This is a genomic window from Pseudomonas laurylsulfativorans (assembly GCF_002906155.1).
Taxonomy (GTDB): domain Bacteria; phylum Pseudomonadota; class Gammaproteobacteria; order Pseudomonadales; family Pseudomonadaceae; genus Aquipseudomonas; species Aquipseudomonas laurylsulfativorans.
Genome location: NZ_MUJK01000002.1, coordinates 574,513 through 629,913 on the forward strand (window position 1 = coordinate 574,513; position 55,401 = coordinate 629,913).

Below are 55,401 nucleotides of genomic sequence, written 5' to 3' on the forward strand. Positions count from 1 at the left end.
GCCGTCGAGGAAATGCGCCATGACTTCGTCCGGGCAACGTACGAAGCCTTCCTCGTCTTCCTCTTTTTTGTCGAGGTACGTCAGCAGGTCTGCCAGGGTCACGTCCATGCCGCCGAGCTTGATGATCTCGATGACTTTCTTGTCGCTGATGTCGAGCATGTAGCGCACGCTGCGCAGTACGTCGTTATGAATCATGTGTGCAGTCCTGATAATCAGCTGTGGGCGTCGCGGCCAAGCGCGGCGCCGAAATGTGTGGCGGCGAGAAAAGCCTTAGAACTTCTCTTTGCCGGACAGGTAGCGCCATTGCCCCACCGGCACTTTGCCGATGGACACGCCGCCGATGCGGATGCGACGGATAGCGACGACCTTCAGGCCGACCGCCTGGCAAAGCAGGGCGATGATGCCCGGCTGCGGGTTCTTCATTGCAAAGCGCAGACGGTTTTCGTTCTGCCAGCTGGCCTTGACCGCCGGCAATTCCTTGCCCTTGTAGGTCAGGCCGTGGTTCAGGCGGTTCAAGCCGTGAGCCAGCATCTCGCCCTCAACCTCGACTACGTACTCTTGCTCTATCTTGCTGGAGTCGGCAGTGAGTTTGCGCAGGATTTTCCAGTCCTGGGTGAACACCAGCAGGCCGCTGGCATTGGCCTGCAGGTCGGTGCTGGCGGTCAGGCGCAGGAAGTGCCCGCGCAACGGGCGCTTGCCGTAGCGGTGTTCTTCGCTCAGGGTCTCGGCGCCGAGAGTGGCCATGGCGGTGTCTGCGTCCATGCCGGCGGGCACATTGAGCAGGAGGGTCACCGGTTCCGGCGCGGTGGCCTTGGCTTCTGGATCAAGCTCGACTTTCTGGGTGTCGACCTTGAATTGCGGCTCGTCGATGACTTCGCCGTCGACGGTGACCCAGCCGCCCTCGATGAACAGCTCAGCCTCCCGACGGGAACAGCCGACGAGTTCGATGAGGCGTTTGGAGAGACGAATCGGGTCAGTCATGTCAGGGCCGTAACAAAAAGGGGGTGGGCATTGTACCTGCCTGGCGCCGGTTAATCGCGGTTCCATTTACACCGCAGCGCTTTTTGTAGGCGCTGGCTTGCCAGCGATGCAGGCAACACTGTCTGTCAGTTGCACCGAGGTGATGCTATCGCCGGCAAGCCAGCTCCTACAGGTTTTGCATGTATCAGCCGTTGCGCGTCAGCTTTTGGGGCTGGCGCAAACGCATGTGCAGCAGCGGATACGGCTGGCCCATGCCATCGACTTCCGAGCGACCGATGACCTCGAAACCCTGCTTGAAGTAAAAGCCGAGGGCTTGCGGGTTCTGTTCGTTGACGTCCAGTTCATCGGCGTTCAGGTGTTCCAGGGCATAGTGCAGCAGTTTCTTGCCCAAGCCCTGACCGCGATGGTCGGGGTCGATGAACAGCATTTCGATCTTGCCGGCCGCCACGCCGGCGAACCCGGTGATGCGTTGGCTGGAATCCTTGGTACAGACCAGCATCACCGAGTCGAGGTAGCGGGTCAGCACCAGGTTTTTCAGCAGTTCGATGTAGCTGTCCGGCAAAAAATCGTGGGTCGCGCGTACCGAGGCCTCCCAGACCTGGGTCAATTCTTCGTAGTCGCCGAGTTTCGGCGTATGGATGACCGAATGCTGACGCATGCCCGTCTGCCTCTTTATGCAGTGGTTGATAGGAATCCTTTCAACCTCAAACGATAGCCGTAAAAAAGCCCCGCATCTCGTCAAGAGAGCGGGGCTTTGCGTATTTTTTGCGTTTAGATCTGTTCAGCCCACAGGTCGTATTCGTCGGCGTCGGTCACTTTGCACCAGACCTTGTCGCCCGGCTTGAGGTTGCTGCCGTTGTCGATGAATACGTTACCGTCGATTTCCGGGGCATCGAAGAAGCAGCGGCCTACCGCGCCTTGCTCGTCGACTTCATCGACCAGCACTTCGATCTCACGGCCGATGCGCATTTGCAAGCGCGCCGAGCTGATGGCCTGCTGGTGCGCCATGAAGCGCTCCCAACGGTCCTGCTTGACGTCGTCCGGGACGACTTCCAGGTCCAGGTCATTGGCCGGTGCGCCTTCTACCGGCGAGTACTGGAAGCAGCCGACGCGGTCGAGCTGGGCTTCGGTCAGCCAGTTCAGCAGGTACTGGAAGTCTTCTTCGGTTTCACCCGGGAAACCAACGATGAAGGTCGAACGGATGATCAGGTCCGGGCAGATTTCGCGCCAGTTCTTGATGCGCGCCAGGGTCTTGTCTTCGAAGGCCGGGCGTTTCATTGACTTCAGTACTTTCGGGCTGGCGTGCTGGAACGGGATGTCCAGGTACGGCAGGATCTTGCCGGCGGCCATCAGCGGGATCAGCTCGTCAACGTGCGGATACGGGTAAACGTAGTGCAGGCGAACCCAGACGCCGAGGGTGCTCAGGGCTTCGCAGAGTTCGGTCATGCGGGTTTTCACCGGCGCGCCGTTCCAGAATCCGGTGCGGTATTTCACGTCGACGCCATAGGCGCTGGTGTCCTGAGAGATCACCAGCAGTTCCTTGACGCCGGACTTGACCAGGCGCTGGGCCTCGTCGAGCACATCACCCACCGGACGGCTGACCAGTTTGCCGCGCATCGACGGGATGATGCAGAAGCTGCAGCTGTGGTTGCAGCCTTCGGAAATCTTCAGGTAGGCGTAGTGGCGCGGGGTCAGCTTGATGCCTTGAGGTGGCACCAGGTCGATCAGCGGGTTGTGGTCCTGGCGTGGCGGCACGACTTCGTGCACGGCGTTGACCACTTGCTCGTACTGCTGCGGACCGGTCACGGCCAGCACGCTCGGGTGTACGTTGCGAATGTTGCCTTCTTCGACGCCCATGCAGCCGGTCACGATGACCTTGCCGTTTTCCTTGATGGCTTCGCCGATTACTTCCAGGGACTCGGCCTTGGCCGAATCGATGAAGCCGCAAGTGTTGACTACCACGACGTCGGCGTCCTGGTAGGTGGACACCACGTCATAGCCTTCCATGCGCAACTGGGTAAGGATGCGCTCGGAGTCGACCAGTGCTTTGGGGCAACCCAGGGATACGAAGCCAACCTTTGGATTGGCCGGCGCAGGAGTGGTGGACATGTCTAACCTCGGTATTTTGTGACGCCGCTTGCCGGGCAGGGCAAAACCGACGGACGGGCGCTTGAACTGCGCCTCTGATCAAAAAGTGCGCAATTCTAGCGATGAGTCGCTCACTTGACCAGCTTTATGCAGGGAAATACGACGAGTGCTGCGCTATGCTTCGCGCCGTTACGCTTTACTGATTTTTTACTGTCAACAAAACGTCTGTAACGTGAAGTAAAACGGCGCATGCTGCACGATAAAGCATAGTGCTTCTTCCAAAGAATTCCGGGTCTGGGTAGTAGGAGTGGTGGATGGGTCAGGCAAGTAGTCAGGCTGCGGGCGCCGAGCATTCGGCGGTGAAGCCGATCGGCATGCTGGTCGCGGCAGTCGGGGTGGTTTATGGCGATATCGGTACCAGTCCGTTGTACACCCTCAAGGAAGTGTTTTCCGGCGGCTACGGCGTGCCGGTCAACCATGACGGGGTGCTGGGGATTCTGGCACTCATTTTCTGGTCGCTGATCTGGGTCGTGTCGATCAAGTACATGATGTTCGTCCTGCGCGCCGACAACCAGGGCGAAGGCGGGATCATGGCCTTGACCGCACTGGCCCGGCGGGCGGCGGCGGGGCATGCAAAGCTACGCGGTTTTCTGGTGGTCTGCGGGCTGATCGGTGCGGCGTTGTTCTATGGCGACAGCATGATCACCCCGGCGATCTCCGTACTGTCGGCGATTGAAGGCCTGGGGCTGGCGTTCGACGGGATCGACCACTGGGTGGTGCCTATCTCTCTGGTGGTGCTGGTGGCGCTGTTCCTGATCCAGAGCCATGGTACGGCGCGGATCGGCATTCTGTTCGGGCCGATCATGGTGACCTGGTTTCTCGTACTGGGTGCACTGGGCGTCTACGGCATCAGCCAGCATCCGGAGGTCTTGCAAGCGATGAACCCGGTGTGGGGCGTACGCTTCTTCATCGTGCACCCGGGCATGGGTGTGGCAATTCTCGGCGCTGTGGTGCTCGCGCTGACCGGTGCCGAGGCGTTGTACGCGGACATGGGCCACTTCGGTCGCAAGCCGATCGCTCGTGCCTGGTTCATCCTCGTACTGCCGGCGCTGGTGCTGAACTATTTTGGTCAAGGGGCCTTGCTGCTGGGCGATCCGGAAGCTGCCCGTAACCCCTTCTACCTGCTGGCGCCAAGCTGGGCGCTGATTCCGCTGGTCGGCCTGTCGACGATGGCCACGGTGATTGCTTCGCAAGCCGTTATTTCCGGTGCGTTCTCCCTGACCCGTCAGGCGATCCAGCTCGGTTACATCCCGCGCATGCATATCCGGCACACCTCCAGTGCCGAACAGGGCCAGATCTACATTGGCGCGGTCAACTGGGCGCTGATGGTCGGCGTGATCCTGTTGGTGATTGGTTTCGAGTCCTCTGGTGCCCTGGCCTCGGCTTATGGGGTGGCGGTGACCGGGACCATGTTGATGACCACCATCCTGGTGACGGCAGTGATTCTGCTGCTGTGGAAGTGGCCGCCGGTTCTTGTTGTGCCGGTCTTGCTGGGCTTCCTGTTGGTGGACGGTTTGTACTTCGCCGCCAACGTGCCGAAAATCGTCCAGGGCGGGGCATTCCCGGTGATCGCCGGTTTCGCCCTGTTTGTGCTGATGACCACCTGGAAGCGTGGCAAGCAGTTGCTGGTCGAGCGTATTGATGAGGGTGGACTGCCGCTGCCGATCTTCATCAGCAGCATCGCGGTACAACCGCCGCATCGCGTTCAGGGCACCGCCGTGTTCCTGACGGCGCGGCCAGATGCCGTGCCCCACGCGCTGTTGCACAACCTGCTGCATAACCAGGTACTGCACGAGCAAGTGGTGCTGCTGACGGTGGTGTACGAAGACATTCCGCGGGTGCCGCCAACACGGCGTTTCGAGGTCGATGCCTACGGCGAAGGTTTCTTCCGGGTGATCCTGCACTTCGGCTTTACCGACGAACCGGATGTACCGAAAGCATTGAAGCTGTGTCACCTCGATGAGCTGGACTTCAGCCCGATGCGCACTACGTACTTCCTCAGCCGCGAAACGGTCATCGCTTCCAAGCTCGAAGGCATGTCGCGCTGGCGTGAGGCTCTGTTTGCCTTCATGTTGCAGAATGCCAACGGCAACCTGCGGTTCTTCAATCTGCCGCTGAACCGGGTGATTGAGTTAGGGACGCAGGTCGAAATGTAGACCTGATCCTGTAGGAGCGAGCCTGCTCGCGAAAAACCTGAGTTCACCGCGGTCATTCAGGCAGCCAGCGTTATCGTTGACGACTATCGCGAGCAGGCTCGCTCCTACAGGGATTTGTGGCGTTGAATGAAAAAGCCCCCGCTATCGTGAGATGGCGGGGGCTTTTCTTCAGTGAGGCTCAGATCACTCTTGAGCTTCTGCTTCTTTGGCTTGGCGCTTCTCGATCACATCGACCAAGCGCTTGGCCAGCGCCGGGTAATTCTCGTCGAAGTGGTGGCCGCCAGGCAGCTTGATGGCTTCGCCTACTGCTGTCTTGTCGGTGCAGCCGCTTTCGTCGGTTTCTTCTTCGCCGTAGATGCACACCACTTTGGCGGCTGGCAGCTTGGCCATTTCCGGGCCGGTGGCGGCTTCCTTGCCGGCGTTACCGAGCCAGCCTTCGACTTCGATCTCGAAGCTGCCGGTACGGGCGAAAGCCAGCAGGATGATCGCGTCTACGCGATTCTGCTCCGACTCGGCCAGGCGGTTGTAGATCGCCGGCAGGACATCGGCGCCGAACGAGTAGCCCGTCAGGATGAAGCGCTTGGTCCCCCATTTCTGCCGGTAGTGCTGCATCAGTTCAGCCAGGTCCAGCGCGCTTTGTTCCGGGCTCTTGTGCTGCCAGTAGTAGCGCAGGGTGTCGATGCCGACCACCGGGTAGCCGATCTTGGCCATCTCGCCCGCCACATCGCGGTCCAGGTCGCGCCAGCCACCGTCACCGGAGAGGAACAGGGTCACGGTGTCCCTGGCCTGGCCGGCTGGTACTTCGACCACTGGAATCTGCAGGCCGCCAGCGGCTTTGTCGCCACCGACGAGGATCTTGCGCAGTTCGTTGTTCAGCACTTGCGGCAGGTTGATGTCGTAGTCGCTGATGCTGGTTTCGGCGTTCGGTTGATCACGCACGAAGCCGGCGCTGGTGTCGTCCGGGTTGTCGTTCCACGCCGCCAGCCAGTGGCCGTGGGCGGCACTTTTCGGTAACAGGTGCGTGCAGCCACCCTTTTCCAGGGCCAGGTCGACCGAGATGGCGTAGGCTTTGTCGTCCTTTTGCTCGGACAACCAGCGCCAGGCCAGCACGGCGCCAGGGCCGATGCCGCTGACCAGGGTCGCCGGGCCTTTGAGTTCTCGCAGGCCTGATTGCAGGGCGCGGCTTTGTAGCAGGCAGTCCTTGGGCAGAATCACCTGGACAATCTGTGCCGAGCCGCTGCGGCTCAGGGTCATCAATTGCTTGTCGCTTAGTTTCTGGTCTTCGTTGACCGCCACCAGCACCTGGGCGCGCGGCGTGGTGCCGGGGATGACACGGGTCATCGGCGCACCGTCGGCCGGGGTCAGCAATTGGAGGGTCGGTTCCGGTGCCGGGCGTTTGAGGTACCAATAACCGCCACCGAGAATCAGGGCCACTATCACCAGTGTGCCCAGTACATACCGCAAGGAGCGTTGAATCATCAGCGTTTCACCAATCCGGTCAAGCCGCCCGCGATCAGGGCAGCAGTGTCGGCCAGCGCAACCAGCGGATCGAGTCCGGCGGGCACGGCCATATAACGGGGTTCCCAATCAGGCTGGAACTTGTCTTTGAAGCGGCGCAAGCCTTGGAAGTTGTACAGCTGCTCACCACGGCGGAATACCATCGAGCCCAGGCGCTGGGTCAATGGTGCGCCGCGACGGGGTTGCAACCCCGACAACGGCACCATGCCCAGGCTGAAACGCGCGTATCCATGGTTTTTATAATGTTGAATCAGGCCGACCATCATGAATTCCATGGTCAGCTTCGGGGCGTCCGGGTGCGCGCGCATCAGGTCGAGACTGGCCAGGTCATGGCTGTAGGTCTCGAGCAGGTTGGCGAACGCCACCGGACGTCCTTCGAAACGAATCACCGCGATGCGGAAATACTTGAGGTAGTCATCGCTGAAGCGGCCCAGCGAAAAACCTTTCTCGCGCACGTTCTTGCCGGTCAACCAGGCATCGGAAATCACCTTGAGCTCATCCATCGGTGCCTGGCCCGGCTCGAAGATTTCCAGTGACAGGCCATCACGGGTGCCACGGTTCCAGGTGTAGCGCAGGTCCTTCATCTCTTTGCCCTTGGCTTCGAGATCAAAACGCTTGAGGTCGACCCGCGCTTCTTCGCCGAGCTTGATCGCGGTCAGGCCAATGTCCATGTAGTACGGCAAGTTCTCTGCGCGCACTTGATAGAACACGGGGCGGGCGTGGTGAATGTCGCACAGGTCGCGGAACTGCCAGATCATTTCCGCCCGTTGCTGGCCCGGACCGATAGGGTCATACAGCGCCACCAGGCTGCGGCCACGACGGGCGTACATCAGGAACGCCTCGTCGTTGGGGTGAAACAGCAATGCCTTGTCACCGGTCAGGGCCAGGCCGCCGTCCGGTTGTGCCGACGCCATGAGGATCTTGCTGGCGCGCTCCAGTTCGTCGGGCGTCGGCAGGTGAATGACCGGACGCGCCGTGCGTAGCAACCAGGTCAGCGACACCACTACCAGCAGCACGGCAGCCCCGAGTAGCGAACGCAGGCCGCGAGGGGCGTCGGCGTCGAGGGTGAACTGCCACCAGAGTTGATGGCTGTACGGAACGTCCTGATAGGCGAACAGCAGCAACCAGATCGACGCACCGAGCACGCACAGGCTCGCCACCAGGTACAGCGGCGAGAACGGTACTTCGGTCAGGCGGCTGGGGCGATAGAACGAGCGGCGGAACACCCCGAGCAGGCTCGCCGTCAGCACCATCAGGCTGGCTTCTTCCCAGTCAAAACCCTTGAGCAGTGAGAGCAGGGCGCCGACCAGCAACAGAATGGTGGTCAGCATCCACGCGGCCGACAGCCGGCGACGCAGCCCTTGGGCCAGCAACAGGCAAAGGACGCCGACCAGGCTGGCGCCGAAGTGCGAGGCATCGACCAGTCGATGGGGGATCAGAAAACCGATGTGTTCCAGGCGGGTATCGATTTCCGGAGTGGCGCCGGAGAACAGCAGGACAACGCCGGACAGAAATACCAGCACCGCCAGTATCGGGGCCGCCAGGCCTGAGGCCGCGCGCAAGGTCTGGCGTGTCTGGAACAGACGCTGACCTTCGTTGATCAGCAACAGCAGGCAGGCCACCAGCAACGGCAGGACCACGTAGATCAAGCGATAGAGCAGCAGGGCGGCCGCCAGTGGCGCAGCACCCAGGGTGTCGGAAAACGCCGCCAGCAAAATCGCCTCGAACACCCCGACACCGCCCGGCACATGGCTGAGCACGCCGGCGGCCAGCGCCAACAGGTAAACCAGAAGGAACGCGCCGAAGGGCGGTGCTTCCGGCAGCAGCAAATAGAGCACGGTCGCGGCGGCCGCTACGTCCAGGGCCGTGATGATCAATTGCAGGAACGTCAGGCGACGCCCGGGCAGGCGCAAGGTACGACGCCCGATCCTGACCAACAGGTTGTCCGGGTAAGGCTGATCCGGCAGCCGACGACGATAGATACCGATCGCCAACACCGAAAACAGTACGAGCACCACGGTTGCCACCACGCCCAGCAATGTCTCGGAGAGCCCCAGGGCGGTGGAGGCGGCAGGCAGGTCGCTGAGTGTCGCCAGGGCGGCCAGCGGCGGCAGGGCGCAACCCAGCGAGAGGCTGGCGAACAGCGTCATGCGCGCGACCTCAGCCGCCCCCAGGCCATGACGGGCGTAGAGGCGATAGCGAACCGAACCGCCTGACAACATTGAAAGGCCGATGGCGTTGCCGATGGCAAAGGCCGTGAAACCGCCCAGTGCCAGTGCGCGCGGTGCAAGGTTCACCCCGGCATAGCGGCTGGCTGACCATTCGTAACCGAGCAGAATGATGAAGCCCACTACGGTTGCGCCCAAGGCGCCCATCAAGGCAGGCTTCGGAACTTCGAGGATCGAGTCGTGCAGCGCGTAAAGGTCAAGTTCGCTCAACAGGTGGCGACAGGCAATCAGCGCGATCGCGAACAGCAGCAGGGTGACCGCCAGGCCAATGGGTTGACGGTACTTGCTCAATCGATCAAGCAGGCGCAGACGCTCAGCGTTGATCGGTTGTGTCGCTGTGACAGTGTCTTGTGGATCAGACGAGTTGGCGCGCATCAATCACCTCTTGGATTGTGCGCGACAGGATGGGGGTATCCAGCCAAGTTACCAATCCCTGTAGAAAAAAATAATCACAAATACTAACGCCTATCTCCCGGCTACAGGGGCGGCGCGTTATCAGTCGTGAAAGCTTCAGCCTGCGATAGAGCATAGTCTGAACCCGGCGCATGGGTGACCCCCAAACGGCTTGCTACACAGTGACAGATCATTGTTGCGAAAGGACTTTTTCAACAGATACAAAAAAGGCCACTCTTTCGAGTAGCCTTTTTTGATGTTTGGTTGCGGGAGCCGGATTTGAACCGACGACCTTCGGGTTATGAGCCCGACGAGCTACCAGACTGCTCCATCCCGCGTCTGTGTGGCGGCATTCTATAGAGTAATGGCGGGGTGTCAACCGTTAATCCTGAAGCAGGTCAAATAAACGTGGAATCGCGGCAAACGGTCGCAGCCATGGCCTAAGTTTCGGAATCAGAACGATTTCCTGTTTCGCTATCGTTGAGAGGCCAGGCGTTGTTTCGGCGCTCGGCGCTGTAAAACGAGCACGCACAAAAAAGGCCACTCTTTCGAGTAGCCTTTTTTGATGTTTGGTTGCGGGAGCCGGATTTGAACCGACGACCTTCGGGTTATGAGCCCGACGAGCTACCAGACTGCTCCATCCCGCGTCTGTGTGTCGGCATTCTATAGAGATACGTCGGGGTGTCAACCTTCAATTCCGATAAAACCTGTTTTGCTTCAATCGGTTAGCTTGTCGAAGGGGAGGGTTGGCAGTCTGTGAGGCAAGCGGGGCAAGGCCTGCGGCTCTATTGAGAGTGTTTCTCCGATTGAAAAAATAAATTCACCAGCGACATTTCCCACGAGTCCAAAAGAACATTCAGACTACTGGTGCTATATACAGGTGTCGGTGAGATACTGCATATCCGTCATACCAAGACGCCATTTCCTTGCCATGAACACTGCTTTGCCATGACTCAGCGAAAGATCATCCACGTCGATTGTGACTGTTTCTACGCCGCCATTGAGATGCGCGACGACCCGCGCCTGGCCGGCAAGCCATTGGCGGTGGGCGGGTCGGCGGATCGGCGTGGGGTGATCGCGACCTGCAATTATGAGGCGCGGGCGTATGGGGTGCGTTCGGCAATGTCCTCCGGGCACGCCTTGAAGCTGTGCCCGGACCTGACCATCGTCAAGCCACGCATGGATGCCTATAGAGAAGCGTCCAGGGAAATTCATACGATCTTTCGCGACTACACCGAGATCATTGAGCCGCTCTCGCTCGATGAGGCGTACCTCGATGTGTCGGACAGCGCGCATTTCGCCGGCAGTGCAACGCGAATTGCCCAGGACATTCGGCGCCGGGTCTCTAACCAGTTGCACATCACCGTGTCGGCGGGCGTGGCGCCGAACAAGTTTCTGGCCAAGATCGCCAGTGACTGGAAAAAGCCCAACGGTCTTTTCGTCATCACTCCGGATCAGGTCGAGGACTTTGTCAGTGGCTTGCCGGTGAGCAAATTGCACGGGGTCGGCAAGGTCACCGCCGACAAGCTCGGCAGACTGGGTATCGCCGATTGCCTGCAATTGCGCGAGTGGGACAAGTTGGCACTGGTGCGTGAGTTCGGCAGCTTTGGCGAGCGACTCTGGAGCCTGGCTCGCGGGATCGATGACCGTGTGGTGCATAACGACAGTCGTCGTCAGTCGATCAGCGTCGAAAACACCTACGACGTCGATCTGCCAGATCTGAAGAGTTGTCTGGATAAATTGCCCGAGTTGCTGGAGACCCTGGCCGGCCGCATGGCGCGAATCGACAGCAGCTATCGTCCGGGCAAGCCCTTCGTCAAAGTGAAGTTTCACGACTTCACCCAGACTACATTGGAGCAGGCCGGGGCAGGGCGGGATCTGGGGAGTTATCAATTGATGCTGACCCAGGCCTTCAATCGCGGCGGTAAACCGGTGCGGTTGTTGGGGGTCGGGGTGCGGCTGGAGGACTTGCGGGGCGGGTTTGAGCAGATGGAGTTGTTTGAGCGGTAGGTTTGTGGTGAATGTGAGGGGCCCCTTGCGAGCAAGTGCGGCGATCCGACTTGCTCGGGAAGCTTTTAGCTTTTGGCTTTTAGTTCAGCCCCGGATTCGCCACCAGTCGCTCGCCATTTTGGGCCAGCGACTTCAGGAATTCGCTCTGCAACTCGGGATCATTGCGCGTCAGTTCGATCAGGCTCTGTTCCAGCTCGCTGGCTTCCTCTTCAAGACCCAGCTCCGACAGGCGTTTGACCCGGTGAACCCACTGATTGACTTCGTCTCCTTCGAGGTCATCATAAATCAGCCCATGGGCCTCGTAGAGCTTGCTGCGCAAGGTGCTGCTGATGGCCAGGGTGGAATCGGTGCGTACGTTGTCCTGACCATCCTCAACACGAATCAGCAATCGGCTCAGATGGTTGATGTCATGTTCGGCGAACGGGTTGTCGAGCAGATTCAGGCGCAATACGCCGTTCTTGTCGGTGGTCAGTTCAAAGGTTTCCTTGCCAGCCTTGACTTCAACCGGACGCTCGCTCCACGGCAGGCTTGAGTATTCCGTGCGTTTGTCGCGCTGGACTTCATCAATGCCCGCCAGGTTCTGCTGTGCGCGACCGTGGGACTGCACGTTCATAAACGGGTTGAGCCCGGCGAAGCCGTAGCTCAACCAGTCCTTGGTCACGCTGTCCGGCAGATTGCCGAGGGCGAACACATTGACCACGTTGGCGCCGACACCCGCCACCACGGCCACCGCGCCCAGCGGGATTTCGTAAATCTCCCGCCAGGGTTGGTACGGCGTATAGCGGTCATAGTGACGCGTGACTTCGTACTCGGTGACTTCGAAAGTCTTCTGCTCGTGGATTTTCACCCGCCGTTGCGGCAGCTCAAGCACCTTGGGCTCACCGACATCGATCTGCAGGCTGTGATCGAGCAATTTGCGCTCGACCCGCTCCTCGTGCTCGCTGCGTTGTGACATGTGGTTGGCACAGCCGCTGACCAGCAGGGTGCCGCACAAGGCAGCAGCACCGAGGCCTAAGGTGTTTCGCTTAAACATGACGTCTCTATCTGGTTTCAGCGGCGGATACGGGCCTGAAGGAAGGACAGCACGTCGGCGACCGGCAGCGCTTGCGGCTCGGCCTCGGTACGGCTCTTGTATTCCAGGTTGCCATCGGCGAGGCCGCGGTCGCTGACCACGATCCGGTGTGGAATGCCGATCAGTTCCATGTCAGCGAACTTGATGCCAGGGCTGGTTTTCTTGTCGCGGTCGTCGAGCAGCACTTCGAAGCCGGCAGCGGTGAGTTCCGCGTACAGCTTGTCGGTGGCTTCACGAACTTGTTCGGTTTCGTAGCGCAGTGGCACCAGGGCAATCTGGAACGGCGCGAGGGTGTCGCTCCAGATGATCCCGTTTTCGTCGTTGTTCTGTTCGATGGCAGCCGCCACCACGCGAGACACGCCGATGCCGTAGCAACCCATTTCCAGGGTGACCGGCTTGCCGTTTTCGCCCAGTACTTCGCACTTCATCGCTTTGCTGTACTTGTTGCCCAGCTGGAAGATGTGCCCGACTTCGATGCCGCGTTTGATTTCCAGGGTGCCTTTGCCGTCCGGGCTCGGGTCGCCGGCCACGACATTGCGCAGGTCGGCAACGGTCGGAATAGGCAGGTCGCGCTCCCAGTTCACGCCGAAGTAGTGCTTGTCGTCGATGTTGGCACCGATACCGAAGTCGCTCATCAGTTCGACGGAGCGGTCGATGATGATCGGCAGCGGCAGGTTCAACGGGCCGAGGGAACCGGCGCCGGCGCCAATGGCGTCGCGCAGTTCGCTTTCCGAGGCCATGACCAGCGGGCTGGCAACGCCAGGCTGGTTCGCGGCCTTGATTTCGTTGAGTTCGTGATCGCCACGGATGATCAGGGCAATCAGCTTGCCTTTCTCTTCAGCGTGAACCACGAGGGTCTTGATGGTTTTCTCGATCGGCAGATTGAAGCCTTCGACCAGTTGCGCAATGGTCTTGGCGTTCGGGGTGTCGACCAGGCGCAGCTCTTCACCCGGTGCGGCACGCGAAGTTTCGCGAGGCACGGCTTCGGCTTTCTCGATGTTCGCGGCGTAGTCGGAGCCGTTGCTGAAGACGATGTCGTCTTCACCGGACTCGGCCAGCACGTGGAACTCGTGGGAACCGGCACCGCCGATGGAGCCGTTGTCGGCTTCAACAGGGCGGAACTTCAGGCCCAGGCGGGTGAATACGTTGCAGTAAGCCTGGTGCATGCGGTCGTAGGTGGCCTGTAGCGAAGGCTGGTCGGCGTGGAACGAGTAGGCGTCCTTCATGATGAATTCGCGGCCGCGCATCAAGCCGAAGCGTGGACGGATTTCGTCACGGAATTTGGTCTGAATCTGGTACAGGTTGATTGGCAGCTGCTTATAGCTGCTCAACTCGTTGCGCATCAGATCGGTGATGACTTCTTCGTGGGTCGGGCCTGCGCAGAAGTCGCGACCATGGCGATCCTTGAAGCGCAGCAATTCAGGGCCGTACTCTTCCCAGCGCCCGGATTCCTGCCATAGCTCAGCCGGTTGCGTGCTCGGCATCAACACTTCGAGAGAGCCGGCGGCGTTCATTTCTTCACGAACGACGGCTTCGACCTTGCGCATTACCCGCAGGCCCATCGGCAGCCAGGTGTACAGGCCCGAGGCGAGTTTGCGGATCATGCCGGCGCGCAGCATCAGCTGGTGGCTGATCACGACCGCGTCGGAAGGCGTTTCTTTTTGTGTGGCGAGCAAAAATTGACTGGTGCGCATGGTTGGCCGTTATCGATTGCTGATGACGAGAAATGACGGAGCATTGTACGGGCGAGATCCGCTGGCGTACAGGCGTGCGGTCGGTGGTGTGGCAGGAGGGCGCGATTCACTCGGCCCTCCGCGATTTTTCCTGCGTAAAGAACCTACGACTCTTCGGCGACCGGGGTCTGCACCGGTTCCGGTGTCGGTGTCGGGCCTGCGCGGCGGTTTTCCTGGAACCAGTGCAGGGCGATCAACAACAGGGTCGGGACACCGAGCAGGGCGGTAATCAGGAAGAAGTTGTGATAACCGAACTTCTCCACCATGACCCCGGAATAACCGCCGATCAGGCGTGGCAGCAACAGCATGATCGAACTGAGCAGGGCGTACTGGGTGGCAGAGAACTTGAGGTTGGTCAGGCTCGACAGGTAGGCGACGAAGGCAGAGGTGGCCAGGCCCGAGCTGAAGTTGTCCAGGGAGATGGTCAGCACCAGCATGTTCAGGTTGGGGCCCATGTCGGCGAGCATCAGGAACAGGATGTTGGTCGCCGCGGATGCGACGCCGCCGATGAACAGGATCGGCAGGATGCCGAAACGCACGATCAACAGGCCGCCCATGCCGGCGCCGACCAGGGTCATGATCAGGCCGAAGATTTTGCTGACGCTGGCGATCTGGTCCTTGGTGAAGCCCTGGTCGATGTAGAACACGTTGGCCATCACGCCCATGACCGTATCGGACATCCGATAGGTGGCGATCAGGCCGAGCAGCAGCAGCGCTTGCCAGCGGTATCGCAGGATGAAGTCGTTGACTGGCGTGAGTACCGGTGCCAGGCCGCGACGGCCCATGGCCGAGAGGCACAGGGCGGTGAGCGTGATATAGAGGATGGCCCGCAGGAGTGCGCGGTCCTCGAGCAGCAGGTCGAGCATGCTCACGCCTTCGAACAGCACGCTGGCGAAGTCGGTGTTGTAGAGCTGGGTGAACATGGCTGGCACGGACACCAGCAATATGATCAGCACGAACACCGAGGCTAGTTGGTGCGCGAAGCTGTAGCGACCGGCCTGCAGTTGCGTGCGCAATGGCACGGGTGGTTCGCGCATGAACAGGGAGGTCAGCAGTGCCGGGAGCATCAGCGCCCCGAACAGGATGTAAGTGCCGGCCCAGGCTGAATGCTTGTAGTTGAAGCCGGTGGAGCCAAAGCCTTCTGCGAAGTACAGCGCGCCTGCGGTAGCCAGCAGCGCAGCGACCCGGTAACCGGACATGTAGCTGGCGGCCAGGGCGGCCTGACGATTGTCTTCGGCGATTTCCAGGCGGTAGGCGTCTACCGCAATATCCTGCGTCGCTGATGCGAAAGCGACGACTACGGCAATGGCGATCAGCCACGACAAATGCTTTTGCGGGTCGCAGAAGCCCATCCCGATCAGGCCAAGGATCACCAGTGCCTGGGACAACACGAGCCAGGAACGTCGTCGACCGAGTTTGCCGAGCAATGGCAGTCGCCATTGGTCGAGCAAGGGCGACCAGACCCATTTGAAGGCGTACGCCAGGCCGATCAGGCTTGCATAACCAATGGTTTCACGAGCCACGCCTGCTTCACGCAGCCAGACTGAAAGCGTAGAAAACACCAGCATGTAGGGTAGGCCGGCGGCGAAGCCGAGCAGCAACAGCACGAGTGTCGAAGGGCTGGCATAAGCGGCGAGCGCGGCGCGCCAGGTTTTACGGGGCATGGGCTGGAGTCTGCCTCAACAAATACGGAAACAAAGCGCGCACTCTAACCGCTGTGCTCTACCGGGCGCCAGCCATGGCGCCGAATATCAACACGATTGTTCAGGACACTGATGCCCTCCATGCGTAAGCGTGCGCGCTGCTCATCGCCCGAAGGGCTGCCGACCGGCAAGCTGATACGCCCGTTTGCGCCCAGAACACGGTGCCAGGGCAACTTGCTGTCGCTCGGCAATTGGCTGAGGGTGCGACCGACCCAGCGGGCGGCGCGACCCAGTCCTGCGAGCTCGGCCAATTGACCGTAGCTGACGACTTTGCCCTCGGGAACTTGCGCCAGTGTCAGATACAGCGCCGTGCGTCGGATTTGCGCCGCGCTCTCGGGTTCATCGGTTGGCTCGGTCACGTCCGTCATTCCTGAAGAAGTCTGATTTACCGTCTGTAGAGTAAATCCTGCACGGGCGGTTGATATATGAACTCAATAGAAATACTCGGGTCAGTCCTTGTCATGGCCTTGTTCCTACGGATAATGCCGACTTTTCTCGCAAGCCCGAGCCCGTATTTTGCTTATGTTGTCCAGATCCCTGCTGTGTCTCGCTGTCCTTGGTGCTTCCACCCCCTTGCTAGCCGATACCGTGTGGTTGAAGAACGGTGACAAGTTGAGTGGCAAGATCACGCTGTTCGATGGCGGCAAACTGCTGATCCAGACCGAGTACGCTGGGGTGGTGGCGATCGACTGGAAACAGGTCAAGACCCTGGACAGTGATCAGGAATTGCTGGTCAAGCAGGATGCCTACACTGGCGAGAAAACCAAGTCGCTGAAAGCGGCGGACGCCGGCAAGGTCACGCTGGCCAACGGTGAAGCACCGAAGACGGTCGAATTGGCGAGCATTCAGCAGATTCTCAAGCCAAAACCGGTGGTCGAGGATCTGGTGTGGAAAGGCAATGTCGATGTCGCGCTGGATTATCAGCGGGCGGAAAACGACACCGATGACTACGACATCGATTTCAAGACCAGTGCGCGTCACGGTCGCTGGCGGCATACCGCCGAAGGCGAATACAACCGCGAGTTCCAGGACGACGTGGTGACCACGGACAACTGGCGGGCCGAGTACTCCATCGACCGATTCCTGACCGAGCAATGGTTCTGGCAGGGGCGCCTGGTGTACAAGCGCGACAAGGTCGAAGACCTTTCCCGTCAACGCACGGTCGGTACCGGTCCCGGCTATCAGTTCTGGGATGACGAACTCGGAGCATTCTCCCTGGGCTCGCTGGTCAACCGCACGGACTATGAGTTCTCCGATGGCAGCAAGGACAATTTCTACGCCCTGGCCATGAAGTGGGACTACAACCGCTACCTGATCGGCAAGCGTGTCGAGTTTTTCACCAATGGTGAAGTCGGCAAGCCGTTGTCGGGTGTGGCTGACTACGCGCTCGATGCCGAGATGGGGTTGCGCTACAAGGTGACCGACTGGGCTTCGCTGAACCTGAAGGCGGAGCGCGACATCATCAGCGGCACCGATGATGCGGACCTGGACAAGACACGCTACACCGCAGGGTTTGGCGTGACCTGGTAAGAAAACCAAAAAGATCGCCGCCTTCGACAGCTCCTGCAAGGTCAACCCGGGAGCTGTCGAAGGCGGCGATCTTTTTTGTGTGGACAAAACACTCGCCCACAAAAAAGCCCCGCTGTTGAGGGCGGGGCTTTTTACTAAAGCAAGTACAAGTTAGATAACTTGAACTTCTTCAGCTTGCATGCCTTTCTGACCGCGGGTAGCGATGAAAGAAACCTGTTGGCCTTCTTTCAGGCTTTTGAAGCCGTCGGACTGGATAGCTTTGAAGTGAACGAACAGGTCGTCACCGGATTGTGGAGTGATGAAGCCGAAGCCTTTTTCATCGTTGAACCACTTAACGGTACCGGTTTGGCGATTAGACATGGTGTAACTCCTTGAACAAAGATAACTGCGACTCAGGAAGAACCCTGGCCGAGACTGAGTGCAAAGAGCAGGAAAAATTCTTGTAGATGGTTGGATCGAAATTCAACATATCGTGTAGAGATTCTCAGTGACACAAGCAGCACAGTGACGCCACCTTAACCCTTTTTCCGGGACGTGCCAATGCTTCTTGTGAAGGTTTCTCTGTTTTAAGGATCGGCGGTGTGACGGTTCGTCGCCAGAGCGTGTAATTCCTGCCTGTTCGGCGAGAATTGCACCCCGGACTTTGAACCCGGCGGCGCGCCCGGTAAGATGCCGGACAGAATTTTTCGACCTCGCTATTCAGGACACCCGCCATGAGCATCAAATCGGACAAGTGGATTCGCCGCATGGCGCAGGAACACGGAATGATCGAGCCGTTCGTCGAGCGTCAGATGCGCGGCAGCGACGATAGCCGTGTGATCTCCTACGGCGTGTCGAGCTACGGCTACGACGTGCGTTGCACTAATCATTTCAAGGTGTTCACCAACATCAATTCGGCCATCGTCGACCCGAAAAACTTCGATGCCGGCAGCTTCGTCGATATCCACAGCGACGTGTGCATCATTCCGCCGAACTCCTTCGCCCTGGCCAGCACCGTCGAATACTTCCGCATTCCGCGCAATGTATTGACCATTTGCCTGGGTAAAAGCACCTATGCGCGTTGCGGCATCATCGTCAACGTCACGCCGCTCGAGCCTGAGTGGGAAGGTCACGTAACCCTGGAGTTCTCCAACACCACCAATCTGCCGGCGAAAATCTACGCCAACGAAGGCGTTGCGCAGATGCTGTTCCTCGAGTCTGACGAAGAATGTGAAGTGTCCTACAAGGATCGTGGCGGCAAGTATCAGGGCCAGCGTGGCGTGACCCTGCCACGTACCTGAGTCAGCCGTCCGACAAATGTCGGGAATTCCTGAGCGGGCGTACACTCTATGGAGTGTACTGTTCCGATCCGCGCAAGGCGGGTCGGGCCATCGCTCAGGAGTGCCGAATGAAGATCGATCCGCGAATCAGTGCCGAGCTGGCAAGGCTTGAACCCAATCAGGTTGGCGTTCTGGCCTGGTCCTTGTTGGCACACCCGCCCGTCAGCATGGCAGGGGGCATTCCCGGCCAGCCTGATCCTGATACCCCGAACGAACAGCCTAATGAACCGGGTGAGCCTACGCTGCCGGATGAACCGCCTCCTGCACCTGTTGCTTGATAGTTCAAACACTACAAATCAAATATGGGAGCGAACTTGCTCGCGATAGCGGTGCTTCAGTCGAGATCATTATTGACTGTTATATCGCTATCGCGAGCAAGCTCGCTCCCACAGGTTTTTTGTCAGGCGTTACTTCAGGTTGCCGCTCAGGAACTGCTTCAACCGCTCGCTTTTCGGATTGCCCAGCACGTCTTCCGGCGCGCCTTCTTCCTCCACCAGTCCCTGGTGCAGAAACAACACCTGGCTCGACACTTTGCGGGCGAAGCTCATTTCGTGGGTCACCATGATCATGGTCCGGCCTTCTTCGGCCAGGCCCTGGATCACCTTGAGCACTTCACCCACCAGCTCCGGGTCCAGTGCCGAGGTCGGCTCGTCGAACAGCATGACTTCCGGCTCCATGGCCAGCGCGCGGGCAATCGCGACCCGTTGTTGCTGACCACCGGACAGGAATGCCGGGTATTGGTCCGCCACGCGGGACGCCAGCCCCACCTTGTCGAGGTAGCGCCGGGCGCGGTCCTCGGCTTCCTTCCTGTCGCACCCCAGCACCCGGCGCGGGGCCATGGTGATGTTTTCCAGCACCGTCATGTGGCTCCACAGGTTGAAGTGCTGGAACACCATGGCCAGGCGGGTGCGAATCCGTTGCAGCTCATCAGCGTCGGCCACGTGCATGCCGTGACGATCCTTGATCATGCGGATGTTCTGCCCGTCGAGGCTCATGGCGCCGTCGTTGGGTTGTTCCAGGAAGTTGATGCAACGCAGAAAGGTACTTTTACCTGAGCCGCTGGCGCCGATCAGGCTGATGACGTCGCCAGTCTTGGCCTTGAGCGAAACACCTTTGAGGACTTCATGGTCGCCATAGCTTTTATGCAGGCCTTCGATGGTCAATTTGTACATGGGGCATGCATCCTCAAGGCGAAAGTAGATAGCCGCTGCGATAGGCTTCGGTGCCCGCGACGTGGGCGATCACCATGCCGGCAGTGGCCATGCGGCGCAGCGAGCGGGCGTACATCAACCCGGCGGCGGAGCAATGAACGGGGGTGACGCGATCGTTGATCGGGTCAATGATCTCGGCGATCAGTTGCCCGGCTTCGAGGTACTGACCCGGCAGCGCGGTGAACACCAGCAGTCCGCCGACGGGCGTGGCCACCGGTTCTACACCGGCCAGCGGTGTCGCCGGATAGGGCAGGTCGGGCAGGGGCGCGGGTTCGCCGGCAATCGCGCCGAAATGGATCAGGTAATCGATCAGCGACTGGCAATCGCGGCTCGCCAGCGGATGATTGACGTCACCCTGACCGCGCAATTCGACGGTCACCGAAAAACTGCCCGGCGCAATGTCGAAGTGTTCGCCGAAGCGCTCCTTCAACTGCCACCAGAGCAGGGTGAAGCATTCATCGAACGACTGACCGCCAGAGTCCGTGGCCAGCAGGCTGGCTTCGGCGCCGATGTAACGGGCCAAAGGTTCGACCTGCGGCCAGGCATCCGGCGTGGTGTACAGATGCGCGACCGCCTCGAAATCGCAATGCAGGTCGAGCACCATGTCGGCGTCACAAGCCAATCGTTGCAGGGTCAGGCGCTGGGATTGCAATTGGGTGTCGCCAGTCTGCCGGGCCAGCGCATCGCGCAGGCTGCTGCGGATCAGTTGCAGGTTGTGCTGCGGATCGTCACCGAGCTTGCCCTCGATCGCATTGCCGACTTCCTCACTGAGGTCGACGAACCAGCGGTTGAAGTTCTGGCCGCTTTCCAGCTCGTAGCGGCCCAGCGGCACATCCATCAGCACCTGTTCCAGGCCCACCGGGTTGGCGATGGGCACCAGCACGATTTCGCTGCGCAGGCGACCGGCGGCTTCCAGCTCCGCCAGGCGTTGCTTGAGGTGCCAGGCTACCAGCATGCCGGGCATTTCGTCGGCGTGCAGGGAGGCCTGGATATAGATCTTGCCGTTGGCCGGTTGTGGGCCGAAGTGAAAACTGTGGATCTGTCGTGCGGTCCCCGGTACCGGGGCCAGCAGGTCATGTTTCTGGTGGCGCATCTGTTGTTTCCTGAAACTGGTTGAGACCTAGTGGGTCGGCCCGAGGAAGGCCAGCCATCGGCGTTCGGCAAGGCGGAACAGGCCGACCAGCGCAAAAGTGACGGTCAGGTAGATCAGCGCGGCAATGCCGAACGACTGGAAGGTCAGGAAGGTCGCCGAGTTGGCATCCCGTGCGACTTTCAGGATGTCCGGGATGGTTGCGGTAAAGGCCACGGTGGTCGAGTGCAGCATCAGAATCACTTCGTTGCTGTAGTAAGGCAACGAACGACGCAAGGCCGACGGCATGATCACATAGGCATACAGCTTCCAGCCGGTCAGCCCGTAAGCCTTGGCCGCTTCCACTTCACCGTGGTTCATGCTGCGAATGGCCCCGGCGAAGATCTCCGTGGTGTAGGCGCAGGTGTTCAGGGCGAAGGCCAGGATGGTGCAGTTCATCGCATCGCGAAAGAATGCGTCCAGTACTGGCTGGGCCCGAATGGCGGCCAGGCTGTAGATCCCGGTGTAACAGATCAATAACTGGATATAGAGCGGCGTGCCACGGAACAGGTAGGTATAGAACTGCACCGGCCAACGGATGTAGAAGTGCGGCGACACACGGGCGATGGACAGCGGGATCGACACAATAAAACCGAAGAAGATCGACGCGCTGAGCAGCCACATGGTCATGGCCAGGCCGGTGATGTTGTTGCCGTCGCTGTAGAGGAAGGGTTTCCAGTATTCCTGCAGTAGTTCGATCATCGTACGGCCTCCCGGGTACCGGCGGAGTAACGACGTTCGAGCCAGCGCAGGATGAAGTTGGATGCGCTGGTGATCACCAGGTAGATCAGCGCGGCAAGTACCAGGAAATAAAACAGCTGATAAGTACTTTTACCGGCGTCCTGGGCCGCTTTGACCAGGTCGGCGAGGCCGATGATCGAAACGAGCGCAGTGGCCTTGAGCATCACCATCCAGTTGTTCCCGATACCCGGCAGGGCGTACCGCATCATCTGCGGGAACACCACGATCCAGAAACGCTGGCCGCGCTTGAGGCCATAGGCGGTGGCCGCTTCGACCTGACCCCGTGGGACGGCGAGAATCGCGCCACGGAAGGTTTCGGTGAAATACGCACCGTAGATGAAGCCAAGGGTGATGACACCGGCGCTGAACGGGTTGATCTCGATGTATTCCCATTCCATGTAATCGGTAAACGACGTCAGCCAGGTTTGCAGGCTGTAGAAGATCAGCAGCATCAGGACCAGGTCCGGAACGCCGCGAATGAGTGTGGTGTAAAGCTGGGCAGGCACGCGCATCAGTTTGACTTTTGACAGCTTGGCACTGGCACCGAGTAGCCCGAGCAACACGGCAACCAACAGCGACAACGCCGACAACTTGATCGTCATCCAGGTGCCTTGCATCAGCAGTGGGCCGAAGCCCTTGAGGCTGAAGGCAGAGAGCCCCAGATTTTCTAGTAGGTTTTCGAACATAAATCAGCAACCTGATCGGATGAAAAAAGCGCCCATCGCGAGATGGGCGCCGGGCATTATTTGCCGCTGTACAGATTCAGATCGCCAAAGTGTTTCTTCTGAATGGTGGCGTAGGTGCCATCATCGTGTAACGCTTTGATACCTTTATCCAAAAGTGCTTTCAGCTCGGTGTTACCTTTCTTAATGCCGATGGCTGTTTTGGCTGGCAGCAAAGCGTTGTCGACCGGCTTGCTAACGTCGTAGTCGGCACCTTGTGGCGACTTCAGGAAGCCCAGTTCGGCTTGCAGCATGTCCTGAATCCCTGCGTCGAGACGACCGGAAGTCAAGTCGGCGTAGACCTGGTCCTGGTTGGCGTAGGCCTGGGTTTTCACGCCGGCCTTGTCCAGAACGGCTTTGGCATAGGCTTCCTGAATGGTGCCTTGTTCGTAGCCGACGGTCTTGCCCTTGAGCGAAGCGACGTCTTCAGTCACGCCAGAACCTTTCTTGGACACGTAGGCGGTTGGGCCGGAGAACAGCTCGCTGGAGAAGTCGATGACTTTTTCACGGGCTTCGGTAACGGTCATCGACGAGATTACACCGTCGAATTTATTGGCTTTGAGGCCAGGGATCATGCCATCGAAGTCACTTTCGACCCATTTGCACTTGACCTTCAGTTCGGCGCAGATCGCGTTCCCCAGATCGATGTCGAAGCCTACCAGGTTGCCATCGGCCGCTTTCGACTCGAACGGTGCGTAGGAAGGGTCAACGCCGAAACGCAGTTCTTTGTATTCTTTCGCCATGGCGGAGCCAGCAGCCATGCACAACGCCAGTGCAGAAAGGGTCAGCAATGCTTTTTTCATTATTCAATCCCTAAAACCAATATGAGCGCTTGTGGCGCAGAATTATTGTTACTGGAAAGCGTAAGACCTGTTGAAAGTAGCAATTTCCGAACCAGAGTGCCGAACAAGCGTTTTAAAAGGTGTCTGGAAATAGCCGGAGACAGATTTATGCACGAAAACGGGCGCAGGGAAATGGCCGCACCCGTTCGGTTCAAAAAGAAAAAATATTGAAGATGAAAAGAGGGCTTAGCTGAGCAGATTCTGTAGGGTCGCCAGACTGTCGGCTTCTTCGACCGACTTGTCCTTGCGCCAGCGCAACATCCGCGGAAAGCGCACGGCAATGCCGCTTTTGTGGCGGCGGGAGAGGGCGATTCCCTCAAAGCCCAATTCAAACACCAGGCTTGGCTGGACAGTGCTCACCGGGCCGAATTTTTCCACCGTGGTCTTGCGCACGATGCTGTCGACCTGGCGGATTTCGTCATCGCTCAACCCTGAATAGGCTTTGGCGAACGGCACCAGAGAACGTTCGCTGGCATCTGGCGGGCCGTCCCAGACGGCGAAGGTGTAATCGCTGTAGAGGCTGGCCCGGCGTCCTTGCCCTCGTTGCGCATAGATCAGCACGGCGTCAACGCTGAATGGGTCGACTTTCCATTTCCACCACACGCCCATGCCCTTGGTGCGGCCAACCCCATACATGGCATCGCGCGCCTTGAGCATCAGGCCTTCGACACCGAGGGCGCGTGATGCCTCGCGCTGATGGGCGAGATCGAGCCAGGTGTCGGCGGTCAACAACGGCGAGAGGTGCAGCCGTGGATTGGCACAGTCGCTGACCACCCATTCCAATTGCGCGCGTCGCTCGGCCTGACTCCGGTTGCGCCAGTCTTCACCCTGCCATTCGAGCAAATCGAAGGCGAGCAGCACCACCGGCACTTCTTCGAGGATTTTCCGGTCCAGGGTCTTGCGACCGATTCGTTGTTGCAGGAGGGCGAAAGGTTGCGCTGCTGGTTCAAAAGCCTTTTCGGTGCCAGTTGACGCAGATTTCCAGGCGACTATCTCGCCATCGATCACCAATCCGTCGGGAAGGCCCAGAATTAAACTGTCCAGTTCGGGGAAGCATTCGGTCATCAGCTCTTCGCCTCGTGACCAGATCCACAGTCGTCCGTCGCGCTTGATCAGCTGGGCGCGGATACCATCCCACTTCCATTCTGCCTGCCAGTGCTGGACGGGGCCGAGCAGTGCCTCGAATTGCTCCACGGACGGCGACAAGGCGTGGGCGAGAAAAAACGGGTAGGGCTGGCCGCCGCGCTGGGCGTGTTCATCAAGGGATTCGGCGGCGATCAGCTTCAGGTAGCTGGCGGCACTGGGGCGGTGGGTCTGATCGGTGTAACCCACCAGCCGCTGCGCCACGCGTTTGCTGTCGAGGTTGGCCACGGCAGCCAGGGCGCGAGTCACGAGCAATTTGGACACGCCGATGCGCAAGCTGCCGGTGATCAGCTTGATGCAGACCATCAGGCTCTGGCTGTCCAGTTGCGCCCACAGCATCGGTAAGCGTTGCGCCAGGGATTGAGGTGTTTCGCCGCGTAGTGGCAGCAGCTTGTCCTCGACCCAAGTGGCCAACCCGTCGGTTGAACGGTGCGACATTTGCGGCAACACCAGCGAAATGGTTTCTGCGAGATCACCAACGGCCTGGTAACTCTCTTCGAACAGCCATTGCGGCAAACCGGAAAATGCCATTGCCACTTCGCGCAGCACCCTTACCGGTACTAGCTGCCGGGGGCGTCCCCCTGACAGAAAGTACACTGCCCATGCGGCATCTTCCGGCGCGGCCTGGGCGAAGTAGTTTTGCATCGCCGCCAGTTTGGCGTTGTTCGAAGTGGACGCGTCCAGTTCGGCATACAACTCGGCGAACGCCTTCACGGCAGCCCCCCGACGAGCTCGGCTTTGGCGATGACCACGTCCTCTTCGTCATTGCCGTATTGGGTATCGAACGCCATGGCATCGAGCCCCTGCTCGCGCAGGTGGCGCACCAGTGCGCCGGCCGATCCATGGGTCACCATGATCCGCTGTGCGCCACTCTGTTTGATGGCCCACAGCAGACCTGTCCAGTCCGCGTGGTCTGACAGCACGAAGCCTCGGTCCACGCCGCGCCGTCGGCGCGTGCCGCGCACACGCATCCAGCCACTGGCGAAGCCATCGCTGTAATCGCCGAAGCGGCGCATCCAACTGCTGTTTGCCGCCGAAGGAGGGGCAAGCACCAGTGCCTTGCGCATCCTCGGATCGCTCTTTTTGATGTCGGCGGCATGAATCGTGGGCGGCAGATAAACCCCCGCTTCGCGGTAGATCCGGTTGATCGGTTCCACGGCGGGATGCACCAGAATGGGGCCGACTCGCGCGTCGATGCCATGGAGAATGCGCTGGGCCTTGCCGAGGGAATAACAGAACAGCACGCTGGTTTTTTCGACAGACGCATTGGCCTGCCACCATTGATTGATCTCGGCAAACACCTGCGCCTGGGGTTGCCAGCGGTAGATCGGCAGGCCAAAGGTCGATTCGGTGATGAAGGTGTCACAGCGTACCGGTTCAAACGGCGCGCAAGTGCCATCGGGTTCGATCTTGTAGTCCCCGGATGCGACCCAGACTTCCCCGCCGTATTCCAGCCGAATCTGCGCCGAGCCGAGCACGTGGCCAGCGGGATGAAAACTGAGGAACACGCCTTGATGCAGCAGCCGTTCGCCATAGCGCAGGGTTTGCAGGTTGATGTCCTGGCCCAGCCGCGCGCGCAGGATGGTCTCGCCGGGCGCTGCCGCCAGGTAATGCTGATTGCCGGCACGGGCATGGTCGCCGTGGGCGTGAGTGATCACGGCGCGTTCGACCGGCCGCCACGGGTCTATGTAGAAGTCGCCAGCGGGGCAGTACAAACCTTCGGGACGCGAGATAACAAGGTCCATGGCGTTGCCAGTGTGGAGAGACTTGTTAGCTTTGAGGTTGGCGCGGGGAGAGAAGTTCTATCTGTTTTTTATAAGCCCGTTACATCCCCTGTGGGAGAGCTTGCTCGCGATAGGGGCGTGTCAGTCACCAACGATGTTGGCTGTTGTTACGCCATCGCGAGCAAGCTCGCTCCCACATTGGGCGGGGTTTGAGCTTACTTGCCGGGTGTCAGCGTCAGTCGATTCTTGCCATAGGCGTTGTCGTAGTTCTGCGGCTGCATCGGCAGGCTCATGTATTGCCCCTTGAGCCACGGTTCGATGCTGTTGAGGTAGTTCGGGCTGGCCGGGTTGCCGGATTGGCCAGTGCCGTTCTGCGCCATCAACGGTTCGGACTGGCCGAAGTCGACGATAAAACGCATGGCCGGCGCCAGTGTGGTGTTGAAGTTCTGGCCCCAGGCGAACGCCGAGGTGTTGAGCGTGGTGTGATCGCCGCCGGCCGGTAATGGCCCGCGTACGGTCTGGCCGTTGCTGTTCTTCCACTCATAGCGGTGCAGTTTGCCCCACTGCCAGCCTTTGTGATCGCTGCCCAGCTGGCTGTCGCCCGCGCTGATCGCTGCCGCGAGGCTGCGGGCGAGGATGGCCGCTTTGTCTTCTTTCTGGGCGGTGCGCACGTCATCCCAGAACGGGCTGTCTTCACGCCCGAGCAAGTGGTCGGCCTGGGCGGCGTAGGATAACTTGCCGTCGGCGACAAAGGCCTTCCACGCCGCGCTGCTTTCAGGCCCCAGCTCATCGAGGAAAATCTGCCGGGTGCTTTCCTGCAGGAACAGTTCGTAGATTGCCGCATCGGTGGAGGTCGGGCTGAGCTTGCCGTCGAACGCCATCAAGCGGCTGTAGGCTTCGTGTGCCTTGGCGCGATCGGCCGCCGGCAAGGCGTCCATGGCTTGTTTGAGCGGCTGGGCCATGCCCGGCGCTTCGAACATTTTCTTTAGCTTGGCAGCGAAGGTAGTGGTCTGGTCATACTGCATGGCGATCAGGCTGCGGCTGTCGTGTTTGCCTGCGCCAGCCAGTTCGGCCAGGCGCTCGCCGCGTTCCGGTGCCGCCCACGAATTGGACAATTGCATGCCGTAGCCATGGGGGATGACCCGCTGGTTGGCGGTACCGAGCCAGCCCTGGGCCGGGTCCTGGTCGTACGGGTGCAGCATTGGGTCGGCGTAACCGTCCCAATCGTAACGACCTTCCCAGCCCGGAGAGGGCAGCAGGCCTTCACCTTCGCGGCGGTTCGGGTAACGACCGGTGACTTGCCAGCCGATGTGGCTGGCATCGGCGAACACCAGGTTCAGCGCGATGGCGCGGATTTCGCGGCTGGCATCCGAGGCTTTCTCGACGCTCTGGGCACGGGACAGGTCGAAGAACGCGTCCAGGGTCTTGTCGTCGGTGAAGCTTGGTGTCTGCAAGGCCAAGCCGAAGCCATTGGCCAGTGTGCTGCCCTGGGCGCTGTTGAGCAGTGGGCCATGGCGGGTTTCGTAGACAGCTTCGCGAATCGGTCGCTGGCCTTTGACGAAATAGGTTTCGTTGCGCACGATCGCCGGCTGCCACTTCCCGGCGTTTTCGTAGGTAAGCCCGTTGCCCTGGCGTTTGATCTTCTCCAGGAACAGGTCCTGGTTGTCGCCCATCACGGACGTCATGCTCCACGCCACTTTGCCGTTGAAACCACCCAGCACCATCGGCAGGCCGGCGATGGTCACGCCGGACGCCTGATACTTCGGCGCGCGAATCTGCACGTAGCTGAATAGTGATGGCACGCCCAGCGGGCCGTGACTGTCACTGGCCAGCAGGCTCTTGCCGCTGCGGCTGCGTTGCGGGGCGATGGCCCAGTTGTTCGATGAGGTGGCACCCAGCAGGTTCAGGTCCGACAGTTGGCCAGTGGCCTTACTGAGTTCGGCCAGCCCCGGTACTTGCCCGTTAAGCTTGAGGCCTTGCAGTTTTTCGCTTTCGGCGGCCGGCAGTTTTTCGTCGGGCGCCGATGGCGTCAGCCAGGCGAGTTTGTCGTTGGTGACAGTCTGGGCCAGTACCAGCGAGGAAATTTCTTCCGGCAGGTTGGTCGACTGGCTGAAGTTCAACAGGCAGAAAATCAGCGCCGAATCTTCCGGCTGCCAGTATTCAGGTTTGTAGCCGGTGGCCGCCAGGTCCGCCGGCAGTTTGTCGCGGTAGCGGAACAGGTAAGCGTTGACGCCCCGCGCATAGACTTCGAAGAAGCGTTTGAGGCGCGGCGAAGAGGCCTTGTACAACTCGCCAGCACTTTTCTTCAGGTTGACCGCCCGCATGTAGCGGTCGGCATCCAGCAGGTCGGCACCGTGCATTTCGGCCAAACGGCCCTGGGCCAGCAGGCGCAGGGTGACCATCTGCGTGATGCGGTCGCTGGCGTGCACGTAACCGAGGGTGAACAGGGCGTCGTGGAAGCTGTTACTTTCGATTAACGGCATGCCCATCGCATTGCGGCGCACCGAAACGTTCTGCGCCAGGCCCTTGAGCGGTTGTACGCCGGAGGCCGGCGGGAGGGTGTCCTGGGCGTTGAAGCTCTGACAACCAGTCAGGCTTAAGACGCCGGCCACTGCTGCGGCAACGCCGAACCGGGGTAGAAAATGAGTAAGGGCTGGCGAGGCCATGGCAAAGCTCCTGCGGGGGTAGAGGCGGCGGCGCGCAATAAAGGCGCTACGTTAGTGAGCGGGAGGTGGCCGCGCAAGCGGGGTTCAAGGTTATTTGAGGATTTGTCCTATAAACCGGAAAGATCGCAGCCTTGCCAGTCGCAATGGGTGATGTTGAAGTGCGACACAGTCAACAATCCTGGAGAACAATCGGCATGGAGCTAAAGGCAAACGCGGCCTTGATCATCATCGATCAACAGAAAGGCATCCTGCATCCGAGGCTCGGCCGCAGGAATAATCCTCTGGCCGAAGAGCGCATGCTGGAATTGCTCGACCATTGGCGACGCACCGCTCGACCGCTGATTCATGTGCAGCACCTGTCCCGCTCAGCGGACTCAGTGTTCTGGCCACAGCAGTCGGGAGTGGAGTTTCAGGAGCGCTTTGCGCCAAGGACCGGAGAACGTTTGATCCAGAAACAGGTGCCGGATGCGTTTTGTTCGACGGGGCTGGAGAGGCAGTTGCGCGAGGCGGGGATCGGGCAGTTGATCATCGTGGGTGTTGCGACCCACAACTCGGTGGAATCCACGGCGCGCACCGCAGGCAACCTGGGGTTTGATGCGTGGGTGGTCGAGGATGCGTGCTTTACCTTCGACAAGGCTGATTTTTTCGGCCAGCCCCATCGCGCCGAAGAGGTGCATGCCATGTCGCTGGGAAATCTGCACGGCGAGTATGCGACGGTGGTCAGCGCTGCATATGTATTAAAGGCTGACTGAAAAACCTGTAGGAGCAGCCGGTCGACGCTCCTACAAGGGAATGCATCAAGCGCCGTGGCACTTCTTGAATTTCTTGCCGTTGCCGCATGGGCACGGATCGTTGCGGCCGACGTCTTTCAGGGCATTGCGCACCGGTTCCTGGTGAGCGTGGCCGCAGTTCGGACCGTGGACATGGCCGTGGTCGTGATCATGTTGGTGATGGTCATGATCGTGGTTGCAGTCAGGGCCGTGGACGTGGGGTTGCTGGGTCATCGGTGTTGCTCCGGAATTAAATCGGCGGCGATTATCACGCCATTGCGCGCCAGGTGCACGTAGTGGGCGATGAATATACCGGTTTCCAGTTCACCTTCCAGACGATAGGGAATGGGTTGGTCGGATTTTTTCAGCAGTTTGGCCAGATCACGGACCTTGGACCACAGGTTGGTGCGGATCGGCACCTTGAAGTAAGCGCTGTGCCTGGGGCCGATGGTGAACCAGTGTTCGTACTCGCCGTCGGCCAGCAGGATGTCACCCAAGTGAATGCGGTATTCCAGACCGCGCACCGTCAGGTCGCTGTCGCTGGGGTTGTCGATGCGAAAATGCAGGAGGAATTTCTGTTCCAGCAATTTGGCGCTGACCACCTCGATCTTCACCAGATGGACCTCGGGGTCCGGCAAGTCGTCACCGAACCACGATGCACAGCCGCCGAGTCCCAGTGTCAGGAACAACGTGAGCAGATAGCGTGCGCCGCGGCGGATGATCATCGTGGTGAGTCTCCCTTGAGCCCCAGTCTAGACCCAAAAGATCGCAGCCTTCGGCAGCGCGTGCGTGGCACACAGGCATTCCATGTCCTAACTGCTGAAATACCCTGCACAACACTTCTTGAACTTCTGCCCACTCGCGCACGGGCAGGCGTCATTGCGTCCTAGCTTGAGCTGCACGGTGGGGTCTATGAAATACCAGCGCCCGGTGTTCTGCACAAATGATGAACGCTCGCGGTGACTGTGCTCGCCGTTGCTATCGTGCCAGCGCGCGGTGAAGGTCACGAAGGCGTGTTCAGGCTGGCCGCCCAGCACTTCGGAGCTTTCCACCTCAAGGCCCAGCCACGTACTTTGCGCGCTCCAGTCGCTGATCGATTGACGGTCCAGGTCAGCCTGTTGGGCGGGCAGGGTGGTGGCCACCAGATAGTCGACCAATCCCAGCACGTAGGCGCTGTAGCGCGAGCGCATCAAGGCCTCCGCACACGGGGCCGGGTGCCCGGCATGGTAGTGACCGCAGCAGGCGTCGAGCAGTGTGCCGCTGCCGCAAGGGCAAATGGATGTACTCATTGCATTACCACCAGTATTTCCCGAAGTTTTCCGGATTGGCCCAGAAGCGCGAATTGAGCCAGTCGGGGACCTGTTTGTATTCAAGCAGATCGTAGGTAAACAGGGTCAGGACCTGTTCGTCCCGTTGAAAGCGTTCGCTGGCTTGCAGGGCCAGGGAGAAAAAGTCGGTTTCCTGCCAGCCACAGGCCGGCAGATCCGCCAGCACGGCGATGCGGCTGGCATTGAGGTTGCGGATACCACCCAGCAGGTTCAGGCCATCGCGCTTGGGCAAATGCTCCAGGCAATCGACCACCAGGGCCAGGTCGAAACGGCGGGCCGCCAACTCGTCGGGCAATGGGCCGGGAGCTGCTAAAGCGACGCAGCTGTCCGGGTGCGCACGTTTGAAAGCCTCCAGCGCCGGGAACTCGCTGGCGCCGATCAACAACAGGCGCGCAGGGGCATATCGGTCAAGCAAAGCGGCCAGTGCCTGTTGTGGCGTGCGTGAAGAAATACCTGCAATCATCGAAGATCCTCAATCAGATCTGCCAAGACTAGCCTGCCCGAACCTTTGGGCCTAGAGCGGCTTGGCGACAAAAGCGCCAACCTGTCGTTATTACACAAATAAACAGCATGGCCTATTGCTGGCGGAGTTTAAAACTCGGGTCTTTACTACCTGAATCGGTTCTAAGCCGATCCCTCAGGAGAAAACTAGATGAGCATAGTTCGGACAGCATTACCCTTGGTTCTGCTAACCAGTGTCTTGACTGGTTGCGCAGGTTTGCAGAAAACCGACTGGCCGACCTGTGCGGCAGTTGGTGGTGTCGTGGGCGCGGGCCTCGGTGCAACCGAAAGCTCGGCATGGGCAGGGTATGGTGCTCTGCTCGTCGGCGGTACGGCAGCGGCTTACTGCTGGGTTCACGGTGATGGCGACGAAGACGGCGATGGTGTACCGGATAGTCGCGACAAGTGCCCAGGCACGCCAAAAGGCGTTCAGGTCGATGCCAACGGTTGCCCACCACCGGCACCTGTGGTCGAAGAAGCGGTTGTGGTCAAGGAAGAAACCATTGTCATCCGCGATGTTCACTTCCAGTTCGATAAAGCCACGCTTACCTCGTCCGACAAACAGGTACTCGACAAGATTGCCACTCGCCTGAAAGCTGAAGCCCCAACTGCGCAACTGAGCGTAACCGGTCATACCGACAGCGTGGGCAGCGACGCCTACAACCAGAAACTGTCGGATAAACGCGCTCACTCGGTGGTTGAGTACCTCATCCAGGAAGGCGTACCTCGCAGCAACTTCGTGTCGGTTGCCGGCGCCGGTGAAAGCCAGCCGGTTGCGGACAACAAAACCGCTGACGGTCGTGCACAGAACCGTCGTACGGAAATCAAAATCCAGCGTTAAGCCCCCCTCGCATCCGCGCCTTGTGCAGTCGCGGATGCGGGTCTTTACTCCTGTGTAACCGGTATTGGCCGGTGACACAGGAGCTTTCAATATGATCGTTCTCACAAGGACCGTCTTGCCGGTTCTGCTTCTTGGCAGCCTCTTGACCGGCTGCGCGACTCACAGCGATGGTACTGCCCCCCTCAATCAACGAACCTGGCCAATTTGCAGCCTCATCGGCGGCCTGGTCGGTGGTGGTCTGGGCGCAATCGAGAGTGGTGCCTGGGCCGCGGGCGGCGCGGCGCTGGGTATCTTGTCCGGCGGCTTGATCTGCTATGCCCAGGATGGCGACGAAGATGGCGACGGCGTTTTCGACCGGCGTGACAGTTGCCCTGACACCCCCGCCAATACCCCGGTTGACCACCGTGGTTGCGCGGTTCCGCAGTATCCGGCCAGCGTCACGCCCGAGCCTGCGCAATCGGAAGTCATCACCTTGAGTGATGCCGGCGACGTACTATTTGCCTTCAATCAATCCGACCTGACTCCGACGGCCAAGAGTCAGCTGGATGCGTTGATGAGCAAGTTCGAGGATGCCGGTGTGGTCAGCATCAAGGTGGTCGGCCATACCGACAGCGTGGGGTCGGATGCCTATAACCAGGCCTTGTCGGAGCGACGCGCCAGCAGCGTGGCGGAATACTTGATCAGCCAGGGTGTGGCACCGAACAAAGTCACCAGCGAAGGCAAGGGCGAGAGCCAGCCAATTGCCGACAACGAGACGGATGCAGGTCGCGCGAAAAACCGTCGAGTGGAACTGCATATCAACCGCTGAACCAAGAGATAGAGCCGTCGAGCGACACCTGTGATCGCTGCGACGGCCGTTCGGCGGCCTTCATGAAGATTTTTTCGTTGCCCTCTGGCTTATCCCGCGTGGAAGCCGTTACTGTGCGCGCAAACAATAATTCTCATCGGGGGCGCGTATGAAAGTCTTATGGGGGCTGGGGCGGTTGTTGACCCTGCTGTTCTGGTTGGTGGTGCTGGTCAATCAGCTCACGCCATTCGTCTTTCCGCTGCACCTGTTGGTCAATCTGGCCGGCGGCCTGTTGGGGTGCATCCATCTACTGGAAGCGTTGCTGTGCTATCGCAGCCTCCGGGGTCGCGCCCATCCCTGGCTCGACCGGCTGAAGATCGTCATTTTCGGCGTATTTCACCTGCAAACCATTCCTGCCCCCAGCGCTTCGAAGGCTTCCCATGCGTAAACTCTGCCTGCTCGCCGTACTCATCAGTCCATTGGCCAGCGCACAGGTGGTGAGTGTCGAACCCAACTCGCTGATGCGCTTGCCCAACACCGCCAGCACCCTGCAGCTGGAGCGTTTGGAAGTGGCCGATTACGGCACCTTGCTGATTCCTTCGAACGTCACAGAAGTCACCGTGGGTGAACTGCATCTGGGTCGTGAAGCGCGCATCGCCATCGTGCCGGGAGAGCAGGCGCTGGCGCTGAAGGTCCGTCGCGCTGATTTGTCCGAAGGCAGCCAGATCACCGCCCGTGGCGCCCCCGGGACCTATCAGAAGGCCGCCCGATCCGGACGCAACCTCGATTTGCAGATCAAGGCACTGAACGCAGCGCAATTGATCGTTGATGCTCGTGGTGGTGCGGGCGCACCGGGGTTTGTAGGGCTAGATGGGGCTAACGGCCAGGAACCGGGCTGCACCTGGGGGCAGGCCGGTCGCGGTGCCGATGGCAGCGATGGCAGTAATGGTCAGCCGGGAGCGCCGGGGGCGCTGGTTAAACTGGCAGTACCGCACGACTTCCCGGCAGACCGGATCAAGGTTCAGGTGGCTGGTGGTGCCGGCGGTGTGGCTGGCCCTGGCGGCAAGCCGGGCGCGGGTGGCAAGGCCAAGGGTTGCCTGATTTACAAGACCGATGGCGGCAAGAGCGGTAAGCCTGGAGCTGATGGTCAGCCAGGGCCTGAAGGCGCGGCGGGTTCGGTGACAGTGCAGCGGATGTAAGAAGCGCCGAGAGCCCTGTGGCGAGGGGGCTCGCCACAAAAGCTCGGCAGATTCAAAACATCGGCCGAGCCGCAGCTATCACCACCACAGCCAACCCCACCAACAGATTGATCCCTACCAACTTGCGAATCCTTCCCAGCACACCGGCACCCGCCGGCCAATCCTGCTCGGCCACGGCGGTGCGCAACTCCGGCAGCATCAACGCCTGAATGCGGATAAACAGCGCGGTCATCACCACATACAAGCCCATCATCACCTGTACATAGCGCGGTGCGCTTTCAAAACCATTGAAGTGCATATGCAGCATGCCCACGCCGCTGACTGGCAGCAGCACGACCGCCACCCAGACCCAACGGAAAAAACCTTGAAACACTTCTACCCACAGCTTCAGCCGGGCAGGGCCTTCCAGTGCCGTGATTGCTGCGGGGCGCAGGACCATCCAGGCGAAAAACATGCCGCCGACCCAGACCAGGGCCGCCAGTACATGCAGGCTATAAATGAGGCTAAAAGGTGTCATTGGGGTACTCCGTTCTGCGCGGGATTAATTAGCGGGGTATGATAGCGGCGATCCGAACCACTGAAAATTTATCCAGCGTTTTTTGCGCCCGACAATCCATGATCAGCACCGAACTCAAAACCACGATCCAGGGCGCCTACTCGCGTTTTCTCGAAGCCAAGAGCCTCAAGCCGCGATACGGCCAGCGCCTGATGATCGCCGAAGTCGCCAAGGTCCTGGGTGACATCGACACCGACGACGAAGGCCGGCGCAGTGGCGACCCCGCGATTGTCGCGGTGGAAGCCGGCACCGGTACCGGCAAGACCGTGGCCTACAGCCTGGCGGCGATTCCTACGGCGAAGGCCGCCGGCAAGCGTCTGGTGATTGCCACGGCCACCGTGGCCCTGCAAGAGCAGATCGTCTACAAGGACCTGCCTGACCTGATGCGCAACAGCGGGCTGAACTTCAGCTTCGCCCTGGCCAAGGGCCGCGGGCGCTACATGTGCCTGTCCAAGCTCGACATGTTGCTTCAGGAAGGCCACGCGCAGACCGCCACCGCGCAATTGTTCGAAGAAGAAGGCTTCAAGATCGAGGTCGACGAGGCCAGCCAGAAGCTGTTCACCAGCATGATCGAGAAGCTCGCCGGCAATAAGTGGGACGGCGACCGCGACAGTTGGTCCACCGCCCTGGAAGACGCGGACTGGGCGCGCCTGACCACCGATCACAGCCAGTGCACCAACCGGCATTGCCCGAACTTCGGCCAGTGCGCCTTCTACAAGGCCCGCGAAGGCATGGGCAAGGTCGATGTGATCGTCACCAACCACGACATGGTCCTGGCCGACCTGGCCTTGGGCGGCGGTGCGGTGCTGCCGGACCCGCGCGACACCATCTACGTGTTCGACGAAGGCCATCACCTGCCGGACAAGGCCATCGGCCACTTCGCCCATTACACGCGCCTGCGCTCCACCGCCGACTGGCTGGAAACCACCGCCAAGAACCTCACCAAACTGCTGGCCCAGCACCCTTTGCCGGGCGACCTGGGCAAGTTGATCGAGCAGGTGCCGGAACTGGCGCGGGAGATCAAGACCCAGCAGCAATTCATGTTCACTGCGTGCGAGCAGATTGCCGATTTCAAACCCGGCGAAGACGTCGAGGGCCGCGAGCGCCCGCGTCATCGATTCGTCGGCGGGGTGATTCCCGAGCACATGCGTGAAATGGGCATCGAATTGAAGAAAGGCTTCGCGCGCCTGACCGACCTGTTCACCCGCCTGACCGACCTGCTCAAGGAAGGCATGGACGGCGAGGTCAACATTGGTATCGCCAGTAACCAGGCCGAGGAGTGGTATCCGCTGTTCGGCAGCCTGTTGTCGCGTTCTTCCGGTAACTGGGAGTTGTGGACCGCCTTCACCGTCGAAGACCCGGAAGACAACCCGCCCATGGCGCGCTGGCTGACCCTGGCCGAAAGCGGTTCGTTGTTCGACATCGAGGTCAACGCAAGTCCGATCCTCGCGGCGGAAATGCTTCGCCGCAACCTGTGGAACGTGGCCTATGGCTGTCTGGTGACCTCGGCGACCTTGACCGCCCTCGGCACCTTCGATCGCTTCCGCATGCGCGCCGGCCTGCCGAAAAAAGCCGTGACGGCGGTGGTGCCAAGCCCGTTCCATCACGCCGATGCCGGTGTGTTGCGGGTGCCGAACCTGAACGCTGACCCGCGTGATGCCGCGGCGCATACCGCCGCGATCATTCGTGATTTGCCCGAGTTGGTCGAAGGCTCGCGGGGCACGCTGGTGCTGTTTTCCTCGCGCAAACAGATGCAGGACGTGTTCGACGGCCTGGATCGCGACTGGCGCAAGCAAGTGTTCATCCAGGGCAACCTGTCGAAGCAGGAAACCCTGAACAAGCACAAGGCGCGGGTCGATGGCGGGGATTCCAGCGTGCTGTTCGGCCTGGCGAGCTTCGCCGAAGGGGTCGACTTGCCTGGTGCCTATTGCGAGCACGTGGTCATCGCCAAGATTCCATTCTCGGTACCGGATGATCCCGTCGAAGCAGCCTTGTCCGAATGGATCGAAGCACGGGGTGGCAATCCGTTCATGGAAATCTCCGTGCCGGACGCCTCGCTGAAGCTGGTCCAGGCCTGCGGTCGCTTGCTGCGTACCGAGGAAGACCGCGGCACCATCACATTGCTCGACCGGCGCCTGGTGACCCAGCGCTATGGCAAAGCCATCCTCAACGCGTTGCCGCCGTTCCGTCGAGAAATTTCCTGAAGAACCGGTGGGCAGTTTTGCCCACCGCGTTGTCTATCTCTCTGCCATCGCTTTTCCACTGGCCCATCCGGGTCGTTAGGGAGAATTTCGTTCTCATGATTTGCCGTTCGCTGCGCCGTTCGTTACCTGCCGTTTTTACCCTGCTGTTCGCAACACCGCTGTTGGCCGACCCCGTCAGCCAGCAGACGCTGTTCAACTTTGTGCGCCCCGCCGACGTGGTCCAGGTGGCGACTCAGGACGCCAGCCTGCCGCAATCCAACGCCGAGCAAACTCCCGAGGGCGAAGTACTGCGCCGGGTGACGTTCAACCCGGTCGCCCGGCCAACCTTGCGCCTGACCCCGCAAACGGGCGCCTGGGACTGGTCGCAGTCGGGCGTCATGAGCCTGCGGATCCAGAGTGCGATGAACTGGGCCTTGACCCTGTACGTGACCATCCAGAGCAACGACGGCAAGACACTGGTCAGCCGCGTCGATCTGCCCGCGGGGCCTGCGCAAACCCTGTTGGTGCCACTGCAAGCGACATCGCCGCTGGGACAGGGCATGAAGGCCGGCCCACCGATGCCAATGACCGTCGATGGCCAACGTGTGTTGCTGGCCAGTAGCGCCGGTGAGCTGGATCGCAGCCAGGTGGTGTCGGTGAGCTTGTCGATGGACCAGCCGAAAGTCGCGCAAAGCATCCTGCTGGAGCGTTTTGGTGTGCAGGATGGCGAGTCGATCACCCAAGCCGTGTATGGCGGATTGGTGGATGTTTACGGCCAGTCGACCCGGGCCAAATGGCCGGAAAAAGTTGGCAGCGACGAGCAGCTCAAAAGCGCCTCCGCCAAAGAACAGCAACAACTGAAAACCTGGCTGGCCGAGCGCGAAAAGTCCTCACTGGACCAATTCGGTGGCTTGACCAAAGGCCCGTCGTTCAAGGCCAGTGGCTTTTTCCGCACCGAGAAGCGCGATGGTCGCTGGTATCTGGTGACACCGGAAGGACATCCGTTCTATTCCCTCGGGGTCAATACGGTCGCTCCAGACGTCAACCAGACATACGTTGCCGGTCGTGAATGGATGTTCGAATCCCTGCCCAAGGCTGACGAGGCACTCGCCAGCCACTATGGGGAAGGTGACAACCGAGGCGGCAACGGGGCCGACCAAGGGCGCGGCTACAACGCCGGGCGCTGGTACGATTTCTACGGCGCCAACCTGCAGCGCCTGTTTGGCAATCCCTGCGAATCGAACGGCGCCACCAAGGCTGGCGTCGCCGAGGCGGCAAAGGCTGATGCGGTTGAAGCAACGACGGAAAAGGCCGCCGAGAAACCGGTTGTGCCTGCGACTGCCGAGTCTGGTGTCGCCGAAGCGGCCAAAGTCGAGGCAAATATGCCAGCCCCCGTCGCTGTCGAACCCTGCAAAGCGGTCTTTGACGAGCAGCGCTGGGCCGGTCATACCCTTGATCGCTTGCAGGCCTGGGGCTTCAACACCATCGGCAACTGGAGTGCGCCGGTGTTGGGCAACGCTGATCGCGTGCCGTACACCTTGCCGCTGTCGATTGTCGGCGACTACGCCAGCATCAGTACCGGCACCGACTGGTGGGGCGGCATGCCCGACCCGTTCGACCCACGTTTCGCCATGGCCACCGAACGCGCCGTCGCGATTGCTGCCCGCGACCATCGTGACGATCCGTGGTTGATCGGTTACTACGCCGACAACGAACTGGCTTGGGCCGGTCCCGGCGATGATCCGAAAGCCCGTTATGCCCTGGCCTACGGCACCTTGAAAATGACCACTGACGTGCCGGCCAAGCGTGCATTCCTCAAGCAACTGCGCGATAAGTACCGCAATCAGGCGGGTCTGTCGAAGGCCTGGGGCATTGATCTGCCGGCCTGGGAACTGATGGAGGATCCGGGGTTCGTGCCGCCACTCCCGAGCGCCGAGCACCCGGAAATCGAAGCGGACTTCAAATACTTCCAGAAAGTCTTTGCCGACACCTATTTCAAGACCATCTCCGACTCGCTCAAATGGCACGCGCCGAACCAGCTGCTGCTCGGTGGCCGTTTCGCCATCAGCACGCCGGAAGCCGTGGACTCCTGCGCCCAATATTGCGATGTGTTGAGTTTCAACATGTACACCCTGCAACCCCAGGACGGTTACGACTTCGCCAGGTTGCGCAGTCTCGACAAACCAGTATTGATCACTGAGTTCAATTTCGGCTCGGCTGATCGTGGCCCGTTTTGGGGTGGGGTCACGCAGTTGGCGAAGGAGGAGGACCGCGGTCCGGCGTATGCCAACTTCCTCAAACAGGCCTTGAGCGAACCGTCGATTGTTGGCGTGCATTGGTTCCAGTACCTCGATCAACCGGTCACCGGGCGCCTGCTCGACAGTGAAAACGGTCACTTCGGGTTGGTGGGCATCACTGATCTGCCGTTCCAGGGCTTTGTCGACAGCGTGCGCAAGAGCAACCTGGCGACGGTCGCGCAATTGGGTAAAGAGGCCGAGAAGGCAGCGGCCGCGGCCGACAAAGCCAGCCACGATGCCGAAGGCGGCCGCAAGGCCGAAGCCGGCAAGGGGCCGGGGAAGGGCGCTGGTGGGCATTCCGGGAATGGTCATTAGCACCTGAAACCCTGTGGCGAGGGGGCTTGCCCCCGTTGGGTTGCGTAGCAACCCCAAAATCTCGGCAACGGCCGAAAAATTTGGGAGCGCTGCGCACTCCAACGGGGGCAAGCCCCCTCGCCGCAAAGGATTGCTGGTGAAACAACCGCCCGGCCCAACCCTGTTCCCAAAACCTTCAAGGGCTGGAACAATGCCTGCCACTTTGTAAAGCGTTAGTCCGGGGAGTTGCGGGTGCAGATTCAGGGTCATTACGAGCTTAAGTTCGAAGCGGTGCGAGAGGCGTTCGCGGCGCTGTTCGACGATCCCCAGGAGCGTGGCGCGGCGTTGTGCATTCAGGTCGGTGGCGAAACCGTCCTCGATCTGTGGGCTGGCACGGCCGACAAGGACGGCGCCGAGGCCTGGCACAGCGACACCATCGCCAACCTGTTCTCCTGCACCAAGACCTTTACTGCGGTCACCGCGCTGCAATTGGTGGCCGAAGGCAAGCTGCAGCTGGATGCCCCGGTTGCGCGCTACTGGCCTGAGTTTGCCGCTGCCGGCAAAGAGTCCGTCACCCTGCGTCAACTGCTCAGTCATCAGGCCGGCCTTCCGGCATTGCGCGAGCTACTGGCTCCCGAAGCCCTTTACGAATGGCAAACCATGGTCGATGCCCTGGCCGCTGAAACGCCGTGGTGGACGCCTGGTGAAGGCCACGGTTACGCGGCGATCACCTATGGCTGGCTGGTCGGCGAATTGCTGCGCCGTGCCGACGGTCGTGGGCCGGGCGAATCCATCGTGGCGCGGGTCGCGAGGCCGTTGGGCCTGGACTTCCATGTGGGGTTGGCTGACGAAGAGTTCCATCGTGTGGCCCACATTGCGCGGGGCAAGGGTAATGTCGGCGATGCTGCCGCCCAGCGCCTGCTGCAAGTGACCATGCGCGAGCCAACGGCCATGACGACCCGGGCATTCACCAACCCGCCGTCGATCATGACCAGCACCAATAAACCCGAGTGGCGACGCATGCAGCAGCCGGCCGCCAATGGCCATGGCAATGCCCGCAGCCTGGCCGGTTTCTACGCCGGCCTGCTCGATGGCAGCCTGCTGGAAAGCGAAATGCTCGATGAATTGACTCGTGAGCATAGCCTTGGTGAGGACAAGACTTTACTGACCCGGACCCGTTTCGGCCTGGGTTGCATGCTCGATCAACCGGACGTTGCCAATGCCACCTTCGGCCTTGGCCCGCGGGCGTTTGGTCATCCGGGTGCCGGCGGCTCCATCGGCTTCGCTGACCCGGAGCACGATGTAGCCTTCGGATTTGTGACAAATACCCTGGGGCCGTACGTCTTGATGGACCCGCGCGCGCAAAAGCTGGTGCGGGTTCTGGCCACTTGTCTGTAAAAGCGGCTATCGGGTTCCAGGGCTGGAACCCGATAGTCTTTTCAGTTTCAAAGCGTCTGTTTAAGCGGGCCGATGTGGCCTGATTTTTTTGACTTCATTTTTGTGGATATCCAATGTCATCCAATAAAACCCTCGCCTTGGCCCTGTGCTTCGCCATTACCGGTTGCGCACAGACTCCACAGAAAGATGCGACGGCACCTGTCGCCAAGACTGAAAGCGCCAGCCACTGGTACTGGCCGTTTGGTTCCGACGACAGTGCCGGCAAGCCCGTGGCCAAGCCGGAGGTGAAACCTGAAGTCAAACCCGTGGCGGTGGCCAAGGCCCAAGCCGATAGCGGCAGCAAGTGGTGGTGGCCGTTCGGCGGTAGCGACCAGAGCACCGCCAAGGCCGTACCGATGCCCGACCCGAAAGTCACCCAGGCCTGGCTTGACGACTACGAACCGCGTCTGCGCGAGGCGGTCAAGGACAGCAACATGCAACTCGAGCGCCGCGAAAACGTGCTGGTGGTGACGGCGCCGGTCGAAGGCTCGTTCAACCCTGATCGTCCGGCCATGCTGCTGCCGGTCACGCTCGGTCCGTTCACCCGCGTTGCCAAGATCCTGGAAGCCGATCCAAAGACCGCTGTGCTGATCCTCGGCCACAGCGATACGTCCGGCGCTGCGCCTGCCAACGTCAAGCTGAGCCAGGAACGCGCCCAGGCCGTTGCGGCGATTTTCCGTCTCAGTGGTTTGCAGCGTGATCGCTTGATGCTGCGTGGCTTGGGCGGTGATGCGCCGCGTGCCGCCAACGACAGCGTGCAAGGGCGAGCGTTGAACCGCCGCGTGGAACTGCTGGTGACTCCGCAGAACACCATGGTCGCGCTGCTGAGCAAGTACAACATGCCGGCTCCAGCCCCTGTGAGCATGGTCGCTGCCGCTGACGTCAAGCCGGTCGCCAAGCCTGTAACACCAGCCCCGGCGACTAAAAAGGCTGCTGTTCCAGCGGTGAAAAAAGCCCCTGCGAAAAAAGCTCCGGCCAAGAAAGCCCCTGCGAAAACTGCAACGCCAGCGAAGAAAACCACGCCAGCCAAAGCCGCTGCGACAGACAAGAAGGTCGTCAGCACCGATACTGCAAAGCAGTGATTCGTTAACCAAAAGGAATGCGCCATGACCCAGGGCCTGGCTGATATGCGTCGTGACTACACCCGTGATGGCCTGACCGAGGCGCAAGCCCCGACCGAGCCGTTCGCACTGTTCCACCAATGGTTCGCCGACGCGGTGAAAACCGAACAGGCGCCGGTGGAAGCCAACGCCATGACCCTGGCCACCGTCGACCAGGCCGGTCGACCGCACTGTCGCATTCTGTTGCTCAAGGGCCTGGACGAGCAGGGATTCACCTTTTTCACCAACTACGAAAGCGCCAAGGGCCAGCACCTGGTCGCGAATCCGTTCGCGGCCATGACGTTTTTCTGGCCGGCGCTGGAGCGCCAGGTGCGCATCGAGGGGCGGGTGGTGAAGGTCACGCCTGAGGAGTCCGACGCCTATTATCAGGTCCGTCCGCTGGGCAGTCGCCTGGGGGCCTGGGCATCGCCGCAAAGCCGCGTGATCGCCGATCGTGGGGAACTCGAAGCGCTGCTCAAGAACACCGAGCAACGTTTCAGCGACACCCAGCCGCATTGCCCGGAACACTGGGGTGGCTATCGCCTGCTGCCGGAGCGCATCGAATTCTGGCAGGGCCGCCCAAGCCGCCTGCACGACCGCCTCAATTACCGCCAGCAGGGCGCCGACTGGATTCTTGAACGTCTGGCACCCTGAGCAGTCTACCGACCGGGATAGCCTGCCGCAGCGGCCTCCAGCCACTTCGGCAGGTCTCGACGCTTGATCTTCTGGGCATGAGCACTCGCCAACTGTTCGAGCATGAAGGCTTTTTTCTGCTCATCCTTGCCCGCCAGCGCTAGCGCCAGGTCGCGGTCCATCCAGCGTTTGATCCGTACGTACAGCCACCAGTGGAAGTACAAACCGGCAACCGTCGTGACGACGATGATAAAGTAGTCCATGAAAATCCTTGGCCCGTGGGCAGTTTTCTGATTTTGCCGCTACTGTGTGAGTTCGTGGTGGCGCCTTAACGGGGCCTGAATCAAAGCAATTTTACCCGGGCTGTGCCGTGACAGGCGTCAAGCTGCGGAGTTTAATGAACATCTGTTTCTTTGGAGTTGATGCTATGCGTAAGTCTGTTCTGCTGGTTGCTTCCTTTTCCACGATGGCGATGTTGCTCACTGGATGCCAATCGAGCCTGACCGGTGACTCCTACTCCCGTGACGAGGCGCGTCGCGTGCAGACCGTTCGCATGGGCACTATCGAAGCATTGCGTCCGGTGAAAATCGAAGGCACCAAAACCCCGATCGGCGGCGCTGCAGGCGCAGTGGTCGGCGGTGTTGGCGGTAGCGCCATCGGTGGCGGCAAAGGCAGTATCGTTGCAGCGGTCATCGGCGCAGTAGCAGGCGGCCTGATCGGTTCGGCCGCTGAGGAAGGCCTGACCCGCACCCAGGGCGTGGAAATCACCGTGCGCGAAGACGATGGCAGCATGCGCGCCTACGTTCAGGAAGTTCAACCGAACGAAGTGTTCCGTGTTGGCGAGCGTGTACGCATCGCCAGTGTGAATGGCACGAGCCGCGTTTCGCACTAAGCGCAAACACCGGATAAACAAAAAACCCGATCAGGTGACTGATCGGGTTTTTTGTTTTCTAGCTGTGCTAAGCCTTGATGGGTGCCAGGCGTTGTCGTGGATTATCAGGACACCAGCGCGGTGTTCTTGCGACTCGCCATCGCCGTCACCCCGTAACCGATCAGCGCGGCCAGTATCGAACCGGTCAGGATTCCCATGCGGTCCATCCCGGCGAAATCACTCACGCCCGGCTCGAAGGCCAGCGAGCCGACAAACAGACTCATGGTAAAACCAATGCCGCAGAGAATCGCCACGCCCAGTATCTGGCCCCAATTGGCACCTTGGGGCAGGGCGGCGATGCCGGTTTTCACCGCCAGCCAGGTCAGGCCGAAGACACCGACGGTCTTGCCCAGCAGCAGTCCGATGGCGATGCCCATGGGGACGTGGTGAGTGAAGCTTTCGACGGTGACGCCGCTCAGGGACAGGCCGGCATTGGCAAAGGCGAACAGCGGCAGAATGCCGTAGGCCACCCATGGGTGGAGGGCATGTTCTAGGGTCAGCAATGGCGAGGGCTCGGCATTTTTCGTGCGCAACGGAATGCAGAACGCCAGGGTCACGCCGGCCAGCGTGGCGTGGACACCGCTCTTGAGCACGCAGACCCAGAGGATCAAGCCAATGATCATGTACGGCCCGAGCTTGACCACCCCGAGTCGATTCATCCCGATCAGCGCCGCAATACAGGCCGCGGCCAGCGCCAGGGACAAGGTCGACAACGCGCCGGAATAGAAGATCGCAATGATGATGATCGCGCCAAGGTCGTCGATGATCGCCAGGGTCATCAGGAACAGCTTCAGCGAAACAGGAACCCGTTTGCCCAGCAGAGCCAGCACGCCAAGGGCGAAGGCGATGTCGGTGGCGGTCGGGATGGCCCAGCCGTTGAGAGCAGATGGTGTGTCGCGATTGAGGTACCAGTAGATCAGTGCCGGCACCAGCATGCCGCCAATCGCCGCCGCGCCGGGCAGGACGATTTGCGACGGTTTGGACAGCTGGCCGTCGAGGACTTCGCGTTTCACTTCCAGGCCGATCAGCAGGAAAAACAGCGCCATCAGGCCGTCGTTGATCCACAGCAGCAACGGCTTGGCGATTTTCAGCGCGCCGACCTGGGCCACCACGGGGGTGTCCAGCAGGCCGTTGTACAGCCATGACAGCGGTGAGTTATTGATGATTAGAGCCAGAACGGCAGCGGCGATCAGTAACAGACCGCTGGCAGCTTCCAACTGAAAGAAACGCGTGAAAGTGCTACGCAGAGGCAAGGTCGCTCTCCATCTGTGAATTAAAAAGGTGTTACACCCTAACAAGTACAGTTAGTTGTTAAAACAAAAGTTATATTCTTTTTTGTTATATGTCGTTACAGAGTAATCCGTCAATGCCGACCTGAGCCTAGCAGTTGCCGGGCGTATTGGACCCTAGCTGTACCTGTGCTGGATGTAGGTTTTTTCCTAAGCTTGTTGGATGAGCCTTGATAAAAAGCCGACTCCTGCTCGATTCAACGAGAAAACCATCATGAGCGACAACCGACAGTGGTCCCGCGAAGCGATCCGGATCATCGAAGCCGATTTTCAGCGCAGCGCCGACACCCACTTGATCCCCTTGCCGCTGCCGGGTTTTCCGGGCATCGAGTTGTATTTCAAGGATGAATCCAGCCACCCCACGGGCAGCCTCAAACACCGCCTGGCCCGTTCGCTTTTCCTGTATGCGCTGTGTAACGGCTGGCTCAAACCCGGTGCGCCGGTCATCGAGGCTTCCAGCGGTTCCACGGCGATTTCCGAAGCGTACTTCGCGCGCATGCTGGGCTTGCCGTTCATTGCGGTGATGCCGGCGACCACCTCAAAAGAAAAGATCGCGCAGATCGCCTTCTACGGTGGCCAAAGTCATCTGGTGGACGATCCGACCCAGATCTACGCCGAGTCCGAGCGTCTGGCCCGTGAACACGACGGACACTTCATCGACCAGTTCACTTACGCCGAGCGCGCCACCGACTGGCGGGCGAACAACAACATTGCCGAATCGATCTTTCATCAGATGCGTTTCGAGCAGCATCCCGAGCCGAGCTGGCTGATTTCCAGCCCTGGCACCGGCGGCACCACGGCCACCCTGGGTCGATACGTGCGTTATCGCCAGCATTGCACCCGCGTGCTGTGTGCCGATGCCGAGCGTTCGGTGTTCTTTGATTACTACCAGACCGGTGATGCCAGCCTGCGTCTGGACCACGGTTCGCGCATCGAAGGCATTGGCCGGCCGCGTGTGGAAGCGTCGTTTCTGCCCAAGGTGATCGACGCCATGGTCAAGGTGCCGGATGCCCTGTCACTGGCGGCCATGCACTACCTGGCGGAGCGTCTGGGACGGCACGTGGGTGGGTCGAGCGGGACCAATCTGATCGGTGCATTGATGGCCGCTCAGCACATGAAAGCGGCGGGGGAGACTGGGTCAATGGTGGCGATCTTGTGTGACAGCGGCGAGCGTTATGCCACGACCTATTACGATCAGGATTGGCTCAAGGCTCAGGGGTATGAGTTGGGGAGTTTAATGGCTGCGGTAGCGGCGACGGTGGAGCGGGGTGAGGCGCTGCCGGCGAGCGTGCTGCGCGCCAATATCTAAGATCCATCAGACGCCGAATACCATTGTGGGAGCGAGCCTGCTCGCGATGGCGGAATCACATTCAACACATATGTTGATTGATCTACCGCTATCGCGAGCAAGCTCGCTCCCACAGGGTTTTGTATTGCTTCAGAGATCGCGTATCAGGCTTCCAGGCCCAGGATGTCCCGAGCCACCGCTTCAGCAATGCGAATCCCGTCAACACCCGCCGACAGAATCCCGCCCGCATAACCGGCGCCTTCGCCGGCCGGGAACAAGCCCTTCACGTTCAGGCTCTGCATCGACTCGTTACGGGTCATGCGCAGCGGCGAGGAGGTGCGGGTCTCGATCCCGGTCAACACTGCGTCGTGCAACGAGTAACCACGAATCTGCTTTTCGAACGCCGGCAAGGCTTCGCGAATCGCTTCGATGGCGAACGCCGGCAGTGCCAGCGCCAGATCACCCAGGGCAACGCCCGGCTTGTAGGACGGCTCGACACTGCCCAGTTCGGTGGACGGTTTGCCCGCGATAAAATCGCCGACCAGTTGCGCCGGCGCTTCGTAGTTGCTGCCACCCAGCACAAAGGCGTGGGATTCCAGGCGTTCCTGCAGCTCGATACCGGCCAGCGGGCCGCCCGGATAATCGACTTCCGGGGTGATGCCGACGACGATACCGGAGTTGGCATTGCGCTCGTTACGCGAGTATTGGCTCATGCCGTTGGTAACGACACGGTTCGGCTCGGACGTCGCCGCCACCACCGTACCGCCCGGGCACATGCAGAAGCTGTAGACCGAACGACCGTTTTTGGCGTGGTGCACCAGTTTGTAGTCGGCGGCGCCCAGTTTCGGGTGGCCGGCGTACTTGCCCAGGCGTGCGCGGTCGATCAGCGACTGTGGGTGCTCGATGCGGAAACCCACCGAGAACGGCTTGGCCTCCATGAACACGCCACGGCCGTGGAGCATGCGGAAGGTGTCGCGGGCGCTGTGGCCGAGGGCCAGGATCACGTGTTTCGAATGGATTTGTTCGCCACCGTTGAGCTCGACGCCGACCAGTTGGCCGTCTTCGATCAATACGTCTGTGACGCGCTGCTGGAAGCGTACTTCGCCGCCGAGGGCGCGAATCTGCTCACGCATGTTTTCCACAACGCCGGTCAGACGGAACGTACCGATGTGCGGTTTGCTGACGTAGAGGATTTCTTCCGGGGCACCGGCCTTGACGAATTCGTGCAGGACTTTGCGACCTAGGAATTTCGGATCCTTGATCTGGCTGTAGAGCTTGCCGTCGGAGAATGTCCCCGCGCCGCCTTCGCCGAATTGCACGTTGGATTCCGGGTTGAGCACGCTTTTGCGCCACAGGCCCCAGGTGTCCTTGGTGCGCTGGCGTACTTCGGTGCCGCGTTCGAGGATGATCGGCTTGAAGCCCATTTGCGCCAGCAGCAGCCCGGCGAAAATCCCGCACGGACCGAAGCCGACAACGATCGGGCGCGCGCTCAGGTCGGCGGGTGCCTGGCCAACCATTTTGTAGCTGACATCCGGTGCCACGTTGACGTTACGGTCATCGGCGAACTTGTGCAGCACCGCCGCCTCGTCGCGAACTTCAAGGTCGATGGTGTAGATGAAACACAGTTCGGAAGACTTTTTACGCGCATCGTAGCTGCGCTTGAACAAGGTGAAATCGAGCAGGTCATCGCTGGCGAGCCCTAAGCGCTGCACGATGGCAGGGCGCAGGTCTTCATCGGGATGGTCGATCGGCAACTTGAGTTCGGTGATTCGTAACATGGCGGGATCCGGTTCGCGGGGCGCACAACTGCGCCAGGGCGTTTGAAGCCCGCGATTATAAGCCCCAAAGGCGCAGGCCTGTGAGGCTTAAACGATCAGTCGTCGCGCGAGCCGCCAAAATACCCGCATCCACGCTGGACCTGACCGTCAACCCGCAGTTCGGCACTCATGTGCTGGATGCTGCCGGTGCTGCTGTCGACGCAACGTTGTGGCGCCACCCAGAGTTCGATGTGCTGGTTGTTGGCTTCGGTGCTGAGGTTGAAACGGCCATCACCCAGTTGCTCTTCGACGTAAGGCACGGCCAGCGGCGGCTGGCCGGCCCGGTCGACGACCATGCCTTTGCCGCTGACTCTCACGCTCCACTCCGGCGTATGGCCGGCGGCGCGCAGGATCAGCAGTTTGAAATTCGGATCATCGCAAGCGGTGCCCGAGCGCTCGACACGGTACAACTGCTCCAGATCGAGCTGGCCGTCACCGCTGCTGCCGGCCACAACCCGCCCGCGCACGTCGGCAAACAGCTTGCCCTGTTTATCCGCCAGGCTTGCAGCCTGCTGCAGGACGCTGGTGCCGCCCGTGTCGTTGACCACGTAGCGGTTTGCCTGGTTGCACGGCTGGAACAGCAGTTTGCCGTCCGCCGCGGTCAACTGGCCTTGCATGCGTGTCTGGCCAACATGGGAGGCGCTCTGCCGCTCACCCTCGAACAACTGGCAAGCGGCGAACAGCGGAAGCAGGGCAACGAGGACTAAGGAACGGACAGCACGCATCTTGGGGTCTCCTGACAAGTGCCGACACGTTACTCAGCCTGACCGTTCATCACAAGACTCGTATTGGTCCGTCGCCGATCCGATGGCTGTTTGCAGCAACATTTTGTGTATTGTTTCGGTGCCGGGAATCAGGGCGCAAAGGTAGGCTGCCAGGTTTTTGCAGGTGCAGGGCATGAAGAAGGTTATGGTTTGGAAGGTTTGGATGTTTTTGCTGGCGATGACAGGGGCGACGTGCAGTCAGGCTGCCGAGATCAATTTGTCCTCGGCAACCGACTTTATCCGGATGGAGTTAGTACTCAAAGACGTCGAAAGACGGCATTCAAGTTATGAAATGAATGTCATGCTCAGCCCTGAAGCAACTGAGCGTATACAGCGTATTTCTCGAGAGTCGATCGGCCAACAAATGACGGTTTCGATCAATGGTTGGAGGATATCTACAGCGACAGTGCAGTCCGTCATGGGCTCACAGTTTCGCATCGCCATCCCGAAATCCATCGCCAAGGATCTTCTGCCAACGCTCATTGATTGATCGGAACGGGCTCAACCCACGTGAAAGGTCTGGCCTGTTTGCAGGCCTTCCACGCTCTTGGCGTAGGCCAAGGCCACATCCGCCGCAGGAACCGGCTTGAAGCCACGGAAGTACGGCGCGTATTTGCCCATGGCTTCGACCAGGACGTTCGGGCTGATCGAATTCACTCGCAGGCTACGCGGCAGTTCGATGGCGGCGGCGCGGACGAAGCTGTCCAGTGCACCGTTGACCAACGCTGCCGAGGCACCGCTGTAAATCGGATCGTGACTGAGCACACCGGTGGTGAAGGTGAACGAAGCGCCGTCATTGGCGAACTCGCGACCGATCAGCAGCAGGTTGACCTGGCCCATGAGTTTGTCTTTGAGGCCCAGGGCAAAACTCTCTTCGGTCATCTCGTTGAGCGGTGCGAAGGTCACGTTGCCTGCGGCACAGATCAGCGCATCGAATTTTCCGGTCCGCTCGAACAGTTTGCGAATCGAGGCGCTGTCGCTGATATCCACCTGAAAGTCGCCGCTGTTGCGACCAATGCGGATGATTTCGTGGCGCTGGGACAGCTCTTTGTCCACTGCCGAACCGATGGTGCCGCCTGCGCCGATCAAAAGAATTTTCATGGAGGCTGATCCTCATGGGGGTTGGGTGAGGTTTCAGTTTAGAGTGATTTTTTCTGCGGATAAGCGCACTAATAGGCAACCTTTGGTTTTCAAATGGAAACAATCCATGAGCGAGATGGATGACCTGGCCGCGTTTGCGGTATTGATCGAAGCGGGCAGTTTCACCTTGGCGGCGCAACAGCTCGGTTGCAGCAAAGGCCAGTTGTCCAAGCGCATCAGCCAGTTGGAGGCGCAGTTTTGCGTGGTGTTGCTGCAACGTACCACCCGCCGATTGAGCCTCACCGCCGCCGGTGCTGCGTTGTTGCCACAGGCCCAGGCGCTGGTGGTGCAAGTCGAGCGGGCACGTCAGGCGCTGGCGAGATTGAAGGACGACATGGCCGGTCCGGTGCGGATGACGGTGCCGGTATCGCTCGGGGAAACTTTCTTCGATGGCCTGTTGCTGGAGTTCTCCGCCAAGTATCCCCAGGTGCAGATCGAGCTGGAGCTCAACAACAGCTACCGCGATCTGTCCCGCGACGGCTTCGACCTGGCGATTCGTTCTGACGTGGCCATTGACCAGCGGCTGGTGGCGCGCCCACTGCTGGCGTGGCAAGAGCTGACCTGTGCCAGCCCGGCCTATCTGGAGCAATACGGTGAACCGCAAACACCCCAGGCGCTGGCTGAGCATCGCTGCCTGCTCAACAGCCATTACAGCGGTCGCGAAGAATGGCTGTATCACCAGCAGCATGAGTTGTTGCGTGTGCGGGTGTCGGGGCCGTTCGCCAGCAACCACTACAACCTATTGAAGAAAGCCGCACTGGTCGGCGCCGGTATTGCGCGCCTGCCATCCTACTGTTTGCCAACAGAATTGGCCGATGGGCGTTTGCGCTGGTTGCTGCGCGATTATCAGACCCGCAGCATGCCGATGTATCTGGTGCACCCGTATCAGGGTGGTTTGCCTAAGCGCACACAGGTGCTCGCGGATTATTTGATCGGGTGGTTCAAGCGCAGTGGGGAGGTGCTGGATCGGTTGTAACGACCCCCTGTAGGAGCGAGCTTGCTCGCGAAGAACGTATAGACACCACGTTCATCCAGCCAGCCCCCGTCATCGTTAACGTCCATCGCGAGCGAGCTCGCTCCTACAAGGGATCTCATGGTGGGCATAAAAAAACGGCCCGCAAAGGCTAATGCCAGTCAGTTAAGCTGACTGGCATTTTTATTTCTGATCGGATACTTCGGCGATTTGAGCCGGATGGCGCGAGGATAAATACGCTCCTCTCGCCGATGAGGCAGGACATAGTGCAGGGCTGAGGCATGAAGCTCGCCCAGGTACTTGGGGATGTTCCCGGAGCGGTCGGCCGAGACACTGTTGATAAACCCTAAAATCGCCCAGGTACACGCGCTAAAACTCATTTCACACGGGTAAATACCTGGACAGTGACGGCTCATTTCCACCATCTGATAGCGCAACAAGTTGTAGCCCAGCAACACCCCCCACAGTTCCTGCTCGATCATCTCGGGTGTCTTGCTGCGCAGCGTATAGCTGCTGTTAAGCAGCGTCTGTTTCATCTCGCGAAACCCTAATTCGATCTCCCATCGCTGGCTGTACAGGTCGACGATTTCGTCGGACGGAAAGCGCAGCGGGTCGGCCATCGACGTCAGGATCTGACACACCTTGCCCTTGACGGTTTTGCTCAGGAGTCGCGCAGTCAGGCGCTCGGGCAGCCCCGGCCATTGTTTGCGGGCTTGCGGCGAAGTACTTAACAAGACAACCGCATCCTGGCGCCCCAAACGCTGAACCACTTCGTACTGCGTGCCTTTTTTCAGTGGCATCAGCCAATGCCGCTCGGTGCCTGCTTGCTGCCATTGGTGCAGCAAACCCAAGGAGTAAAAGCCTCGATCGAACAGGGTCAACGAGTGATCGGGCGTGGTGTCGATCAGTTGTTCGGCCAGCTTCATTTCGTTGCTGCGATAGCCATCAAACGCACTGCCGATCAGCATGTGGCTGGTCAATTCCATTTGGCAGACCATGCGCACCTGAGGAAAGCCAGTGTCGCCATGCTGATTGCTGGCCGAGTCGTAGCGCGCCCGATTTTCCGGGGTATCCGGTGTTCGCCAGACCACACCGTCGACGCCCAGCAAACGCAAGCCGGCCCAAGTTGGGTGATCCACGGCCTCATGCCAACTTTTCTGAGTCAGATGGAAGACCTGTCGAACAGCCTCGCAGCCCAACCGCTGACGGGCTTGAACCACAGCGCTGGGTGCCACCAGCGGACGTTGGCCCGGCAGCATGATGTTCATGCGGCTGACCACATCCCATGCCGACATGCGTCGAAAGAAGGCCATGGAAATCACGCACCAGAGCATCATTTCCAGCGGCAAACGCCGCTTGCGCAGGGTCGCCACACCGGCCTGTTCAAGGGCCAGCTCGACCAAAGACGGATCGAGTAAAGAATCCAGTCCCTCGATTGAATTGGGAGTGGAGGCGATGTTGTGGGTCAGTTCCAGGGCCCGAGCGAGACGCATAAAAAAATCCGATGCCAGTACAGGCATCGGATTTTGATTTCTTGCGGCCAAAGGTCAAGCGAGAAGGCTTAACTGATCGGCATTACCCGCAAAGGCCGTTTTTTGTTTACCGCAAAGGCTTAGCCACCCAGGTACGCTTCGCGCACTTTCGGGTCGGTCAGCAATGCTTCTCCGGTGCCTTGCATCACCACCCGGCCGTTCTCCAGAACGTAGGCGCGGTCAGCGATCTTCAGCGCCTGGTTGGCGTTCTGTTCGACCAGGAACACCGTCACACCGTCCTTGCGCAGTTGTTCGATGATGTCGAAGATCTGCTGGATGATGATCGGTGCCAGGCCCAGCGACGGCTCGTCGAGCAGCAACAGCTTGGGCTTGCTCATCAGCGCACGGCCGATGGCGAGCATTTGCTGTTCGCCACCGGACATGGTACCGCCGCGCTGGCTGAAGCGTTCTTTCAGGCGTGGGAAAAGTCCGAGAACCTTGTCCATCTGTTCCTGATAGTCGCCCTTGGCGGTGAAGAAACCGCCCATGGACAGGTTCTCTTCCACGGTCAGGCGGGAAAATACCCGACGACCTTCCGGCACCACGGCAATGCTCTTGCGCATGATCTGCGAAGAGTCCTGGCCGACCAGTTCCTCACCCATGTAACGGATGCTGCCGCTGTGGGCGCGCGGCGAACCGCAAAGCGTCATCAGCAGCGTGGACTTGCCGGCACCGTTGGCACCGATCAGGGTCACGATCTCGCCCTGGCGGACTTCGACGTTGACGCTGTGCAGGGCCTGGATCTTGCCGTAGAAGGTGGAAACGTTTTCGAACTGCAGCATTTACGCTTCCCCCAGGTAGGCTTTGATCACTTCAGGATTGTCGCGGATCTGTTCCGGCGTACCGTTGGCCAGGGGCGTGCCCTGGTTGATCACGACGATGTGGTCGGAAATGCTCATGACCAGCTTCATGTCGTGTTCGATCAGCAGAACGGTGACGTTGTGCTCTTCACGCAGCATGCTGATCAGCGCCTTGAGGTCTTCGGTTTCCTTCGGGTTCAGGCCGGCGGCTGGTTCGTCGAGCATGAGGATCCGCGGGCGGGTCATCATGCAACGGGCGATTTCCAGGCGACGTTGCTGACCATAGGCCAGGGTGCCGGCCGGACGGTTGGCGAATTCCTTGAGGTGCACCTTTTCCAGCCAGTACTCGGCGAAATCCATGGCCTCGCGCTCGCTTTTGCGGAACGACGGGGTCTTGAACAGGCCGGACAGGAAGTTGGTGTTCAGGTGACGGTGCTGGGCGATCAGGAGGTTCTCGACCGCCGTCATGTCCTTGAACAACCGCACGTTCTGGAAGGTACGCACCACGCCCTTGAGGGCAATCTTGTGGCCGGGCAGGCCCTGGATCGGCTCGCCGTCCAGCAGGATGCTGCCGCCGCTCGGCTTGTAGAAGCCGGTCAGGCAGTTGAACACGGTGGTCTTGCCGGCGCCGTTAGGGCCGATCAATGCCACGACCTGTTTTTCCTTCACGCTCAGGGCTACGCCGTTGACCGCCAGCAAGCCGCCGAAGCGCATGCTCAGGTTTTCTACTTTAAGGATCTCGCGGCTCATTTGCGCAGCTCCATGTGAGGACGTTGCATGGGCAGCAGACCCTGAGGGCGCCAGATCATCATCAGCACCATCAAGGCGCCGAACATCAACATGCGGTACTCACTGAACTCACGCATCATTTCCGGCAGCAGGATCATCACGATCGCCGCCAGGATCACACCCAGCTGCGAGCCCATGCCACCGAGCACCACGATGGCGAGAATGATCGCCGACTCGATGAAGGTGAAGGACTCCGGTGTTACCAGACCCTGACGGGCCGCGAAGAAGCTGCCGGCGAAACCGGCGAAGCTGGCACCGAGGGTGAAGGCCGACAGTTTGATGATGGTCGGGTTCAGGCCCAGCGCACGGCAGGCGATTTCGTCTTCACGCAACGCTTCCCAGGCGCGGCCCAGGGGCATGCGCAGCAGGCGGTTGATGACGAACAGCGCACCCAGGGCAAGCAACAGTGCAACCAGGTAAAGGAAGATCACCTTGTTGATCGAGTTGTATTCCAGGCCGAAATACTCATGGAAGGTTTGCATTCCTTCGGCGGCTTTGCGTTCGAAGGTCAGGCCGAAGAACGTCGGTTTCTCGATGTTGCTGATGCCGTTCGGACCGCCAGTGAGGCCGGTCAGGTTACGCAGGAATAGACGAATGATTTCACCGAAGCCCAGGGTCACGATCGCCAGGTAGTCGCCACGCAAGCGCAGCACCGGGAAACCGAGCAGGAAGCCGAAGGTGGCCGCCATCAGGCCGGCAATCGGCAGGCAGATCCAGAAGCTCAGGCCGTAGTAGTGCGACAACAGCGCGTAGCTGTAGGCGCCGACGGCGTAGAAGCCGACGTAACCGAGGTCGAGCAGACCGGCCAGGCCGACCACGATGTTCAGGCCGAGGCCGAGCATCACGTAGATCAGCACCAGGGTTGCGATATCCACCGCACCACGAGAGCCGAAGAACGGCCAGACCAGCGCACCGGCGATCAGCGCGATGATGATCCAGCGCTGCGTGGTTGGCAGGGTCAGGAAGTTGCTGGCCTTGGCCGGAATCAGCGGCATGCTTGGCGACGAACGCCAGGCCGAGCTGATCTGCTGGTCGAACAGCACACGCAGGAACATCAGTACCGAGCACACCGCGATGGTGATCAGGGTGGCGTCGCTGGTGCCATGAACTTCGAGGTTGATGCCGACGATGGTCAGCTTCAGACCGAGTACCGGGTAGGCCACGGCCCACACCAGCAAGGCGC

At 60.2% G+C, this 55,401-nt stretch carries 52 protein-coding genes and 2 tRNA genes (2 of these 54 cut by a window edge); 19 read left to right on the plus strand and 35 right to left on the minus strand.

The annotated features are described in order from the left end of the window. The 4 genes from B0D71_RS08975 to rimO form a co-directional block, all read right to left on the minus strand. Positions 1-195, minus strand: the beginning of a protein-coding gene (locus tag B0D71_RS08975; protein ID WP_103394455.1) for a YehS family protein. Its footprint begins 276 nt before the window's first position; the window shows 195 of its 471 coding nt (coding positions 1-195); the start codon lies at positions 193-195; its stop codon lies off the left edge, out of view. 75 nt (positions 196-270) lie between these two features. Continuing rightward, positions 271-981: an rRNA pseudouridine synthase gene (locus B0D71_RS08980; RefSeq protein ID WP_103394456.1), complete on the minus strand. Its 711-nt coding sequence runs from the start codon at positions 979-981 to the stop codon at positions 271-273. 184 nt (positions 982-1,165) lie between these two features. After that, positions 1,166-1,639, minus strand: coding sequence for a GNAT family N-acetyltransferase (locus B0D71_RS08985; RefSeq protein ID WP_103394457.1), 474 nt, complete (start codon positions 1,637-1,639; stop codon positions 1,166-1,168). A gap of 113 nt (positions 1,640-1,752) precedes the next feature. Continuing rightward, positions 1,753-3,090, minus strand: a complete 1,338-nt coding sequence (rimO, locus tag B0D71_RS08990) for a 30S ribosomal protein S12 methylthiotransferase RimO (protein ID WP_008052161.1) — start codon at positions 3,088-3,090, stop codon at positions 1,753-1,755. Between the two features lie 293 nt (positions 3,091-3,383). On the opposite strand from rimO, the gene B0D71_RS08995 reads away from it, so the two are divergent. After that, entirely contained in the window at positions 3,384-5,285 is a 1,902-nt protein-coding gene (locus tag B0D71_RS08995) for a potassium transporter Kup (protein WP_103394458.1), read from the plus strand. Positions 5,286-5,468: 183 nt separating this feature from the next. Here B0D71_RS08995 and B0D71_RS09000 read toward each other — a convergent pair whose 3' ends face one another. The 4 genes from B0D71_RS09000 to B0D71_RS09015 form a co-directional block, all read right to left on the minus strand. Next, a complete protein-coding gene (locus B0D71_RS09000; protein WP_103394459.1) occupies positions 5,469-6,764 on the minus strand; it encodes a virulence factor family protein in 1,296 nt (431 codons plus the stop codon). Continuing rightward, positions 6,764-9,406 carry a bifunctional lysylphosphatidylglycerol flippase/synthetase MprF gene (mprF, locus tag B0D71_RS09005; protein WP_103394460.1) on the minus strand — a complete coding sequence of 881 codons (2,643 nt, stop codon included), beginning with the start codon at positions 9,404-9,406 and terminating at the stop codon, positions 6,764-6,766. The genes B0D71_RS09000 and mprF overlap by 1 nt, the downstream gene beginning before the upstream one ends. Before the next feature lie 279 nt (positions 9,407-9,685). After that, positions 9,686-9,762, minus strand: a tRNA-Met gene (locus B0D71_RS09010). 232 nt (positions 9,763-9,994) lie between these two features. Further along, a tRNA-Met gene (locus B0D71_RS09015) sits at positions 9,995-10,071 on the minus strand. A 301-nt stretch (positions 10,072-10,372) separates the two neighbouring features. Between B0D71_RS09015 and dinB the strand changes: the two genes are divergently transcribed. Then, complete coding sequence (gene dinB, locus B0D71_RS09020; protein WP_103394461.1) at positions 10,373-11,434, plus strand: DNA polymerase IV; 1,062 nt, start codon at positions 10,373-10,375, stop codon at positions 11,432-11,434. 79 nt (positions 11,435-11,513) lie between these two features. Here the strand turns inward: dinB and B0D71_RS09025 are convergent, their stop codons facing one another. The 4 genes from B0D71_RS09025 to B0D71_RS09040 all read right to left on the minus strand — a co-directional run bounded on the left by B0D71_RS09025 (position 11,514) and on the right by B0D71_RS09040 (position 16,301). Continuing rightward, on the minus strand, positions 11,514-12,467 hold the full coding sequence (locus tag B0D71_RS09025) for a hypothetical protein (RefSeq protein WP_103394462.1): 954 nt from the start codon (positions 12,465-12,467) through the stop codon (positions 11,514-11,516). A gap of 17 nt (positions 12,468-12,484) precedes the next feature. Then, positions 12,485-14,200: a proline--tRNA ligase gene (locus tag B0D71_RS09030; protein WP_103394463.1), complete on the minus strand. Its 1,716-nt coding sequence runs from the start codon at positions 14,198-14,200 to the stop codon at positions 12,485-12,487. A 143-nt stretch (positions 14,201-14,343) separates the two neighbouring features. Then, positions 14,344-15,903: an AmpG family muropeptide MFS transporter gene (locus tag B0D71_RS09035; protein ID WP_103394464.1), complete on the minus strand. Its 1,560-nt coding sequence runs from the start codon at positions 15,901-15,903 to the stop codon at positions 14,344-14,346. A gap of 44 nt (positions 15,904-15,947) precedes the next feature. Further along, positions 15,948-16,301 carry an MGMT family protein gene (locus B0D71_RS09040; protein ID WP_103394465.1) on the minus strand — a complete coding sequence of 118 codons (354 nt, stop codon included), beginning with the start codon at positions 16,299-16,301 and terminating at the stop codon, positions 15,948-15,950. Positions 16,302-16,464: 163 nt separating this feature from the next. On the opposite strand from B0D71_RS09040, the gene B0D71_RS09045 reads away from it, so the two are divergent. Beyond that, on the plus strand, positions 16,465-17,472 hold the full coding sequence (locus B0D71_RS09045; RefSeq protein WP_103394466.1) for a DUF481 domain-containing protein: 1,008 nt from the start codon (positions 16,465-16,467) through the stop codon (positions 17,470-17,472). Positions 17,473-17,622: 150 nt separating this feature from the next. Here the strand turns inward: B0D71_RS09045 and B0D71_RS09050 are convergent, their stop codons facing one another. Continuing rightward, positions 17,623-17,832 (minus strand): cold-shock protein, encoded by a 210-nt coding sequence (locus tag B0D71_RS09050; protein ID WP_002554837.1) that lies wholly within the window; start codon positions 17,830-17,832, stop codon positions 17,623-17,625. 353 nt (positions 17,833-18,185) lie between these two features. On the opposite strand from B0D71_RS09050, the gene dcd reads away from it, so the two are divergent. Together dcd and B0D71_RS09060 are read left to right on the plus strand one after the other, a co-directional pair. Further along, a complete protein-coding gene (gene dcd / locus B0D71_RS09055; RefSeq protein ID WP_007940589.1) occupies positions 18,186-18,752 on the plus strand; it encodes a dCTP deaminase in 567 nt (188 codons plus the stop codon). A 107-nt stretch (positions 18,753-18,859) separates the two neighbouring features. Continuing rightward, positions 18,860-19,069, plus strand: coding sequence for a hypothetical protein (locus B0D71_RS09060; RefSeq protein ID WP_033047523.1), 210 nt, complete (start codon positions 18,860-18,862; stop codon positions 19,067-19,069). 129 nt (positions 19,070-19,198) lie between these two features. On the opposite strand, the gene B0D71_RS09065 is transcribed toward B0D71_RS09060, so the two are convergent. The 8 genes from B0D71_RS09065 to B0D71_RS09100 form a co-directional block, all read right to left on the minus strand. Beyond that, positions 19,199-19,963, minus strand: coding sequence for an ABC transporter ATP-binding protein (locus B0D71_RS09065; protein ID WP_095965070.1), 765 nt, complete (start codon positions 19,961-19,963; stop codon positions 19,199-19,201). Positions 19,964-19,976: 13 nt separating this feature from the next. Next, positions 19,977-21,095, minus strand: coding sequence for a succinylglutamate desuccinylase/aspartoacylase family protein (locus B0D71_RS09070; RefSeq protein WP_103394467.1), 1,119 nt, complete (start codon positions 21,093-21,095; stop codon positions 19,977-19,979). A gap of 27 nt (positions 21,096-21,122) precedes the next feature. Further along, positions 21,123-21,833: an ABC transporter permease gene (locus B0D71_RS09075; RefSeq protein ID WP_046029299.1), complete on the minus strand. Its 711-nt coding sequence runs from the start codon at positions 21,831-21,833 to the stop codon at positions 21,123-21,125. Continuing rightward, on the minus strand, positions 21,830-22,558 hold the full coding sequence (locus tag B0D71_RS09080; RefSeq protein WP_007971646.1) for an ABC transporter permease: 729 nt from the start codon (positions 22,556-22,558) through the stop codon (positions 21,830-21,832). Before B0D71_RS09080 ends, B0D71_RS09075 begins: the two co-directional genes overlap by 4 nt. 56 nt (positions 22,559-22,614) lie before the next feature. Further along, positions 22,615-23,397 (minus strand): transporter substrate-binding domain-containing protein, encoded by a 783-nt coding sequence (locus tag B0D71_RS09085; protein ID WP_103394468.1) that lies wholly within the window; start codon positions 23,395-23,397, stop codon positions 22,615-22,617. Between the two features lie 225 nt (positions 23,398-23,622). Beyond that, entirely contained in the window at positions 23,623-25,293 is a 1,671-nt protein-coding gene (locus B0D71_RS09090) for an ATP-dependent DNA ligase (RefSeq protein ID WP_103394469.1), read from the minus strand. Further along, positions 25,290-26,324, minus strand: coding sequence for a ligase-associated DNA damage response exonuclease (locus tag B0D71_RS09095; protein WP_103394470.1), 1,035 nt, complete (start codon positions 26,322-26,324; stop codon positions 25,290-25,292). The genes B0D71_RS09090 and B0D71_RS09095 overlap by 4 nt, the downstream gene beginning before the upstream one ends. A 194-nt stretch (positions 26,325-26,518) precedes the next feature. Then, positions 26,519-28,969 (minus strand): penicillin acylase family protein, encoded by a 2,451-nt coding sequence (locus B0D71_RS09100; protein ID WP_103394471.1) that lies wholly within the window; start codon positions 28,967-28,969, stop codon positions 26,519-26,521. A 194-nt stretch (positions 28,970-29,163) separates the two neighbouring features. Here B0D71_RS09100 and B0D71_RS09105 point away from each other — a divergent pair, with 194 nt between their 5' ends. Next, the gene (locus B0D71_RS09105; protein WP_103394472.1) at positions 29,164-29,721 is read left to right on the plus strand and encodes a cysteine hydrolase family protein; all 558 of its coding nucleotides are present in this window, start codon (positions 29,164-29,166) and stop codon (positions 29,719-29,721) included. Between the two features lie 45 nt (positions 29,722-29,766). Here B0D71_RS09105 and B0D71_RS09110 read toward each other — a convergent pair whose 3' ends face one another. The 4 genes from B0D71_RS09110 to B0D71_RS09125 all read right to left on the minus strand — a co-directional run bounded on the left by B0D71_RS09110 (position 29,767) and on the right by B0D71_RS09125 (position 31,530). Further along, positions 29,767-29,973, minus strand: coding sequence for an SEC-C metal-binding domain-containing protein (locus B0D71_RS09110; RefSeq protein WP_008056806.1), 207 nt, complete (start codon positions 29,971-29,973; stop codon positions 29,767-29,769). Further along, complete coding sequence (locus B0D71_RS09115; protein WP_103394473.1) at positions 29,970-30,464, minus strand: LEA/WHy family protein; 495 nt, start codon at positions 30,462-30,464, stop codon at positions 29,970-29,972. The genes B0D71_RS09110 and B0D71_RS09115 overlap by 4 nt, the downstream gene beginning before the upstream one ends. An 87-nt stretch (positions 30,465-30,551) precedes the next feature. After that, positions 30,552-31,028 carry a YchJ family protein gene (locus B0D71_RS09120; RefSeq protein ID WP_103394474.1) on the minus strand — a complete coding sequence of 159 codons (477 nt, stop codon included), beginning with the start codon at positions 31,026-31,028 and terminating at the stop codon, positions 30,552-30,554. A gap of 4 nt (positions 31,029-31,032) precedes the next feature. Next, the gene (locus B0D71_RS09125; protein WP_103394475.1) at positions 31,033-31,530 is read right to left on the minus strand and encodes a DUF6231 family protein; all 498 of its coding nucleotides are present in this window, start codon (positions 31,528-31,530) and stop codon (positions 31,033-31,035) included. 189 nt (positions 31,531-31,719) lie between these two features. On the opposite strand from B0D71_RS09125, the gene B0D71_RS09130 reads away from it, so the two are divergent. From B0D71_RS09130 to B0D71_RS09145, 4 genes are all read left to right on the plus strand, one after another. Next, the gene (locus tag B0D71_RS09130) at positions 31,720-32,409 is read left to right on the plus strand and encodes a PA1041 family peptidoglycan-binding anchor lipoprotein (protein ID WP_103394476.1); all 690 of its coding nucleotides are present in this window, start codon (positions 31,720-31,722) and stop codon (positions 32,407-32,409) included. A gap of 91 nt (positions 32,410-32,500) precedes the next feature. Then, on the plus strand, positions 32,501-33,217 hold the full coding sequence (locus B0D71_RS09135) for a PA1041 family peptidoglycan-binding anchor lipoprotein (protein ID WP_103394477.1): 717 nt from the start codon (positions 32,501-32,503) through the stop codon (positions 33,215-33,217). 148 nt (positions 33,218-33,365) lie between these two features. Further along, the gene (locus tag B0D71_RS09140; RefSeq protein WP_103394478.1) at positions 33,366-33,644 is read left to right on the plus strand and encodes a DUF1145 domain-containing protein; all 279 of its coding nucleotides are present in this window, start codon (positions 33,366-33,368) and stop codon (positions 33,642-33,644) included. Next, positions 33,637-34,395 (plus strand): collagen-like triple helix repeat-containing protein, encoded by a 759-nt coding sequence (locus B0D71_RS09145; protein WP_103394479.1) that lies wholly within the window; start codon positions 33,637-33,639, stop codon positions 34,393-34,395. The genes B0D71_RS09140 and B0D71_RS09145 overlap by 8 nt, the downstream gene beginning before the upstream one ends. A 52-nt stretch (positions 34,396-34,447) precedes the next feature. Here B0D71_RS09145 and B0D71_RS09150 read toward each other — a convergent pair whose 3' ends face one another. Further along, positions 34,448-34,912 (minus strand): CopD family protein, encoded by a 465-nt coding sequence (locus tag B0D71_RS09150; protein ID WP_103394480.1) that lies wholly within the window; start codon positions 34,910-34,912, stop codon positions 34,448-34,450. Between the two features lie 98 nt (positions 34,913-35,010). Here B0D71_RS09150 and dinG point away from each other — a divergent pair, with 98 nt between their 5' ends. From dinG to pdxH, 5 genes are all read left to right on the plus strand, one after another. Then, positions 35,011-37,155: an ATP-dependent DNA helicase DinG gene (dinG, locus tag B0D71_RS09155; protein WP_008016067.1), complete on the plus strand. Its 2,145-nt coding sequence runs from the start codon at positions 35,011-35,013 to the stop codon at positions 37,153-37,155. 95 nt (positions 37,156-37,250) lie between these two features. Further along, the gene (locus B0D71_RS09160; RefSeq protein WP_103394481.1) at positions 37,251-39,746 is read left to right on the plus strand and encodes a beta-galactosidase; all 2,496 of its coding nucleotides are present in this window, start codon (positions 37,251-37,253) and stop codon (positions 39,744-39,746) included. Between the two features lie 231 nt (positions 39,747-39,977). Further along, complete coding sequence (locus B0D71_RS09165; RefSeq protein ID WP_103394482.1) at positions 39,978-41,123, plus strand: serine hydrolase domain-containing protein; 1,146 nt, start codon at positions 39,978-39,980, stop codon at positions 41,121-41,123. Positions 41,124-41,236: 113 nt separating this feature from the next. Next, a complete protein-coding gene (locus B0D71_RS09170; protein WP_103394483.1) occupies positions 41,237-42,244 on the plus strand; it encodes an OmpA family protein in 1,008 nt (335 codons plus the stop codon). 24 nt (positions 42,245-42,268) lie between these two features. Further along, positions 42,269-42,916: a pyridoxamine 5'-phosphate oxidase gene (gene pdxH / locus B0D71_RS09175; protein ID WP_103394484.1), complete on the plus strand. Its 648-nt coding sequence runs from the start codon at positions 42,269-42,271 to the stop codon at positions 42,914-42,916. A gap of 5 nt (positions 42,917-42,921) precedes the next feature. Here the strand turns inward: pdxH and B0D71_RS09180 are convergent, their stop codons facing one another. Then, positions 42,922-43,158 carry a hypothetical protein gene (locus B0D71_RS09180; protein WP_103394485.1) on the minus strand — a complete coding sequence of 79 codons (237 nt, stop codon included), beginning with the start codon at positions 43,156-43,158 and terminating at the stop codon, positions 42,922-42,924. Positions 43,159-43,322: 164 nt separating this feature from the next. On the opposite strand from B0D71_RS09180, the gene B0D71_RS09185 reads away from it, so the two are divergent. Beyond that, entirely contained in the window at positions 43,323-43,787 is a 465-nt protein-coding gene (locus B0D71_RS09185) for an outer membrane lipoprotein (protein WP_103394486.1), read from the plus strand. A 104-nt stretch (positions 43,788-43,891) separates the two neighbouring features. Here the strand turns inward: B0D71_RS09185 and nhaA are convergent, their stop codons facing one another. After that, on the minus strand, positions 43,892-45,079 hold the full coding sequence (gene nhaA, locus B0D71_RS09190) for a Na+/H+ antiporter NhaA (RefSeq protein ID WP_103394487.1): 1,188 nt from the start codon (positions 45,077-45,079) through the stop codon (positions 43,892-43,894). A 247-nt stretch (positions 45,080-45,326) separates the two neighbouring features. Between nhaA and B0D71_RS09195 the strand changes: the two genes are divergently transcribed. Next, positions 45,327-46,424 (plus strand): PLP-dependent cysteine synthase family protein, encoded by a 1,098-nt coding sequence (locus B0D71_RS09195; protein WP_205885991.1) that lies wholly within the window; start codon positions 45,327-45,329, stop codon positions 46,422-46,424. A 143-nt stretch (positions 46,425-46,567) separates the two neighbouring features. Here B0D71_RS09195 and B0D71_RS09200 read toward each other — a convergent pair whose 3' ends face one another. Together B0D71_RS09200 and B0D71_RS09205 are read right to left on the minus strand one after the other, a co-directional pair. Next, on the minus strand, positions 46,568-48,181 hold the full coding sequence (locus B0D71_RS09200; protein WP_103394489.1) for an NAD(P)/FAD-dependent oxidoreductase: 1,614 nt from the start codon (positions 48,179-48,181) through the stop codon (positions 46,568-46,570). A 95-nt stretch (positions 48,182-48,276) separates the two neighbouring features. Next, a complete protein-coding gene (locus tag B0D71_RS09205) occupies positions 48,277-48,945 on the minus strand; it encodes a COG3650 family protein (RefSeq protein ID WP_103394490.1) in 669 nt (222 codons plus the stop codon). A 172-nt stretch (positions 48,946-49,117) separates the two neighbouring features. Here B0D71_RS09205 and B0D71_RS09210 point away from each other — a divergent pair, with 172 nt between their 5' ends. After that, positions 49,118-49,474, plus strand: coding sequence for a hypothetical protein (locus B0D71_RS09210; protein WP_103394491.1), 357 nt, complete (start codon positions 49,118-49,120; stop codon positions 49,472-49,474). A gap of 11 nt (positions 49,475-49,485) precedes the next feature. Here the strand turns inward: B0D71_RS09210 and B0D71_RS09215 are convergent, their stop codons facing one another. Then, a complete protein-coding gene (locus B0D71_RS09215; RefSeq protein WP_103394492.1) occupies positions 49,486-50,085 on the minus strand; it encodes a short chain dehydrogenase in 600 nt (199 codons plus the stop codon). A gap of 106 nt (positions 50,086-50,191) precedes the next feature. On the opposite strand from B0D71_RS09215, the gene B0D71_RS09220 reads away from it, so the two are divergent. Continuing rightward, positions 50,192-51,100, plus strand: a complete 909-nt coding sequence (locus B0D71_RS09220; protein ID WP_103394493.1) for a LysR family transcriptional regulator — start codon at positions 50,192-50,194, stop codon at positions 51,098-51,100. A gap of 158 nt (positions 51,101-51,258) precedes the next feature. On the opposite strand, the gene B0D71_RS09225 is transcribed toward B0D71_RS09220, so the two are convergent. From B0D71_RS09225 to B0D71_RS09240, 4 genes are all read right to left on the minus strand, one after another. Continuing rightward, the gene (locus B0D71_RS09225; protein ID WP_103394672.1) at positions 51,259-52,590 is read right to left on the minus strand and encodes an IS4 family transposase; all 1,332 of its coding nucleotides are present in this window, start codon (positions 52,588-52,590) and stop codon (positions 51,259-51,261) included. Between the two features lie 119 nt (positions 52,591-52,709). Then, positions 52,710-53,411, minus strand: a complete 702-nt coding sequence (locus B0D71_RS09230; protein ID WP_034146751.1) for an ABC transporter ATP-binding protein — start codon at positions 53,409-53,411, stop codon at positions 52,710-52,712. Further along, positions 53,412-54,179: a high-affinity branched-chain amino acid ABC transporter ATP-binding protein LivG gene (gene livG / locus B0D71_RS09235; protein WP_103394494.1), complete on the minus strand. Its 768-nt coding sequence runs from the start codon at positions 54,177-54,179 to the stop codon at positions 53,412-53,414. Further along, on the minus strand, positions 54,176-55,401 hold the 3' portion of the coding sequence (locus tag B0D71_RS09240; protein WP_103394495.1) for a high-affinity branched-chain amino acid ABC transporter permease LivM. 31 nt of this gene lie beyond the right edge of the window; the window shows 1,226 of its 1,257 coding nt (coding positions 32-1,257); its start codon lies off the right edge, out of view — the gene reads right to left on this strand; the stop codon is at positions 54,176-54,178. Before B0D71_RS09240 ends, livG begins: the two co-directional genes overlap by 4 nt.

What these genes read in the sequence shown, in the direction of transcription:
- B0D71_RS08980 (WP_103394456.1), bottom strand. Translation starts at nt 981, where the DNA reads ATGACTGACCCGATTCGTCTCTCCAAACGCCTCATCGAACTCGTCGGC.
- B0D71_RS08985 (WP_103394457.1), bottom strand. Translation starts at nt 1,639, where the DNA reads ATGCGTCAGCATTCGGTCATCCATACGCCGAAACTCGGCGACTACGAA.
- rimO (WP_008052161.1), bottom strand. Translation starts at nt 3,090, where the DNA reads ATGTCCACCACTCCTGCGCCGGCCAATCCAAAGGTTGGCTTCGTATCC.
- B0D71_RS08995 (WP_103394458.1), top strand. Translation starts at nt 3,384, where the DNA reads ATGGGTCAGGCAAGTAGTCAGGCTGCGGGCGCCGAGCATTCGGCGGTG.
- B0D71_RS09000 (WP_103394459.1), bottom strand. Translation starts at nt 6,764, where the DNA reads ATGATTCAACGCTCCTTGCGGTATGTACTGGGCACACTGGTGATAGTG.
- mprF (WP_103394460.1), bottom strand. Translation starts at nt 9,406, where the DNA reads ATGCGCGCCAACTCGTCTGATCCACAAGACACTGTCACAGCGACACAA.
- dinB (WP_103394461.1), top strand. Translation starts at nt 10,373, where the DNA reads ATGACTCAGCGAAAGATCATCCACGTCGATTGTGACTGTTTCTACGCC.
- B0D71_RS09025 (WP_103394462.1), bottom strand. Translation starts at nt 12,467, where the DNA reads ATGTTTAAGCGAAACACCTTAGGCCTCGGTGCTGCTGCCTTGTGCGGC.
- B0D71_RS09030 (WP_103394463.1), bottom strand. Translation starts at nt 14,200, where the DNA reads ATGCGCACCAGTCAATTTTTGCTCGCCACACAAAAAGAAACGCCTTCC.
- B0D71_RS09035 (WP_103394464.1), bottom strand. Translation starts at nt 15,903, where the DNA reads ATGCCCCGTAAAACCTGGCGCGCCGCGCTCGCCGCTTATGCCAGCCCT.
- B0D71_RS09045 (WP_103394466.1), top strand. Translation starts at nt 16,465, where the DNA reads ATGTTGTCCAGATCCCTGCTGTGTCTCGCTGTCCTTGGTGCTTCCACC.
- B0D71_RS09050 (WP_002554837.1), bottom strand. Translation starts at nt 17,832, where the DNA reads ATGTCTAATCGCCAAACCGGTACCGTTAAGTGGTTCAACGATGAAAAA.
- dcd (WP_007940589.1), top strand. Translation starts at nt 18,186, where the DNA reads ATGAGCATCAAATCGGACAAGTGGATTCGCCGCATGGCGCAGGAACAC.
- B0D71_RS09060 (WP_033047523.1), top strand. Translation starts at nt 18,860, where the DNA reads ATGAAGATCGATCCGCGAATCAGTGCCGAGCTGGCAAGGCTTGAACCC.
- B0D71_RS09065 (WP_095965070.1), bottom strand. Translation starts at nt 19,963, where the DNA reads ATGTACAAATTGACCATCGAAGGCCTGCATAAAAGCTATGGCGACCAT.
- B0D71_RS09070 (WP_103394467.1), bottom strand. Translation starts at nt 21,095, where the DNA reads ATGCGCCACCAGAAACATGACCTGCTGGCCCCGGTACCGGGGACCGCA.
- B0D71_RS09075 (WP_046029299.1), bottom strand. Translation starts at nt 21,833, where the DNA reads ATGATCGAACTACTGCAGGAATACTGGAAACCCTTCCTCTACAGCGAC.
- B0D71_RS09080 (WP_007971646.1), bottom strand. Translation starts at nt 22,558, where the DNA reads ATGTTCGAAAACCTACTAGAAAATCTGGGGCTCTCTGCCTTCAGCCTC.
- B0D71_RS09085 (WP_103394468.1), bottom strand. Translation starts at nt 23,397, where the DNA reads ATGAAAAAAGCATTGCTGACCCTTTCTGCACTGGCGTTGTGCATGGCT.
- B0D71_RS09095 (WP_103394470.1), bottom strand. Translation starts at nt 26,324, where the DNA reads ATGGACCTTGTTATCTCGCGTCCCGAAGGTTTGTACTGCCCCGCTGGC.
- B0D71_RS09100 (WP_103394471.1), bottom strand. Translation starts at nt 28,969, where the DNA reads ATGGCCTCGCCAGCCCTTACTCATTTTCTACCCCGGTTCGGCGTTGCC.
- B0D71_RS09105 (WP_103394472.1), top strand. Translation starts at nt 29,164, where the DNA reads ATGGAGCTAAAGGCAAACGCGGCCTTGATCATCATCGATCAACAGAAA.
- B0D71_RS09110 (WP_008056806.1), bottom strand. Translation starts at nt 29,973, where the DNA reads ATGACCCAGCAACCCCACGTCCACGGCCCTGACTGCAACCACGATCAT.
- B0D71_RS09115 (WP_103394473.1), bottom strand. Translation starts at nt 30,464, where the DNA reads ATGATCATCCGCCGCGGCGCACGCTATCTGCTCACGTTGTTCCTGACA.
- B0D71_RS09120 (WP_103394474.1), bottom strand. Translation starts at nt 31,028, where the DNA reads ATGAGTACATCCATTTGCCCTTGCGGCAGCGGCACACTGCTCGACGCC.
- B0D71_RS09125 (WP_103394475.1), bottom strand. Translation starts at nt 31,530, where the DNA reads ATGATTGCAGGTATTTCTTCACGCACGCCACAACAGGCACTGGCCGCT.
- B0D71_RS09130 (WP_103394476.1), top strand. Translation starts at nt 31,720, where the DNA reads ATGAGCATAGTTCGGACAGCATTACCCTTGGTTCTGCTAACCAGTGTC.
- B0D71_RS09135 (WP_103394477.1), top strand. Translation starts at nt 32,501, where the DNA reads ATGATCGTTCTCACAAGGACCGTCTTGCCGGTTCTGCTTCTTGGCAGC.
- B0D71_RS09140 (WP_103394478.1), top strand. Translation starts at nt 33,366, where the DNA reads ATGAAAGTCTTATGGGGGCTGGGGCGGTTGTTGACCCTGCTGTTCTGG.
- B0D71_RS09145 (WP_103394479.1), top strand. Translation starts at nt 33,637, where the DNA reads ATGCGTAAACTCTGCCTGCTCGCCGTACTCATCAGTCCATTGGCCAGC.
- B0D71_RS09150 (WP_103394480.1), bottom strand. Translation starts at nt 34,912, where the DNA reads ATGACACCTTTTAGCCTCATTTATAGCCTGCATGTACTGGCGGCCCTG.
- dinG (WP_008016067.1), top strand. Translation starts at nt 35,011, where the DNA reads ATGATCAGCACCGAACTCAAAACCACGATCCAGGGCGCCTACTCGCGT.
- B0D71_RS09160 (WP_103394481.1), top strand. Translation starts at nt 37,251, where the DNA reads ATGATTTGCCGTTCGCTGCGCCGTTCGTTACCTGCCGTTTTTACCCTG.
- B0D71_RS09170 (WP_103394483.1), top strand. Translation starts at nt 41,237, where the DNA reads ATGTCATCCAATAAAACCCTCGCCTTGGCCCTGTGCTTCGCCATTACC.
- pdxH (WP_103394484.1), top strand. Translation starts at nt 42,269, where the DNA reads ATGACCCAGGGCCTGGCTGATATGCGTCGTGACTACACCCGTGATGGC.
- B0D71_RS09180 (WP_103394485.1), bottom strand. Translation starts at nt 43,158, where the DNA reads ATGGACTACTTTATCATCGTCGTCACGACGGTTGCCGGTTTGTACTTC.
- B0D71_RS09185 (WP_103394486.1), top strand. Translation starts at nt 43,323, where the DNA reads ATGCGTAAGTCTGTTCTGCTGGTTGCTTCCTTTTCCACGATGGCGATG.
- B0D71_RS09200 (WP_103394489.1), bottom strand. Translation starts at nt 48,181, where the DNA reads ATGTTACGAATCACCGAACTCAAGTTGCCGATCGACCATCCCGATGAA.
- B0D71_RS09205 (WP_103394490.1), bottom strand. Translation starts at nt 48,945, where the DNA reads ATGCGTGCTGTCCGTTCCTTAGTCCTCGTTGCCCTGCTTCCGCTGTTC.
- B0D71_RS09210 (WP_103394491.1), top strand. Translation starts at nt 49,118, where the DNA reads ATGAAGAAGGTTATGGTTTGGAAGGTTTGGATGTTTTTGCTGGCGATG.
- B0D71_RS09215 (WP_103394492.1), bottom strand. Translation starts at nt 50,085, where the DNA reads ATGAAAATTCTTTTGATCGGCGCAGGCGGCACCATCGGTTCGGCAGTG.
- B0D71_RS09220 (WP_103394493.1), top strand. Translation starts at nt 50,192, where the DNA reads ATGAGCGAGATGGATGACCTGGCCGCGTTTGCGGTATTGATCGAAGCG.
- B0D71_RS09225 (WP_103394672.1), bottom strand. Translation starts at nt 52,590, where the DNA reads ATGCGTCTCGCTCGGGCCCTGGAACTGACCCACAACATCGCCTCCACT.
- B0D71_RS09230 (WP_034146751.1), bottom strand. Translation starts at nt 53,411, where the DNA reads ATGCTGCAGTTCGAAAACGTTTCCACCTTCTACGGCAAGATCCAGGCC.
- livG (WP_103394494.1), bottom strand. Translation starts at nt 54,179, where the DNA reads ATGAGCCGCGAGATCCTTAAAGTAGAAAACCTGAGCATGCGCTTCGGC.